Origin of the sequence: Lentzea sp. NPDC003310 (assembly GCF_040610935.1) — a bacterium.
GTDB lineage: Bacteria > Actinomycetota > Actinomycetes > Mycobacteriales > Pseudonocardiaceae > Lentzea.
On record NZ_JBEXNC010000020.1, the window covers coordinates 55791 to 110098 of the forward strand.

Consider the following 54308-nt stretch of genomic DNA (forward strand, 5'->3'; position numbering starts at 1 on the left):
CACAGGGAGGCTATTCTCGAAACATATCTGCGGGACCGCACCGTCGGTGAGGCCGCGGCGGCACTGGGTGTGCCCCCGGGAACGGTCAAGTCGAGGGTGTACTACGCGCTCCGTGCGTTGCGGCGTGCGTTGCACGATCGGGGAGAGACGCGGTGACAACGGCACCAGATCACCTCGACGTCGCCGCCTACGTGCTCGGCATCCTCGATGCCGATGAGGTGGAGGCGTTCGAGAACCACCTGACCGAGTGTCGGCGGTGTGCTCTTGACCTGCGCGACTTCGCGGTGGTGCCGGACCTCATCGACGAGGCCGACGCGGGCGGGATGCTGCGCGGGACAGCGCCGGAACGCCCCGACGGCAAGTCGGTCCGGGTCATGCTCGACGCCGTCGCGGCGCGCAGGAAGCGCAGACGGTGGTTCGTCGCCCAGGGTGTCGCGGCCGCCGCCGCCGGCATCGTGGCGGTGACCGCTGTCGTGACCACGCTCGTCGTGGGCGGCAAGGACGACGGCTCCAACCAGGCGGCTCCCAGCACGACGACGTCGCAGACGCGGGTGGCGAACAACTCGCAGGACTCGTCGATGAAGGTGCAGCAGCAGGATCCGAACAGCGGCGTCGGGACGAAGATCATCGCCTCCGACGAGCCCTCGGGCACCGCGATGGACATCGAGATCAGCGGCATGGCCGGTCCCGGCAGGGGATCCCTCGTCGCCGTGGGACGAGCGGGCCGCGTCGCGCAGGTCACGTCCTGGTACGCCCCGGAACCGGTGGCGGGCGACAAGAAGACCATCAAGCTGGCCGCGAACGTCGCCATGCGGTGGCACGAGATCGCCACGTTCCGGATCGTCGACGAGAACGGGAAGACGCTGCTCGAAGTCGTGGCCTCCTGACGTAATCAACGACACCAGCCCACTGCCCCCGCGGGATCCATGAGATCCTGTGGGGGCAGTTGTCGTTCTCGGGAAAGGCTGTCTACGTGGCAATTGGCCCGTCAGCGGTCGAGCGCTGGCTCGATCTGTCCACAGAGGAGCTGCGCGCTCAGGTCTCGCGGCTCGTGTCCGCCCGGCTACCGGGTGATCACGCTGTGTGGCAGGCGATCCGGCGTCATCCAGCACTGGTCCCCCGCATCCGCGGTGTCCTCTCCGGACTCGCGGCCTCGGCGGCTGGCAGCAAGGACGAGGCCATGCAGAAGGTCTGGATCTCCAAGGCCCGCGCCGCGCTGGACCAGACCACGCCCGCTCCCGTGAAGGCCGCGCCGAAGCCGGTGGTTGAAGAGGCTCCGGAGGTGGAACCCGAACCCGTGATCGAGCTGAGGGAACCCGAGCCGGCGCAGCGCAAGGCGCCGCACAAGGCCATTCCGACGATGCTCTTCCAAGAACCCAGCTAGGAGCGCAGCCAGGTGGTCGTCTTCGGATCGTTCATCTCGCTGTCCGGCCTGCTGATCCTGCTGCTGCGCACCGCGCCGCTGGGCGGGCTCAGCCCCGCCGTCGTCGGCTGGGTGCTGCTCGGTCTCGGCCTGCTCTTCGCGGGGCTGGGGGTGCTGCGCAACCGCCGCAAGCGGGCGCAGCGGGGTCCCGGGCCGGTGGGCAACCCGATCAGCCGCGCCAAGGCGTTGCCGCGGCTGTGGAAGACGTGGCGCAGCGGGAAGTACCCCGAGCTGCCGCGCAGCCAGGTGGTGATGTGGGCGGTGGCGCTGGTCTACCTCGTGTCGCCGATCGACGTCCTGCCGGAGTTCCTTCCGGTGATCGGCGTGACCGACGACGCGGGTGTCCTCGTGTGGCTGCTCAGCAGCCTGTCGGTGGCCTCAGGCTCGTACCTGCGCTGGGAGAAGGACCATCGCGACACGGGTCGCGGGATCGAGGCCCCGTGACGCCTCCTCGCGCATGATCCCGGCCAGGCCGGGCGAGGTCTCGGTCACGACCTGGAACCCTAAGCGCTCGTAGTACGGCGCGTTCCACGGCACGTCGCGGAAGGTCGTCAGCGTCACCGCGCGTTCGGAACGGGTGACGTGCTCGATGAGCGCGGCGCCGATCCCCTGACGGGCGTGCGAGGGGTGCACGCTCACCTGGTGGACGTGCGTGGCGCCGTCCACGTCCCCGACCGCGATGAACGCGACGGGTACGCCTTCCGCTCCGATGGCGACCCAGACCTCGTGCTCCGCGAGGGCGTCCAGGGACATCGGGTCGTCGTCGGCGATCTCGGGCATTCCGGCGTCGCGGAACGGCTCTCCGGACGCGATTTCGATCTGCTGGAGGTACGGCAGTTCGGCTGGTTGGGCGAGACGGATCAACACACCCCACATCCTGGTAGGTAGGACGCGTGCCTCGCAGCCCGATAACGTTAAAGTCCGACTCGATGCGAACAAAGACAGTGCGCGTCCTCCTGGTCGAGGACGACGACGGCGACGCCCTCCTGGTCGAGGCGCTGCTCGAAGAGGCGAGCGCGCCGTTCGTCCTGTCGCGCGCCGGCACGCTGGCGGAGGCGGAACGGCTGCTCTCCGACGCCGAGTGCGTGCTGCTCGACCTGGGACTTCCCGACTCGCAGGGGCTGGACGGCCTGCACCGGCTGCTGGCCAAACCGGACGCGCCGGCGATCCTGGTGCTCACCGGTCTCGACGACGAGCGCGAGGGCATCGACGCGGTCGCGGCGGGCGCCGAGGACTACCTGATCAAGGGCAAGGTCGACGGCGAGCTGCTGCTGCGCGGCGTCCGGTACGCGGTGGAACGGCGCCGCGCCGAGGACGCCCAGCGCAAGCTCCGCGAGGCCGAGCTGATCGCCTCGGAGCGGTCCCGCCTGGAACGCGGCCTGCTGCCTCCCCCGCTGCTGCAGAACTCCGACGTGGACCTCGAGGTCCGCTACCAGCCCGGTGGCCAGCGGATGCTGCTCGGCGGCGACTTCTACGACGCGGTCGGCCTGCCCGACGGCACGGTCCACGCGATCATCGGCGACGTCTGCGGGCACGGCCCGGACGAGGCGGCGCTGGGCGTCTGCCTGCGCATCGCCTGGCGCGCGCTGGTCCTCGCCGAGGAGCCGGCGGAGAAGGTGCTGCGCACGCTCGACCAGGTCCTGGTCGCGGAACGGCACGGCGAGGGCATCTTCACCACTGCCTGCATGATCACGGTCGCGCCGGACCGCCGGTCGGCCCGCTACTTCCTCGCCGGGCACCCCGAACCGCTGATGATGGTCGGCGACCAGATCGTCGACCTGCCGAAGTCGAAGATCGGCGTCCCGCTCGGCGTGCTGCCGGACTACTCCTGGACCGGGGTCGACGTGCCGCTGCCCCGGGGCTGGTCGCTCGCCTGCTACACGGACGGGCTGATCGAGGGCCGGGTGCCCGACGACGTCGACCGGCTCGGCGTGGAGCGCCTGTGCGAGATCCTCGCCAGACAGCTGCAGGTCGGTCCCGACTGGATGGACTCGGTCATCGCGGAGGTGACGGAGCTGAACGGCGGGGCACTCGACGACGACGTGGCCATCCTGCTGCTGAAGGACGGAAAGTGAACCTGCCGCACCGGCTGCCCGCGAGCCGCCTGCTGGGCATCATCGTGGTGGTCCTGCTCGCGATGACCGCCATCGCGATCTCCTCGACGATCGTCGCGCTCGACTCGCTCGGCTCCGCGCGGGCGCGGGCGGTCGACCAGGTCGACCCCGCCGCCCGGCGCCTGAACGACCTGAACCGCGCCCTGCTCGACCAGGAGACCAGCGTGCGGGGCTTCACCATCACCGGGCAGGAGAACTTCCTCAGGCCCTACCTGGACGGCCAGGAGACCGAGCGGACGACCGCCCAGAACGTCAGGGACCTCGTCGGGGACGTGAACGGCCGGGTGACCCGCGTCGAGGAGCTCGCCCGCCGGTGGCGCGCGGAGTACGCGGAGCCGACGCTCGCCGCCGTGCGCCAGACCGGTCCGAGCGCCGTCGCCGACAGCGGCATCGAGCAGGGCAAGGCGCTGTTCGACCAGATCCGCGTCGAGCTGGCGGCACTGCGCACCGACCTCAGCGGGCTCGGCGAGCAGGCGCGGGCCGAGCTCGACAGTGCAGCACGGGTGGTGTTGTGGCTGGTCATCGGCATGGGCGTGCTGCTGGTCGCGGTGATCGGCGGCCTGTCGCTGCTGCTGCACCGCCTGCTGATCACGCCGCTGGCCGACCTCGCCGCGCACACCCGGCAGGTGGCGACGGGCGACTTCGACCACGCGATCGACGCGAGCGGTCCGCGCGAGACGGTCCAGCTCGGCGAGGACGTCGACGCGATGCGCCGCCGGATCGTGCAGGAGCTCGCGACGCTCGACGCCGCGAAGACCGAGCTGCAGCGGTCGAACTCCGAGCTGGAGCAGTTCGCCTACGTGGCCTCGCACGACCTGCAGGAGCCGCTGCGCAAGGTGGCGTCGTTCTGCCAGCTGCTGCAGCGCCGCTACGGCGGCCAGCTCGACGAGCGCGCCGACCAGTACATCGGCTTCGCGGTGGACGGCGCCAAGCGCATGCAGGTGCTGATCAACGACCTGCTGGCGTTCTCCCGCGTCGGCCGGATGACCCGCGAGCAGACCGTGATCGACCTCAACGACCTCGTGCGGCAGGTCGTGGAGAGCTACTCCGAGCGCATCGAGGAGACCGGCGCGCGCCTGGAGATCGCGGAACTGCCGCCGGTCCGCGGCGAGGCGTCGCTGCTCAGCGCGGTGTTCCAGAACCTGATCAGCAACGCGCTCAAGTTCAAGGGCGACGAGGCGCCGCTGATCACCCTCGACGTCGAGCGGGACGACGACTTCTGGAAGTTCACGGTGCGCGACAACGGCATCGGGATCGAACCGGAGTACGCTGACCGGATCTTCGTCATCTTCCAGCGCCTGCACCCCAAGGACGCCTATCCGGGCACGGGGATCGGCCTGGCGATGTGCCGCAAGATCGTCGAATTCCACGGCGGCACGATCTGGCTGAAGACCGATGTGGACTCGGGCACGACCTTCGAGTTCACCCTGCCCGTTGTTCCCGAACTCGCCGCACACCCCGAGGAAGTCCATGCCTGAGTCACCGCTGAACGTGATCGACGTCCTGCTCGTCGAGGACGATCCCGGCGACGCCCTGATGACCCAGGAGGCGTTCGAGCACCACAAGATCCGCAACTCCCTGCACATCGTCAAGGACGGTGTGGAGGCGCTCGAGTTCCTGCGGCGCGAGGGCGAGTACGCGAACGCGCCGCGGCCGGGCCTGATCCTGCTCGACCTCAACCTGCCCCGCAAGGACGGCCGCGAGGTGCTCAGCGAGATCAAGGCCGACGCCGAGCTGCGGTCGATCCCGGTCGTCGTGCTCACGACGTCGGAGGCGGAGGAGGACATCCTGCGCAGCTACAGCCTCTACGCCAACGCCTACGTCACGAAGCCGGTGGACTTCGACCGGTTCATCGAGGTCGTCCGCCAGATCGACGACTTCTTCGTCACCGTGGTGAAGCTGCCCCGCTGATCACGGCGGCGCTGAAGTCCAGGCACGACCTGCAGATCTGCGCCTCCGCACTTGAGAACACAGGTGCGGACCTGCTGCAGAACGAGCAGTGCCCCTCTTCGGCCACCTGGGCCTCGCTGACGCAGATGTCACAGATCAGCGCGGCGGGTCCGGCCATCATCTTGTCGACGTCCGCGGCGACGCGCCCGCAGAACCAGCAGCGTTCGGTCCGCTTGGACTGCTCGACGATCTGGTGCACCCGCTGGTGGCTCATGGCCAGCGCTTCCGCGATCTCGCGCATCGACCCGCCCGCGCGGTGCAGCTTCAGCACGCTGTGGTGGTAGATGGCCTTCGCGATGTCGGCCTGGTCTTGGGCAGCGGCGGAGGCGGTGCCCGCCTTCCTCGCCGCTGCCAGCAGTTCCTCGTCCAGAGTCATGCTGTCTACGGTAGCTAGACGCGTCTAGCTCCGATAGACACCGTTCAGGCGAACGGCAGCCTCAGTCGACGCTGCGCACGATGACGGGTTCCTCATCGGCCTGCACGACCCATTCCTGGGGCTCGCGCGGTTCGGGGATGACCGGCGCCCAGATGCCCGTTCCACCGGGACGGCGCTTCCGACGTAACTCGAATTCCTCTCGCGTGGTCATGCGGTCTGGGTACCCGCCTCGGCCGAACGTATGCCCGCGAGCATGGTCGTGATGGCGTCCATGACCCGGCGCGTGGCCTCCGCCAGCACCTCGGCGGTGAGGTCGCGGTCGTACAGGTCCGAAAGGTCCACCGGTGCACCCGCGACGACCTCGATCTTCTTGCGCGGCAACAACCTCGGCAGGATCGTGCCCTTCGGCAGCAGGTCCTGCGTGCCCCACTCGGCGACCGGCACGACCGGCACGCGGGACTCCAGCGCCATCCGCGCGACGCCGGACTTGCCCTTCATGGGCCAGTGGTCGGGGTCGTCGGTGAAGGTGCCCTCGGGGAACACCATCACGCACTCCCCGCCGCGCAACGCCTCCACGGCGGGCCGCAGCGCCTCCGAGGCCTTCACCGTGCCGCGTTCGACCGGGATGTGGCCTCCGGAGCGCATCACCCAGCCGACGACCGGTGTGCGCCACAGGGAGGCCTTGGCGAGCACGCGCGGCACCCGGTTCGACATCAGCGCGAAGACCACCGCCGCCACGGTGTCCGAGTTGGACAGGTGGTTGAAGGCGAGGATCACTCCCCCGGTGCCCGGCACGTGCTGCCTGCCGCGCACCCTCAGGCGCACGAACAGCACGACCACGGGCCACAGCACGTCGATCGCCAGCGAGAACCAGAATCCCCTGCCCCGGCGGGGCATCTTCCAGGTCCAGGCGGCCAGCTCAAGCGGTGTCACGCCTGGTATTCGAGCACGCCGGCGTGCAGAGTTCGGGTCAGTTCGCCACGTTCGACGAGAACGTCGAGGTGGGCGGCCGTCTCGCCGATCGCCAGCACCTGGTTGAACATGTCCAGGTCGTCGAACCGGCGCTGGCGGCGGGTCCACCCGATCTTGCGGGCGGTCTCGAACGCGCTGCCCGCCACGGCCTTCCCGATCTCCTCCAGCCGCTGCTCGTGGAACCGCAGCAGCTCGTCGACGCGGGCGTGCGAGCTGTCCGTGACGGGACCGTGCGCCGGCAGCAGCGTGAGGTCCGGGAGCTCGCGGGTGAGCCGCAGCGACGTCATGTAGTCGCCGAGCGGCAGCTCGGGCCGCAGCGGTTCGAAGCCGATGGACGGCGTGATGTGCGGCAGCACGTGGTCACCCGAGAACAGCACCTTCGCCGTGTGGTCGACGAACACGACGTGCCCGCGCGTGTGGCCGGGCGTCGGGATGACCTCGAGCTTGCGGTGTTCCAGGTCGACGGTGCTGCGCACGAGCCACTCGTCGGGCTCCTCGTAGTCGCGCAGCGCGTCGCCGCGGTCGACGTGGTGCATGATCTTGATCCACGTCTCGGCCAGCTCCGCGGCACCCCACTTGCGCAGGTCGGCGACGTGCTGGTCGTCCTGCCCGTGCAGCATGTGCCGCAGCGACGGCTGCTCGCCGAGCCCCAGCCCGATCCGGCTGCCGAACGTGCGGCGTAGCGACACGGCCATCGTGAAGTGGTCGCGGTGGACGTGCGTGATGAGGAACCGCTTGATGTCCTCGAAGCCCTTGCCCAGCGTGCCCAGCGCCGCCTCGAGCTGGTCGCGCGCCTCGTCCAGCGCCCAGCCCGAGTCGATCATGACCAGGCCGTCGCCGTCCTCGACGGCGTACACGTTGACCGCGCGCAGCCCGTCGTTCGGCAGCGGCAGCGGAATCCGGTGCACCCCTGGTGCGACCTCGAACGCGCCCGGCTCACTCCACACGCTCGCCCACCTCATTGTCAGCGCACAACGTTGTTAGCTTGGGCAACTACAGTAGCTACCGGACGGTAACACGGTATTCGGGGTGCTTGTCGATGTACTTCGCGACGAACGGGCACAGCGGGGAGATCTTGACATCCCTCGCCAGCACGTCGTCGAGCGCGTACTTGGCGAGCTGGGCGCCGAGGCCCTGGCCGGCGTAGGCCTCGTCGACCTCGGTGTGCACTAGTGCGAGAACGCCGCCCACGTTCCGGTACTCGAGGAAGCCCGCGAGCTTCCCGTCGACGTGGACTTCGTAGCGGCTCTCGGCCTCGTTGTTGGTGACCACATCAACCATCTTGCCTCGGACGATGGAAAATGGCGCACATGGACGTCTACCTCCTGATCCTGGGTGACCACCTGCCCAACCCGTGCACGGGTCAGGAGGTGCCCCAGGCCGACCGCCTGCGCGCGATGGTCGAGCAGGCGGTGGTGGCCGAGGAGGCGGGGTTCGCGGGCGTCGCGATCGGCGAGCACCACTTCACCCGCTACATCGTGTCCGCGCCCGAGCTGCTGCTGGCGGCCGTGGCGGCCCGGACGAGCACGCTGCGGCTCTCCACGGGGGTGACGCTGCTGGCGCACCGCGACCCGGTGCTGGTGGCCGAGGCGCTGGCGACGCTCGACGTGCTGTCGGACGGGCGGGCCGAGCTGATCGTGGCACGCGGGGTGGACCAGCAGACCGACGCGGCGTTCGGGGTGCAGCCCGGTGAGCTGCGCGCGCGGTTCGAGGAGCACCTGCGGTTGCTGCTCAAGCTGCTGGAGGAGCCCGAGGTGAGCTGGGACGGCAAGTTCCGCGGCCAGCTCAGCGAGGTGACGACGACGCCCCGGCCCGTGCAGACGCCGCGGCCGACCGTGTGGATCGGGTCGGGATCGGCGGTGTCGGCGGACCTCGGCGCGGAGCTGGCGATGCCGCTGATGCTGCCGTCGACGTTGCGGGACCCGTCGATCTACCGCGAGGTCGTGCAGCGCTACCGGGAGCACTACCCCGCCGGCCGGGTCGGGGTGCCCAGTCACGTCTTCGTGTCGCGTGAGGACGCTCGCGAGCGGTGGCGGCCGCACCTCGCCGAGTACGCGCGGTTCGCGGACCCGTGGCGCGGGGACGGCGACATCGACGTGGACGCGATCATGGACGGCGCGGCGGTGTGCGGGACGCCGGACGAGGTCGCGGGCCGGCTCAACGCGCTCGCCGGGGAGCTGTCGATCGACACGCACCTCGTGATGGTGGACATCGGGGGCATGCCGCACGAGTCGGTCGTCGAGACGATCCGGTTGTTCGGCGCGGAAGTGCTGCCGAAACTTGTTTAACGCGCGCGGTGCCAAGGGTTAACACGCGCACGCCAGGATGGGACCCGTGGGCATCACCGTCATCGGCATCACGCATCCTGGGCAGGTCGGGGTTCTCCCCGGCGGCACGAACGTGCTGGTGCTGGCCGACGACGGCACGTTCGCCGACGAGTTCCTCGAGACCGACCTCCGTGCGCACCAGCTGGTGGTGCACGCTCACGGGCGCGGGTCGGCGTTCTTCGGGGTGGCGGACAAAGCTCGTGAGCTGGGTGCGGACCGGGTCCTCTTCGGTGGCGTGCACGACACCGCCGCTTCTCTCGTCACCGGGGAGGACCCCGTGCTCGTGCTCGGCGTGCGCCCGCCGGGCGGTCCGATCGCGTGCAACGCGGCGTTCCTGGAGGCGCTGGCGGACTGGCCCCGGCCGGCGAGCGCATACCGGGGCGACGTGGACCACTGGCTTGCCCAGAACGCGTTGAGGCACGGCCTCCGCGTGGAATTGGTTTCATGGCTGATGGAACCGACCGTCCCAATGCGACGGAAGTTGACCGCCTAGTCATCCGAAGGCGGAAGACACTTGTGCCACCGCTGAAATACCTTTTCTCCTGCGGCCGTGCGCGGACGTGTACGCACCGGAGTCACGAGTTCGCTCGTCGTGTGCCCGCTCGGGGGTGGGCGCACACTGTTCAGGGTTCATCTCAGGGGAGAACCTGAGCCTTCGGTGCGGCGGCGTCGCCGAAGATGGTGCGCACAAGACCCACAGGAGGGGACAGACAGTGAGCGCGTCCGATGGAGTCGCGGCGAGAGCCGTCGACGTGTGGAAGTCCTACGGGTCCGGCGATGCCGCCGTGACCGCGCTCGCGGGGGTGAGCGTCGACCTGGAGAAGTCCAGGTTCACCGCGATCATGGGCCCGTCCGGTTCGGGCAAGTCGACGTTGATGCACTGCCTCGCGGGGCTGGACGACGTCACGAGCGGTGAGGTGTGGGTCGGGGACACCAAGGTCACCGGGTTGAAGGACCGCGGACTCACCGAGCTGCGGCGGGACAAGGTCGGCTTCATCTTCCAGCAGTTCAACCTGCTGCCGACGCTGACCGCGGAGGAGAACATCACGCTGCCGCTGGCGATCGGCGGCAAGAAGGTCGACCAGGCCTGGTTCGACGTCGTCGTGGACACGGTGGGTCTGAGGGACAGGCTGACCCACCGGCCGACGCAGCTGTCGGGCGGCCAGCAGCAGCGCGTGGCGTGCGCACGGGCGCTGGTGTCGCGGCCCGAGGTCGTGTTCGCCGACGAGCCGACCGGCAACCTGGACTCGCAGTCCGGCGCCGAGGTCCTCGGGTTCCTGCAGCGGTCCGCCCGCGAGTTCGGGCAGACGATCGTGATGGTCACGCACGACCCGAACGCCGCGTCGTACGCGGACCGCGTCATCTTCCTCAAGGACGGGCACATCGTCCGCGAGCTGCTGTCGCCGTCGGCCGACGAGGTCCTCGACACGATGAAGCACCTCGACTCGCCCGAGATGATCGAGAGCAGCGCGGGCGGCCATGTTTAAGGCGACGATCAAGAGCTTGCTGTCGCGCAAGCTCCGGCTGGTGCTGTCCGCGCTCGCGGTGGTGCTGGGCGTGATGTTCGTGTCCGGTTCGTTCGTGCTGACCGACACGCTGCAGCGGTCGTTCACCGACCTGTTCTCGTCGGCGTTCGCCAACGTGGACGTGTCGGTGACGCCCAAGGCGGAGAAGGGCAAGGAGCCGCAACCGCTGACGCCGCAGGCGATCGCGGACGTGAAGGCGGTGCCGGGCGTGGCGTCGGCCGTCGGTGACGTGCAGGGGTCCGCGCGGCCGATCGGCAAGAACGGCAAGGTCATCACGACCTCGGGCTCGCCGCGGTTCGGGTTCAACTGGACCGGCACGGGTCAGGAGAAGATCCGCGACGGCAGGGCGCCGCAGGCCGAGAACGAGGTCGCCGTCGGCGGGTTCCTCGCGACGACCGGCGGGTTCAAGGTGGGCGACGACATCTCGTTGCTGACGCTGGAACCCAAGAAGACGTTCAAGATCTCGGGCATCTACGAGTACGCGGGCGGGCGGGACTCGCTGGGCGGCGAGATCTCCGTGGCGTTCACCGAGCCGGTCGCGCAGCAGTTGTTGCTGGGCAAGAAGGACGTCTACTCGGGCATCACCGTCACGGCGGCGCAGGGCACGTCGGACGACGCGCTGCGCGACGCCGTCGCGGCGAAGCTCGGGTCCTCATACGACGTCAAGACCGGGGCCACGCTCGCGAAGGAGCAGGCCGACCAGATCAACGAGGGCCTGAAGTTCTTCAACTACGTGCTGCTCGGGTTCGCGGGCATCGCGTTGTTCGTCGGCATCTTCATCATCCTCAACACGTTCTCGATCATCGTCGCCCAGCGCACGCGGGAACTGGCGCTGCTGCGGTCGATGGGTGCCTCGCGCGGCCAGGTCATCGGGTCCGTGGTGCTGGAGGCACTGGTGATCGGCCTGATCGCGTCGATCGTCGGTCTCGGGGCGGGGATCGGCGTCGGGGCGTTGCTCGCGACGATCTTCAGCTCGCTCGGCGGGAGCAGCCTGCAGCTCGCGGGCATCGGGGTGCCGATGTCGGCGATCATCTCGTCGTTCGCGGTGGGCATGGTCGTCACCGTGGTCGCGGCGGTCATGCCGGCCCTGCGGGCGTCGCGGATCGCGCCGGTCGCGGCGATGCGCGAGGCCGCCACGCCGGACCGGCCGCTCACCAAGATCACGATCACCGGTGCGGCCGTCGCGGCCCTGGGCGGCACGTCGCTCGGCTTCGGCTTCAACCAGGCGTCGCTGCCGCTGATCTTCGGCGGCATCCTGGTGGCGTTCGTCGGTGTCGCGCTGCTGACCCCGATCCTGTCGAAGCCGATGGTGTCGCTGATCGGCCGCCTGCTGTCGTGGTCGATGCCGGGGCTGCTCGGCCGGCGCAACTCCGCGCGCAACCCGCGCCGCACCGCCATCACCGCGGCCGCGCTGATGGTCGGCATCTCGCTGATCACCGGCGTGAGCGTGGTCCTGACGTCCGCGACCAAGTCGATCGAGAAGCTCGCCTCCGGGCAGCTGCAGACCGACCTGATCATCTCGGGCGAGGGTCAGATGGAGGGTCAGCCCGCGTCGTTCCGGCGGGACGTGCTGACGAAGATCGAGCAGACCGACGGCGTCGAGTCGGCGGTCGGCTGGTCGCAGGACGGCGTGCTGCAGGGCGAGGACCAGCTGTTCGCGATCGGTGTCACCGACATGCCCGCGCTGGCCACGATGTTCGCGCTCAAGCCGAAGTCCGGTGACATCACGCCGCTGGAGGACGGCCAGGTCGCGCTGCCGGAGGACCTGGCCGCCGAGAAGGGCTGGACGGTCGGCAGCACGGTGTCGCTGCAGCTCGCGAAGGCCGCGCAGCCGCAGAGCTTCACGGTCGGCTTCATCTGGGCCAAGTCCCAGGTGCTGCAGGGCGCCCTCGTGCTGCCCGAGTCGGCGAGCAAGGACTTCCGGTCCGACCAGATCGCCCAGGCGTTCGTGCAGGTGCGGCCGGGGACGAACGTCGCGGACGTGCAGAAGCGGGTCGAGCCGCTGCTCGCGGACAACCCGGAGATCACCGTGCAGGACCGCAGCGGGTTCGTGAAGCAGACGACCGCGCAGTTCGACACGGTCCTGCTGATGATCCAGATCCTGCTGGCGCTCGCGATCCTGATCGCGGTGCTGGGCGTCATCAACACCCTGGCGCTGTCGGTGATCGAGCGGACCCGCGAGCTGGGTCTGCTGCGGGCCATCGGCATGCGGCGGGCGCAGGTGATGCGGATGATCACCGTCGAGTCGGTGGTGATCTCGGTGTTCGGCGCGGTGCTCGGTCTCGCGGTCGGCCTCGCGCTGGGCGTCGCGACCGTGCAGGCGCTGAAGGACCAGGGCATCTCGGAGATCGGGTTCCCCTGGGTCACCATGGTCCAGTACCTGGTGGTGGCGGCGGTCGTCGGCGTGGTCGCGGCGATCCTGCCCGCGATCAGGGCGGCCCGGCTGAACGTGCTGGACGCGATCGCCTACGAGTGAGCCGTGACGAGTCGTGTCCAGGTTTCGGCCAGCCACGACTCGTACCGCTCGATCGTCAGGTCCGCGGTCCTGGTGAGCAGCAGGTAGGTCTCGGCCTGGCCGAGCACCGCACCGGTCTGCGCGACCCAGTCCACGTTCTCGCTGGAGATCAGGCCATCGGTGGCGAGCTTCCGGAAGAAGCCGCCGATGGCCTGATGTGTCTGCGCACGGGCCGCCTGCGCTCGTGCGGCGATCTCCGGCTCGATCGCCTCGGCCTGCTGGGCGACGAGCAGCAACCGCCCGGTCCGTGCCATCAGCCGCGCCCCGATCCCGGCCATGCGCCCGATGCGTTCCTCGGCGGTGGGCGCGTTCATCGCCTCGTGGAACCAGTCGCGGTCGGGCACCGCGATCTGCTGGTAGTCCCCCGCGATCGCCACGTCCACGCACCGCTGCAGGAGCGCGGCCTTGTTCGCGAACCGCACGTAGACGGTGCGAGCCCCCACGCCGGCGTGTTTCGCCACGTCGGCGAGCGTCGTGGCGACGTAGCCGCGTTCGGTGAACAACTCGGTCGCCGCCTCGACGATCCGGACCTCGGTGTCCGCCCGGCGCGCCGCTCGCAGATCCCTGTTGACGTCCTCTGCCACATGTTGCAGTCTAACTGCATAAGTGCAGTCTCACTGCAATCAAGGGGTCACGGATGAACAACGCACCGCTGCTGGAGGGCGTCCACCACGTCAAGCTGCCGGTCTCCGACCTGGAGAAGTCCCTGGCCTGGTACTCCGACCACCTCGGCTACGTCCCCGTCATGCACTTCGTCGAGGAGGGTGTCCTGATGGGCATCGCCCTCGTCCACCCCAACGGAGGGCCGGGCTTCGCCATCAGGCTCGACCCGGACAAGGCCGTCGCGGCGTCGGGGTTCGACTACTTCGCGATCGGCGTGCCCGGGGAGGACGCGATCAACGCGCTCGCGGCACATCTGGCCGCACGGGGCGTCGCGCACCACGGCGTGATGCGCACGCAGGTGGGCTGGCTGCTGTCGGGGGTGAGCGATCCCGACGGGTACGACGTCCGCTTCTACACGGTGCCGCTGGAGATCCCGGAAGGCGCCGGGCCGATGGTGCGGGAGTCCCGGTAGAGGTGCTGTGCCGGGCCGTCGCGGGCCGGCACAGCACCTCAGCCGTTCGTCACGCGTGCGGGCAGGTGTCCCGGTAGGCGCTGATGAGCGTGTTCGGCGCGGGTGCCGGGCACAGGAACTGGTCGTAGCGCAGGTCGTCGTCGACGAACCGCTTCAGCCACGACAGCGTGTACTTCCGCACCGTCACGTTGTCGCTGCGCGGCGCCGAGTGGTCGCCCCCGCGCAGTTCGAGGAACGCCTTGTCCGGCGCCGCCGTGATCGAGTTGTAGAACGGCGTCGAGTGCTGCGAGTTCGGCGCGGTCGGGTCGTTCTGGCCGCCGAGCACCAGGGTCGGCACCTGGACGGTCGACCAGTTCTTGGTGGTGTGCCAGCCGGCCATCGGGATCGAGGCCTGCAGGGCGGGACGGGTCGCGGAGGCGCGCAACGCTCCCCCACCGCCCATCGAGTGGCCCATCACGGCGAGGCGCGAGGCGTCCACGCGCGGGTTGGTGCGGACCACGTAGTCGAGTGCCGCGAGCAGCTGACGGCCCCGGCTGTCGGGGTCGTCGAAGCCGGACAGCGTGTTGATGGTGATCACCACGAACCCGTACGACGCGAGGCGCGGGCCGAAGTGCGCCACCGACGACTGCGTGGCGGTGAAACCGGGCGAGACCGCGACCGCGCCGAACGTGAGGTCGCTGGTCGGTGTGTAGACCGTGCCGCCGCCGAAGTTCGACTGGCGGGCGACGGCGGCGGACGTGACGGCGAACGTGCCCCGCGAGGCCTCGACCGACGTGGCCGTGGGCGCGGGACCGCGCTCGTAGGGGTTGGCCGCCGCGGTGGCGACGGCGGGGGCGGTGGCTGGGATCAGCGCCAGGACCAGCGCCGCAAGCACGGGTTTGATGCGCACGACGAAGACACCTCGATTGGTTGCAGGGGAACCAAAAGCGACGGCGAGGCTCACGCTACCGCCCAGTAGGCCCGGACCGATCCGGCCATACGGATGGTTACCGGGATGTTTCGACGGCGTTCGACGGCCCTTCGTCGAATTCGAGCCGGTTACCCAGCGCGAGAGACCGGGACGTTGTCGTCCTGCCGGGTCACCGGAGAAGCGGTATGCGGCGACTCGGAAGGCGCACGAGGGTGATCTATGGCCACCCGGAGACAGTTCCTCGTTCTGAGCTCCACAGCAGCACTCACCGGTCTGCTGTCCGAGACACCCGCGTCCGCCGCCGCGACCACGCAGCCGTACGCGTCCTACTGGCACCCGGCGACGATCCTCGACTGGGACCCGTCGACCGACCGCGACGCGAGGTACAACCGCAGCACCGTGCCGCTCGCACGACGTGTCGTCCCGGCCAGACCGGCCAACGCGCACGCGCGCCCGAACGAGGCCCGCGTGCAGGCGCTGGTGGCCTACGCGCCGACGAGCGGCAACCCGTCCCAGGGCGCGCTCGACATGAACTACTACGCCACGAACTACTGGCAGTACATCGACGAGCTGGTGTTCTGGGGCGGCAGCGCGTCGGAGGGCCTGATCCTCGCACCGAACCCGACCGTCACCGACGCCGCGCACCGCAACGGTGTCCGCGTCATCGGCAACGTGTTCCTGCCGCCGACGGCGTACGGCGGTCAGCTCCAGTGGGTGCGCGACTTCGTCCGGCGCGACGGCGACCGGTTCCCCGTGGCGGACAAGATGGTCCAGGTCGCGCGCCACCACGGGTTCGACGGCTGGTTCCTCAACCAGGAGACCGCCGGCGGCAACGCCCAGCTCGCCGCCGACATGCGCGACTTCATCGTCTACCTGAAGAAGTCCGGCCTGCGGATCATCTGGTACGACGCGATGACCGACACCGGGAGCGTCAGCTGGCAGAACGCCCTGACCGCGCGGAACCGGACGTTCTTCGAGCAGTCCGACGAGATGTTCCTCAACTTCTGGTGGAGCACGCAGGGGCTCGCGAGCTCGGCGGCGCTCGCCCGGCAGATGGGCCGCAGCCCGTACGACCTCGCGTCCGGGGTGGACGTCGAGTCGAACGGCTACAACACCGGGGTGAGCTGGGCGAGCGTCTTCCCCGAGAACGCGCCGCACGTCACGTCGCTGGGCTTCTACCGTCCCGAGTGGACGTTCAAGTCCGCGAGCGGACCAGCCGACTTCTACGCCCGTGACAACAGGTTCTGGGTCGGGCCGAACGGGGACCCGGCGAACACCACCACGACGGCGAGCTGGAAGGGCGTCGCCCACTACGTCACCGAGCTGACGCCGATCACGCGACTGCCGTTCGTCACGAACTTCAACACCGGTCACGGCCGCAAGTTCGCGGTCGGCGGCACCGTCGCGTCGACGCAGGCGTGGAACAACCTGTCGCTGCAGGACGTGCTGCCGACGTGGCGCTGGAGCGTGTCCGGCACGGGCACCAGGGTCACGCCGTCGCTCGACTGGGACGACCCGTACGACGGCGGCACGGCGCTGAAGATCACCGGGACACCTCAGTCCGCCAACGACGTCCGGCTGTTCGCGACGTCGCTGACGATCACCGGCGCCAGCCAGTTCGAGATCGTCCACCGCACCGGCACCGGGCCGTCGCGGCTGCAGGCGGTGCTGCGGTTCGGCGGCACCGAGCGCGTGCTCGACCTCGGCGGTGTCAGCGGGGCGTGGCGGCGCAGCGTCTTCCCGCTCGCCGACCACGCGGGCGCGACGCTCACCGAGATCGGCCTGCGGGTGCTGCCCGGCGCGCCGGTCACCGCGCTGATCGGCCGGATCGGCGTCACGAACCCGGTCATGACGCCCCCGGTCGCGCCCGCGAACGTCCAGGTCGAGCAGGTGAGCCGCGTCGACGCCACCACGGCGTCGGCACGGCTCACCTGGACCCGGTCACCGGGTGCACGGCAGTACCGCGTCTACAAGGTGACCGGCACCGGACGGGTCTTCCTCGGCGGCACGGCGAACGACGCGTACTTCGTGCCGGCAATCCCGCTGGCGACCGGCGAGACCGCGCAGGTCGAGGTCGAGGCCGTCAGCGAGGCGTTCGACGTCTCCCCGCCCGCCCGGATCGCGATCACTGGTACACCCTGACGTAGTCGAGCACCATGTCCTGCGGCAGCTGCGTCCCGGCCCCCGGCGGGCCGGGCCAGTCGCCGCCCACCGCGTTGTTGATGATGATGAAGAACGGGTGGTCGTAGACCCACGGCCCGCGCGTGGTCTCGAGGACGTTCCGGTCGACGGTGAAGAAGCGGTTGCCGTCCACGCTGAACGTCATGTGGCTCGAGTCCCACTCCACCGCGAAGGTCCGGAACGCCGACGAGGCGGGGGCGCCGAGGTCCAGCGGCGACCCGTAGCCGCCCGCGCCGAAATACTGCGGCGCGTGCAGCGTCGAGTAGACGCGGTTCGGCTCCTTGCCGACGTGCTCCATGATGTCGATCTCGCCGGTGTAGGGCCACGGCCTGCGCTGGTCGAAGAAGTCCGCGCCCAGCATCCAGAACGCGGGCCACAGCCCCTGCGTCGAGGACACCTTGATGCGCGCCTCGACGCGGCCGTAGGTGAAGGTGAACTTGCCGTAGGTGTTGAGCCGCGCCGACGTGTACTGGCACGTGCCGCTGCCGCTGACCGGGTCGACCGGGCACGCGCTGCCGGGCGTGACCTCACGCCGGGCCTGCAGCACGAGGTTGCCGTTGCCGTCGTGCCGCGCGTTGTTGTTGTTCGTGTAGTACTGCAGCTCGTTGTTCACGCCGGGACCGATCTCCGGCTGCCACTTCGAGGCGTCCGGACCGGTGCCCGCCGGCGCGTTGAACTCGTCGGACCACACCAGCCGGCCGGGGAACGACGGGTTCGGCGGCAGCGGCGGCGGGGTGATCGGCGCGCCACCCGTGCCGTAGACCTGGAACTCCCACAACGAGTAGCCGTAGCCGTTCGACCGCGCGGTGCCGTACACGCGCACGTAACGACCGGTGCCGCTGACCGTGAGCGTCTCCTTGAACCCGCGTCCGGCGGTGGTCGAGTAGATCTCGCGCCAGCTGGAGTTGTTGTCGGAGACCTCGATCCGGTACGCGGTCGCGAACGCGGGATCCCACTGCAGCACGACCTTCGAGATCTGGGCGGTGGCGCCGAGGTCGACGGAGATCCAGCCGGGGTCGACCCAGCCGTTCGTCGCGCTGGTCGCCCAGCGCGTCGCCGGATCGCGGTCGAACGCCTTGGCCGGGGTGCAGCCGCCGCAGTTCGCGTCGTCCTGGAACGTCGACGCCGCACCGGTCTTCCCGTACGACAGCAGGGTTTCGCCGCCGGTGCCGCCGTCGCGGGTGCCGAAGACCTGGAACTCCCACAGCGAGTAGCCCCACTGCGTGGCGCGCTGGGTCAGGTCGAGGCGCACGTACCGGCCGGTGCCCGCGACGGGGAGCGTCTCGGTGCCGCCGGGACCGGTCGTCGTTCGACGAAGTTCCTGCCAGCTGGTGCCGTCGGCGGAGATGCTGAGCGTGTAGGCCCGCGCGCTCGCGGACTCCCAGGCCAGCACGACCTGGTCGACGCGCGCGGACGAGCCGAGGTCGATCTGGATCCACTGCGGGTCGCTGAACGCGCTGGACCACCGCGTGCCGAGGTCGCCGTCCACGGCGGCGGCCGCGCCGAACGCGGCGTTCTCGCTGCTGGACGCGGTGACCGGGCGGTTCTGCGAGATCAGCGGACCGGCGGCGGACGCCTGCACCGGAACGATCAGAGCGGCCGCGACCACCGCCGCGGCGAGAAGAGGGAGTCTTCCGCGTTGAAGCCTTCCTGACATGGGTGCTCCTGGGGCCGGAGAACGGGAGGTGGAGGCGAGAGAGCGCTCTCTGGAGACAGGAGTTCCGCACCGAGAGTCGGGGCAGCGAACAGCCCCTGTCAAGAAAACCGGGACTTCTGAACGTTTCTTGCGGATTGACGGCCGATTGCGGGCTGCGCCATGCTCGAATTGCGTGAGAGCGCTCTCCCAATCCTGCTGCGGAGAGGAAGGCTTCAATGAGGAAGCACCTGTTCCACATCGCCGCCGTCATCGGACTGATAGCCGCCGCGTTCAACGTTCCCGTTGCGGCACAAGGAGAACCGGTCAGGGTGGCCGAGTTCCTCGCGGAGTGCCCGATCAGCCACCGGCTGGCGGACGACCCGATCGTCCTGCCGAACCTCGCCGGTGCCTCGCACTTCCACGACTTCTTCGGCAACCACTCGACGAACGCCCGGTCCACCCAGCAGTCGCTGGAGGGCCAGACGGGCAACTGCAACCCGGCCGCCGACATCTCGTCCTACTGGGTGCCGACGCTGTACCGGAACAACACCGCCATCGCCCCCACCGGCGTCACCTTCTACTACCTCGGTGAGGGCGTGAACAACCCGGCGGCGATCCAGCCCACCCCGTACGGGCTGAAGATCGTGGCGGGCAACGCGAAAGCCACGGGTGATGCCGACAGCATCGCGCGCTGGTCCTGCCTGCACGCCGGACACGTCAACCCGTCCAAGAACTTCGTGACCTGCCCGGCGGGCACGATGCTCGAGACCTACCTGGACTTCCCGCAGTGCTGGGACGGTCGCAACCTCGACTCGGCCGACCACAAGTCCCACATGTCCTACCCGGTCGCGGGCGGCTGCCCGTCGAGCCACCCGGTGTCCGTGCCGAAGCTCCGCATGGTGCTGCGGTACCCGGTCAACGGCAGCACGGCCGGACTGCGACTCGCTTCCGGCACAGGGCAGACGATGCACGGCGACTTCTTCAACGTGTGGCCGCGGGCCGAGATGGAACGCCGCGTCCGCAACTGCCTCAACGTGGTGATCAAGTGCGACCACAACGGCAACCACGGCTGACGATCCTCCTGCTGGCAGGCCTTCTCGCGGCCTGCCAGCAGGCTCCAGCTCCCGCACCACCACCGCCGTCGACCACCCAGAACGGTTACGGCACAACGGAACGCGCGTTCGTCGAGCTCGCGATCGCGACGGACGAGCAGGCCCTGAAGCTCCTCGAGCTGACGGACCGGACCGAGCTGAAGGAGAACCGCGCCGTCGAGCTGACCGAACTGCGCAAGCTGCTCGACGCGCCGTACGTGAACCAGCACGCCGGGCACGACATGCCGGGCATGCCGACCGACGCCGAGATCCAGCTCGCCGCGACCAGCCCGGACGCGCGGGAGCAGTTCGTGCGCACGCACCTCACCGAGTCGCTCGAGGTGGTGAGGTCGGCCGCGGCCGCGATCACCCACCCCCCGACCGCGGAGGTCGTCAGGTTGATGGAACGCCACCGCACCGCGGAACTGGCGGCCGGGTGAAACGCGTGACGCTGGAGGAGGTGGCTCGGGTGGCCGGAGTGTCGCGTGCGACGGCGTCGAGAGTGGTGAACGGCGCGTCCAGCGTCGACGAGTCGCTCCGCCACGCCGTGCAGCGGGCCATCTCCAGCACCGGCTACCTGCCGAACATCGCGGCGCGGTCGCTCGTCACCCGCCGGGCCCACGCGATCGGGCTCCTGCTGCCCGACGAGCGGCGCATGGTCGGCGACCCGCACCTCGCGAGCGTCGTCAGCGGCGTGACGCGCGTCGTCCGCCCGCTCGGCATCCACCTGGTGCTGATGATGACCGGGCCGGGCACGCGCGAGCAGGCGCTGAGCGACCTGCGGTGCGGACGGCTCGACGGCGTGATCCTCGTGCACACCGACCCGGCGGACCCGGTGCCGGGCAGGCTGATCGCGGCCGGACTGCCGGTCGTGCTCGCCGGCCGTCCGCTCAAACCGATGCCGATCACCTACGTGGACGTGAACCAGACGGCCGGCGCCGCACTCGCCGGACGTCGACTCAAGTCGTTGGGATGCAAGAGGATCGCGACGATCACCGGCCCGCAGGACACGGCGGCGGGCCAGGACCGGCTGGCCGGGTTCCTCGCCGAGGTGCCGGACGCCGTGGTCGTGCACGGGGACTTCACCCGGCAGTCCGGCACCGCCGCGACGGAGAAGCTGCTCCGCTGCTGCCCGGACGTCGACGGCGTGTTCGTCGCCTCGGACCTGATGGCCACCGGCGTCGTCCCCGTGCTGCACCGCGCCGGCCGCCAGGTGCCGGACGACGTGGCGGTCGTCGGGTTCGACGACAGCAGTGCCGCGCTGACCTCCGAACCCGAGCTCACGACGGTCCGGCAGCCGATCAGCGACATGGCGGCGGAGATGGCGCGCCAGCTGCTGCGGCAGATCGAGCAGCCGCGCTCCCCCGCCACGTCGGTGGTGTTCGCACCCTCGCTGGTGGTGCGGGACAGCGGCTGATCACGCGGTGCGCTGCCGCACCGGCACGTCGCGCCGGATCGCCCGCGAGTGCGCGCTGCCGCACCGACACGTCCCGCCCCCGCACTCCGGCGAACGCGACGATCAGACGGTGCGCTGCCGCACCGGCATGTCCCGCGCGATCGCCCACGTGCCGGCCAGCGCCACCACGAACGACGCCGCCAGCACCCCGTGCAGCCCGGTCCCGAGCACGTCCGGCAGGTCGTCGAGGAACGGCAGGTTCCCCGAGCCCGGCATCCGCACCCGCGTCGCGACCACGAGCACCAGCGCGACCGGCAGGACGAAGACCCCGCCCGCGCCGAACCGGTCGAACGCCGCCGCGCAGAGCATGCCGACGGCGATCCACACCAGGTACATCAGCAGGTAGCCGAGCTGCGGCGCGTGCTCGTCGGCACGCCAGTCCATGAGCGCGTAGATCCCGCCCTCGACGAGGAACCCGAGCCACTCGGCCAGCGTCATCAGCAGCGCGAGCACGACCGAGAACGCCGACGCCGCACCGAGGAACTCGCGGCGCGTGCGGCCGTGCGCGACGGCGATCGGCAGCGCGTTGTGGATCATGTAGACGCCGATGAACAGCAGGAACCACGGCCCGACCTGGGAGGCGGCGACGTTCCACGCGCTGATCTCGACGTCGCGGAAGAGCGAGACGGCGAACGTCAGCACCACGGCGAACGCGAACGTGCCGCCCGCGACGAGTGCGCAGTACGACCCGAGCGCCGCGGTCAGGTGGCGGAAGATCTTCACCGCTTGCCTCCGACCGGGTCGGTGAGGTGGACGAACAGGTCCTGCAACGCGATCGGCCCGAGTTCCAGGCCGAGCTGCCGGGCGCGCACGAGCTGCTCGTCGTCCAGCGCGCCGTAGACCATCGCGGCCTTGGTGCGCCCCAACGACTTCTGGCCGAGCACGGTGAGCGCCGCGGTGAACTCGTCGACGTCGGCGGCGTTGCCGGTGACCTCGGTGCCGCGCGAGCGCAGCACGTCGGACTCCTCCTGCAGCACCAGGCGGCCGGCGTCGATGATCAGCACCTCCTCCAGCAGGGAGGAGAGCTCCTCGATCAGGTGCGTGGAGAGGATGATCGTGCGCGGGTGCGCCATGAAGTCCTGGAGCAGCTCGTCGTAGAACGCGTACCGCGTGGGCGTGTCCATGCCGAGGTGCGCCTCGTCGAGCATCGTCAGCGGCGAGCGGCTGGCGAGCCCGACCACGACGCCGAGTGCCGAGCGCTGACCGAGGGAAAGCGCGCCGACCTTGGTCTTCAGCCCGAGCTTGAACAGGTCGGCGAGCCGCAGCGCGTAGTCGTCGTCCCACGTGTCGCGCCACGCGGCGCCGTACTCCAGCACGTGCTTGACCTTGTCGCCCTTGTCCGCGGCGTCGGCGGTGTGCCGGACCAGGCAGACCTGACGCATCGCGGCGGCGTTCTCGAAGACCGGTGCCCCGTCGAGCTGAACGGTTCCTGAAGGCCTGCGGTAGCCCGCGATGGCCGACATGAGACTGGTCTTGCCGGAGCCGTTGCGGCCGAGCAGGCCGTAGATCTTGTTGCCGGACAACGAGAAGCTCATGTCGTCGATGGCCGTCGTGTCCCCGTAGCGCACCGTTAAGCCCCGCACGTCTACTCGCATCACACGCCCCCGTTGTTCTCGTGCTGTTCGATGCGGCGGATGACGTCGGCGAGCGGGATGCCGATGGCGCGCGCCTCCGCGACCATCGGGTCCACGACCTCGCCGAAGAAGCTCTCCCGCCCCTGTGCCCGCAGCATGTCGCGAGCCTGCGCGCTCACGAACATCCCGATCCCCCTCTTCTTGTAGAGCACCTGCTCGTCCACGAGCTGCTGGAACGCCTTCGCCGCGGTCGCCGGGTTGATCCGGTAGTAGGAGGCGTACTGGTTGGTCGACATGACCTGCTCGTCCGCCTTCAACGCACCGCTGAGCACGTCCGCCTTGATCCGGTCGGCGATCTGCCGGTAGATCGGGCTCCGGTCGTCGAACATCGGCTACTTCCTTGGTTCGTTACTCATGTAATGAACCATAGCAGTGACCGCGTAGGATTGGCCACGTGGTCGGGGTCGCGATTCTGTGCGCGGTGCTCGCGGCCGGGTGCAGCGCGCTCGGCGCGATGTGGCAGCACGCCGGTGTCCGCGAGACGGGCGACCTGAAGCTGACGTCCGCGCACCAGCTGGTGCGGTCCCGCCGCTGGGTCCACGGCTTCCTGGTGCTCTTCGCGTGCGCGGTCCTGCAGGTCGTCGCGCTGGCACTGGCCCCCGTCTCCGTGGTCGCGCCGCTGAACGCGCTGGCCATCCCGATCATCGCGGTGTGCCGCGCGCGGCGGCTGTCCGGCCTGCTCGCCGTGTCGGTGCTGGTGGCGACGGTCGGGATCGTGGTGTTCGTGACCATCACGGCGGGCACGGCCGTGCCGACGCAGGTGTCGCCGAAGGTCGCGCTGCAGGCAGGACAACTCGTCGTGGCGGGCGTGCTGGTGTGCGCGGTGGCGGCGACGTTCACGGTGGGCGCGGTGCGGGCGCTGGCCCTCGCCGTCGGCGCGGGCATCCTCTACGGCCTGGTCGCCGTGCTGGTCAGGGACGTGACGACGAGCCTGCCCGTGATCGAGTGGGTCTCGCTCGGCGGCCTCGCGCTGGCGTTCCTGACCGGAGCGTGGTTCATCCAGCTCGGCTACGCCGCCGGGCCGCCGGACCTCGTCGTGGCCGGGCAGACGGTCGTGAACCCGATCGTGGCGGCGTGGATCGGCATCAAGCTGCTCGGCGAGGGCACGGGCATGAGCGGCGTGTCGCAGGCCGGGCTGGTGGTGAGCGCCGTGGCCGCGGTGTCCGGCACCGTCGTGCTGGCCTACTACCACCGTGTCAGGGTGGACGCATGACCTTCGTCGTCACGGGTGGCAGCGGAGCGCTGGGCAGGCACGTGGTCGCGGCCCTGCCGGGAGCGCGGCCGGTGTCGCGGTCGAGCGGCACGGATCTGCTGCGCGGCACGGGACTGAACGCGCTGAGAGCAGACGTGGTCGTGCACTGCGCCACGTCGTTCCGGCACGAGGTGCGGATGACGCGCGCGGTGCTGGACTCCCGGCCCGCGCACCTGGTCTACATCTCGATCGTCGGGTGCCAGGAGGTGCCGCTGCCCTACTACCGGCAGAAGCTCGCGGCCGAGCGGCTGATCGTCGACTCCGGTGTGCCGCACACGATCCTGCGGGCCACGCAGTTCCACTCGTTGCTGCGCGGGATGTTCGAGAGGGCGTCGAAGCTGCTTTTCCTGCCCGTGCCGGGGTTCCGGTTCCAGCCGGTCGACGAGGGCGAGGTGGGACGGGAGCTGGCCGCGCTCGCCCAGGGACCGCCCGCGGGCAGGGTGCCCGAGATGGGCGGGCCGGAGGTGCGGGAGGCCGCCGAGTTCGCGCGGGTGTACTTGGCGGCCGTTGGCAGACAGCGGAAGGTCGTGCCCCTCAAGGTTCCTGGTGCCACGTACCGCGCCTACCGCGCTGGAGGGAACCTGAGTCCCGGCCGCGCGGTGGGCGAGCGGACGTTCGCGGCCTACGTCACGGGAGTCCGCGCCGGTCCCGCTACTTGACCGCCTGCAGCGCGGGCTCGGCGTGCTGCCGCGTGACCCGGCACAGCACCGAGTCGAGGATCTCGCCGGCGCGCACCGCCGTGTTCGACAGCAGCGACGACGTGATGCCGTGCGTGTGCTCGGTCCCGCCCTGCAGGTAGATGCCGCCGCGCAGCGCCTCGTCCGTGACGACGCGGTAGTCGCGGGTGACCTTCAGGCGGCCGAGCTCGTCGCGTTCGCAGTGGTCCGCGAGGTCACCGAGCAGCCGCAGCGGGTCGGCCGGGTGGTAGCCGGTGGCGTAGACGATCACGTCGGCGTCGATCGGCAGCGGCGCGCCCCCGGTGAGCGACTCGACCACGCACCTGCCGTCGGCCCGCACGCCGGTGAGCCGGGAGGCGTTGTGCAACAACAACCTCTGCCGCCCGACGACCTTCTCCCGGTACACCCGCCGGTGGAGCTCCTCGATCAGGTCCCGGTCGACCACGCCGTAGTTCGTGTTGGCGTGGTAGCCCATCAGCGTGCGCTTGACCTCGTCGGGCGCGGTGTAGAACTCGTCCACGGCGGTGGGGTCGAAGATCCGGTTCGCGAACGAGCTGTCGTCGGCCGGGCGGTAGCCGGGGCGCGCGAAGACGCCGTGCACCTCCGCCTGAGGGAACCTGTCGTGGAAGAAGGCCGCGGCCTCGGCGGCGCTCTGGCCGGCGCCGACCACGACGACCCGGCGCGGGTCGGACAGGGTGTCGACGCGGGTGAGCAGGTCCCTGGTGTGCCAGACGCGGTCGCCGGTCTCGACGCCGTCCGGCAGCTTCGCCTCCAGACCGGTCGCGAGGACGAGGTTCCGCGCCCGGACGCGCTGGTCGCCCGCGCTGAACTCGAAACCCTCGTCGATCGCCCGGACCCCGGAGACCTCGGCGCCGTACGACACGTGGTGCGCGACCCGGTCCGCGGCCCACTCGAAGTAGTCGTGGAACTCCCTGCGCAGCGGGAAGAAGCTCTTGTGGTTGACGAAGTCGGCCAACCGGCCGCGGTCGCGCAGGTGGCACAGGAAGCTGAACTCGCTGACCGGGTTGCGCAGCGTGACGAGGTCTTTGAGGAAGGACACCTGCATGGTGGCGTCCTCCAGCAACATGCCGCGGTGCCAGCCGAACCGGGCCTGCCGCTCGAAGAACCTGGCCCTGACCGGGAGGTCGTGCTCCTCCACCGCGATCGCGAGAGCCAGGTTGGACGGCCCGAAGCCGATTCCGGCCAGGTCTAACACCGGTTCCATCGCGATCCTCTCCTGGCACTCCACCGTGGCGTAAAGTAACCCTAACTTAAGTAAGGTCTGCCTTAGGTAGCGCATTCGGACGTGATCTGCGCCGCTGGGCGTGGTCGCGTTCCCCTCCACCGCCGTGCGAGTCCGGACGTGGAACCGGCCCGGTCGCTGTGGGGGCGCAGAAAGTGCCACAGCGGCCGGGCCGGAGACGGGGACGGACCAGGTCCTACGCGGGGGAACGGGTGATCAGGTCGCGGAACCAGCGCGCGCTCCGCTTGAGCGTCCGCTCCTGGGTCTCGTAGTCGACCCGGACGATGCCGAAGCGCTTGCCGTAGCCGTAGCCCCACTCGAAGTTGTCCATCAGCGACCAGGCCAGGTAGCCGCGCACGTCGGCACCGGCGCGCACGGCGGCCGCCACTGCCTCGACGTGCGACCTCAGGTACTCGACGCGGTCGTCGTCGGCGACGTGCCCGTCCTCGAACGCCAGGTCGTCGAACGCCGCGCCGTTCTCGGTGATCACCATCGGCACGCCGTAGTCCTCGTGCAGCCGGACCAGCAGCGAGGTGAAGCCCTCCGGCACGATCTCCCAGCCCATCGCGGTGACCGGGCGGCCCTGCGGCACGACCTCGGAGACGGCCGGATCGGCGGTCCCCCGGTGGACGTGCGAGGTGTAGTAGTTCACCCCGACGACGTCGAGCGGCGTCGAGATGATCTCCAGGTCGCCCGGCTGGACGGGAAGCTCGGCGCCGCGCGCCGCGACGTCGGCGAGCACGTCCTCCGGATAACGCCCGTGCACCAACGGGTCCAGGTAGATCCGCGTGCCGAACCCGTCGGCGCGGCGGGCCGCGTCCACGTCCCGGGGGTCGTCGGACGCCGGGCTGTGCGTGCCCAGGTTCAGCGTGATGCCGAGCGAGTCCACGCCGCGCGCCCGCAGCTCCCGGGCGGCGAGGCCGTGCCCCAGCAGCAGGTGGTGGGTGGCGCGCATGGACTCGGCGAAGTTCGTGCGCCCCGGCGCGTGCCGGCCCGTGTCGTAGCCGAGGACCGCCGAGCACCACGGCTCGTTCAACGTCGTCCACGTCGGCACGCGGTCGCCCAGCGCGTCGTGCACCAGGCCCGCGAACTCGGCGAACCGGTGCGCGGTGTCGCGGTGCGGCCAGCCACCCGCGTCCTCCAGCTCCTGCGGCAGGTCCCAGTGGTAGAGCGTGAGCCACGGGTCGACGCCCTTGGCGAGCAGCTCGTCGACGAGCCGGGAGTAGAAGTCGATCCCCTTGGGGTTCACCGGGCCGCGGCCGCCGGGCTGGATGCGCGGCCACGACACGGAGAAGCGGTACTTGTCGACGCCGAGCCCCGCGATCATCGCCACGTCGTCCGGCATGCGGTGGTAGTGGTCGCAGGCCACGTCGCCGGTCTCGCCGTTCACGACGGCACCGGGACGACGGCTGAACGTGTCCCAGATGGACAGTGTTCGGCCGTCCTCGTCCCACGCTCCCTCGATCTGGTACGCGGAGGTCGCGACGCCCCAGAAGAAGTCCGCGGGCAGGCCTGCCACCGGATCAGACACGCACGTCCTCCAACCAGCACGCCACGCGGCGGCTCTCCTCGACGGACTCGAGCGACGGCATCCGCTCCCCGCACACGTCCATCGCGGACGGGCAGCGCGGGTGGAACGGGCAGCCGGCGGGCATCGACCGCAGGTCCGGCGGCGAGCCAGGGATGCCCTTCAGCTCCCGGCGCGGGCCGCGCAGCGCCGGGAACGACCCCAGCAGCCCCTTGCTGTACGGGTGCTTGGCGGCGCGGTAGATCTCGCCCGCCGGCGCCTCCTCGACCACGCGGCCGCCGTACATGATCGCGATCCGGTCGGAGAACTCGACCAGCAGCGAGATGTCGTGCGTGATGAAGATGATCGAGAAGCCGAACGTCTCGCGCAGCCGCATCATCTGGCCGAGGATCTGCCGCTGCACCACCACGTCGAGCGCGGTCGTCGGCTCGTCCATGATGATGATCTCGGGCTCCAGCGCGAGCGCCATCGCGATCATGACGCGCTGCCGCATGCCGCCGGAGAGCTGGTGCGGGTACGCCGCCAGCCGGTCGGTCGGGATGCCCACCAGCCCCAGCAGTTCCTTGGCACGAGCGGTGCGCTGCGGGCGTTTCATCTCCCGGCGGTGGGTGCGCAGCACGTCGTCGAGCTGGGTGGCCACGGACAGGACCGGGTTCAGGGCGTTCATCGCGCCCTGGAACACGATCGAGACCTCGCTCCAGCGCAGCACCTGCAGTTCCTTGTCGCTGAGCGACAGCAGGTCCTTGCCCTTGAAGAACACCTCGCCCGACGGCGTGTGCCCCGGCGGTTGCAGCAACCTGGTCGCGGCGTAGGCCAGCGTGGACTTGCCGCTGCCGCTCTCCCCCGCGAGCCCCAGCACCTCGCCCTTGTTCAGCGTCAGCGAGACGTTGTGCACGGCACGGAGGGTGCCGTAGTCCACCGAGAGATCGCGGATCTCCAGCACCGGGCTCATGCGCGCACCTTCCGCAGCCGGGGATTCGCGTACTCGTCGATCCCGAAGTTGATCAGCGCCAGCGCTGTGCCCAGCAACGCGATGCACAGGCCGGCGGGGACGAACCACCACCACGCGCCCAGGCCGAGCGCCTGGTTGCTCTGCGCCCAGAACAGGATCGTGCCCCAGTTCCAGGTCGACAACGAGATGACGCCGACGAACGACAGCGTGATCTGCAGCATCACCGCGAAGATCACCGTGCCGACGAAGCCGGACGCGATCACCGCCATCAGGTTCGGCAGCACCTCGAACACGATGATGCGCCAGGTCGACTCACCGGACGCCCGCGCGGCCTCCACGAAGTCCCTGCGGCGCAACGACATCGTCTGCGCGCGCAGCACGCGCGCACCCCACGCCCAGGCGGTCAGCGAGATCACCGCGGCGATCAGCACGGTGTCCGCGGAGGGCAGCATCGAGGCCACGATGATGATCAGCGGCAGCGCCGGGATCACCAGGAACACGTTGGCCAGCATGGACAACGCCTCGTCGGCCGCGCCGCCGAGGAACCCGGACGTGACGCCGACCAGGATCGACAGCAGGGTCGCGAGCACACCGCAGACCAGCCCGACGACCATCACTCCCCTGGTGCCCACGAGCACCTGGGAGAAGATGTCCTGCCCGGTCATGGTCGTGCCGAACCAGTGCGAGGGCGACGGCGGCGACAGCAGGTCGTCGCTCATCGCCGACGGGTCGTACGGCGCGATCCACGAGCCGATCACCGCGATCAGCGTGAAGAAGGCCAGGATGCCCAGGCCCAGCTTGGTCTTGAAGTTCACGCCTCAGCCCTCCCGCCGGGTGCGCGGGTCCAGCAGCAGGTAGCCGATGTCCGCGAGCAGGTTCGCCACCAGCACCGCCAGTGTGATCACCAGGAACACGCCCTGCATCAACGGGTAGTCCTTCGCGCCGATGCCCTGGAACAGCACGTAACCGAGGCCCGGGTAGGAGAACACCATCTCGACCAGCAGGGCGCCGCCGACGATGAAGCCCAGCGACAGCGCGAACCCGGAGATCGACGGCAGCACGGCGTTGCGGGCCGCGTAGGCGAACATGATCCGCTTCTGCGTGAGCCCCTTGGCGCGGGCGACGAGCACGTAGTCCTCGGCCGTCACGGTCACCATCATGTTGCGCATGCCAAGGATCCAGCCGGCGACCGAGCTGATGACGATCGTGATGCCGGGCAGCACCGCGTGCTCCAGGACGCTGCCGATGAACTCGCCGGAGAACTCCGGCACGAGCCCCGGCGCGTACCCGCCGGACGCCGGGAACAGCGGCCACGTCACGGAGAACACCGAGATCGCGATCAGGCCGAGCCAGAAGTACGGGATCGACGACAGGAACGTCGTCATCGGGATCAGGTTGTCCATCCACGAGCCGCGCTTCCAGCCCGCGTAGACGCCCAGCAGGGTGCCGAGCAGGAACGCGATGACCGTGGTGACGCCGACCAGGCCGAGCGTCCAGGGCAGCGACTGCGACAGCACGTCCGCGACCGGCGTCGGGAAGAACGTGAACGACAGGCCGAGGTCGCCCCGGAAGAGCGAGCCCCAGTAGTCGACGTACTGCTGCCAGATCGACTTGTTCGAGTCCAGCCCGAAGAGGATGTAGAGCGACGCCATCGCGTCGCTGTTGAGCCGGCCACCGAGCTTGGTGATCATCGCCTGCACCGGGTCACCGGGGAGCAGGCGCGGCAGCAGGAAGTTGGCCGTGATCGCCGCCCAGAGCGTGACGAGGTAGAACACGGCGCGGCGGAGCAGGAACGTCATGCCGCCGCCTCCGCGTAGAGCCAGCAGGCCGCCCAGTGCCCGTACGAGTCGACCTCGGTGCGCGGGGGCGCCTCGGTCCAGCAGCGCTCCTGCACCTTGGGGCAACGCGGGGCGAAGGGGCAGCCGGTCGAGACCTGCGTCGACTCCACCGCTGGCGCGTCGAGCGCGACGACCGCCCGTTCGGGGTCGGGCGCGGACTCGATCAGCAGCTGCGTGTACGGGTGCGCGGGCCGCTGCGTCACGGTCTCGCTGTCGCCGCCCTCGACGATCTGCCCGCCGTACATCACGAACGTCTCGTCCGCGAAGTAGCGCGCCGACGCGATGTCGTGCGTGATGTAGAGGACCGCGAGCTTGAGCCGTTCCTTCAGGTCCAGCAACAGGTTCAGCACGCCGAGCCGGATGGAGACGTCCAACATGGACACCGGTTCGTCGGCGAGCAGCACCTCGGGGTGCGCGGCGAGCGCGCGGGCGATCGCCACGCGCTGCCGCTGACCGCCCGAGAGCTCGTGCGGGTACCGCGAGGCGAAGTCCGCGGGCAGGTTCACCCGCTGCAACAGCTCCTCCACGGTCTCCGGCCGCTTGTGGATCTTCAGCGGCCGGGTCAGGTGGTAGCGGATCGTGTGGATCGGGTTGAGCGATGCGAAGGGGTCCTGGAACACCATCTGGACCTTGCGCCGGTACTCCCGGACCCTCCGCACCTTCTCGCCGTCCAGCAGGATCTCGCCGGAGGTGGGGTCCACGAGCCGCGCGAGCAGCTTCGCCACCGTCGACTTGCCGGATCCGGACTCGCCGACGAGGGCGGTCACGCGCCCGCGGCGCAGGACGAGGGAGACGTCCCGCACCGCACGCACGCGCTTGTAGGTCTTGACCAGACCCTTCGCTTCAAGCGCGACTTCATTCATGGTTCTACGACCCCGCGGGCTTCAGCTTCATGACGATCTGGAGAGCGTTGGGCAGCGTCGCCTGCGGCGGACCGTACGGGTCCTCCTCCGACGGCCAGCCGACCCAGTTCTTCGTGCTGTACTCCGCACCGATCGGGCCGGCGGAGGTCGGGATCATCGGCACCTGCTCGACCATGATCTTCTGCAGCACCGCGAGGGCCTTGGCCCGCGCCGCGTCGTCGGCCGCGTTCGCGTACTCGGCGAGCGCCGCCGTCGCCTCGGGGTTGTTGTAGCGGCCGAAGTTCACCGCCGCCGTCTGCCCCATCGGCTTGATCTCCGCGCCGTCCATGATGTTCTGGTACATCTCGTACGGCGTGGCACCGGTGTTGGTCCAGCGCAGCGAGCCCTGGAACGCGCCGTTGGCGAAGTCGGTCGTCCACGCGTCCGCGGTCTGCGTGCGCACGGTCGCCTCGATGCCGATCTTCTTCAGGTCGCCCTTGATGATGTCGAGCACCGTCAGGTAGTCCGACCAGCCGGACGGGTTCGTGAGCTCGATCGTGACGGGCTTGCCGTCCGGGGCCTGCAGCACGTCGCCCGCGTACTTGAAGCCGGCGGCCGTGAGCTTGCTCTTGGCGCCCTCGACGTCGATCTTGAACTTCGCGTCCTTGTACTCCGGCGCGAGGAACGAGTCACCGGCGGGCAGCGGCATGCCGGTCTTCGACTCGAGCTTCGGGAACAGGCGCGCCTCGCCCTTGACGAAGATCGCCTCGCGGTCGATCACGTCGCTCATCGCCGAGCGCAGCACGGCGTTGTCGAACGGCGCCACGGTCGTGTTGAGCCACAGGCCGTGGATGCCGAGGCCGGCCGGGAACCAGAGCTTGTGGTTCGCCGGGTCCTTGTCGACGTAGAGCTTCTGGTAGTCCGGGATGAAGACGTACGACCACTGGCTCGCGCCCGACGCCAGCGCGGTCGTCTGCGCCGTGTTGTCGTTGTACGAGGTGTACTGGATCTCCGGGACCTTGGGCAGTTCCTGCCAGTACTCCGCGCGCCGCGCGATCGTGACGGTCTGCGAGGTGAACGACTTCAGCTCGTACGGGCCGGTGCCGACGGGCTTCGGGTTCGTGTAGGTCGTCGGGTCCGGGATGGTGCTCCAGATGTGCTGGGGGATCACCATCGCGCTGATGACCTTGTTGCGGTTCACGAACTGCGGGCTCGCGAACGAGACCTCGACCTTGCCGTCCGGCGTGGCCGTGGCGGTCTCGACCTTGAGCGAGTCGCGGTTGTTGAGCGCGGGCCACTTCTTCAGGATCTCGTACGAGAAGGCGACGTCGGCGGCCGTGAGCGGCTTGCCGTCGGACCACTTCACGTTCTCCCGGATCGTGAAGGTGACCTTCTTGTAGTCGGGCGCCCAGTCCCACTTCGTCGCGAGCCACGGCACCGGGTCCTGGGCCGGGCGCGTGTTGTTCACGAACGCGAGCGGCTCGTAGATCTGGTAGCGGTAGCCGAGCGACCCCGCCGCCGACGTGGGCAGGAACGGGTTGTGGTTCTCCGTCAGCGGCCCGTTGGGCATGCCCACGGTCAGCACGCCGGCGGCCTTGCTCGATCCGCCAGAGGAGCAACCGGTCGCCGCGAGCGCCAGTGCCAGCGCGACGATGATTGTTCTGCGCATGGGGGAATCTCCCGATACGACAAGCATGAGAGCGCTCTCTCATGCGTACGGCGAACTCGCCAGGCCTTGGCGAGGCCTGGCGTGTCCGTTTCAGTTGTGGTGGAGCGGGATTGCTAGGGCGCGGATTCGCGCACGATCAACGAGGTCGGCAGCACCAGCGGGTGGTCGGGCATCGGCTGTCCCTCGAGCGTGGAGAGCAGCATCCGCGCGGCGGCGGCACCCATCTCCTGCAGCGGCTGGCGGATCGTCGTCAGCCGGGGTTCGGTGTGTCCCGCGACCGGGACGTCGTCGAAGCCGACCACGGACACGTCGTCCGGGACGGTGCGGCCGGACTCCCGCAGCGCCCGCAGCACGCCGACCGCCGAGAGGTCGTTCTGCGCGAACACGGCGTCGAACGGGATTCCGCTGGCGACGAGCTTGTCCACGGCGACCTCACCACCTTCCGTGGTGAAGTCGCCGTCGACGACGAGGTCCGGGTGCAGCGTCAGGCCCGCTTCCGCCAAAGCGAGCCGGAACCCGTCCAGCCTCGCCTGAGTGCACCCGAAGTGCGGGGGTCCGGTGACGACGGCGAACCTGCGGCGACCAGCCGCGACGAGATGCCGTGCGACATCCGCGCCTCCCTGCCGGTTCGTCGTCGTCACCGAAGGGAACTCCGGGTGCGAACCGCGGTCGTCGATCATGACGACCGGCAGGCCCGCCCGGTAGAGCGTGGAGATGTAGTGCAGCGCGTCCGGCGGCTCGACGACCAGCAGGCCGTCGAAGGCGTTGGCGGAAACGTGGTTCGCGAACTGGTTCAGCGACTCGGGCCCCCGGTTGAGGGTATAGAGCAGCAGCCCGTACCCGTCGGCCTCGAGGGTGTCGACGATGCCCTGCAGCACCTCGCCCATCCACGGCCAGGTGAGCGAGGGCGCGAGCATCGCGACGGTGCGCGTCCGGCCTCGCGCCAGACCGACCGCACGCGCGCTGGGCACGTAGCCGATCTCGTCGATGACCTTGCGCACCCGTTGCGCGGTGGAGGCGTCCACGTCCGGCTTACCGTTCAGCACACGTGACACGGTCGCTTTGGACACCTGGGCGCGTTGGGCGACCTCTGCGATCGTGACACGCATGCCGAACTTCCTTCCGCCGCCTCCTGGAACCGGTTCCGTAACCGGTTCCGACGAGGTGTGACGGAGTCAACAGCCTGACGTGAGCATTAGTCAAGACTCTTGCCGGAAGTTCGTGAGAGCGTTTCCACAGGTTGCCGCATCGATGCAGGTAGGACCCGGTCGAGTGCCTCGAAATAAGAAGCCTTGATCGATCCGCGCCTCCGCATTCCGCTGCGCCGAACGGAGCAATCCCTTGCGCCGCAACGGTGGTGCACAATCGTGGTCATGGGGGTTGTGACAGCGGTCAGCCGCAATGAGGACTACTCGTTCACGAAGCCGACACGGGAGAGCATTACCCTGCTCGCCGGCCTCGGCGTGGAAGGTGACGTGCACCAGGGCGTCACGGTCAAGCACCGGTCGCGCGTCGCGCAGGACCCGACCCAGCCGAACCTCCGCCAGGTGCACCTGATCCACGCCGAGCTCTTCGACGAGCTGCGCGGCAAGGGCTTCGCCGTGGCGCCCGGCGAGATCGGCGAGAACGTCACCACGCGGGGCATCGACCTGCTCGCCCTGCCCACCGGCACGCGGCTGCACTTGGGCGCCGAAGCCGTGGTGGAGGTGACGGGCCTGCGCAACCCGTGCGTGCAGATCGACGCGTTCTCCCGCGGGCTGCTCAAGGAGGTCGTGGGCAAGGGACCGGACGGGGAGCTGGTCCGGCGCGCGGGGATCATGTCGGTCGTGCTGGTGGGCGGCGTCGTGCGGCCCGGCGACGAGATCCGGGTGGAGCTGCCGGCGGAACCGCACCGGCCGCTGGAGAAGGTCTAGGTCAGATCGTTGCCGAAGTGGTCGTCGAGGATCACCGAGATTGTCCGCGGCGCCTCGACGACCGCCAGGTGCGCGGCGTCCCCGACCACGTAGAGCTCGGAGTCCGGTAGCTCGTCCGCGGTCTGCCGGACCAGCTCGGTCGGCGTCGCGTGGTCCTGGGCGGCCGCGATCACCACGGTGGGCACGTCGATCTTCACCAGGTCCGCGCGCAGGTCCATCTCCCGCACCGCCTCGACGCAGGCGAGGTAGGTGGGCAGGTCGACGTTCAGGAGCTCGGCGCGGAACCGGGCGACGGCGTCCGGCGGGCACAGCGGCGTGAACCACCGCGACATGATCGTGTCCGCCACGGACTCCATCCCGGACGACCGCAGCTGCGCGATCCGCTCGTCGAGCCGCCCCTTGTCCGGCACCCACGCGGTGGTGCACACCAGCGCCAGCCGGGAGATCCGGTCGGTGTGGGCGGCGAGCCACATCCCCACCATGCCGCCGAGCGAGACGCCGCAGTAGTACACCTGGCGCAGTTCGAGGTGGTCCAGCAGCTCCACGACGTCGCCCGCGAGGTCCGCGATCGTGCACGGGCCGTCGATCGCCGGGCTGAGCCCGTGGCCGCGGTGGTCGAAGCGCAGGAGGCGGAACGGCAGCGAGAAGTCGCTCCACAGGTCGGTCGTCGTGCCGAGCGCGTTGCCGAGCACCAGCACCGGCGCGTCCTCCGGCCCGGTCAGCGTGTGGTGCGCGAGCACGGCGTCACCTCCTCGCAAGGCCCCGACATCGGGAGTCTGCCCGGCGTTTTGGCTGTTCGCACGACGAAGGTGGTGGGACTGCGGCAAAGGCAGCAACCGCGCTGCGGCCCGTTCGTCGACAACCACCGTCCTGGCCCCCGCCGAAACACTGTTACGGGGAGCAGAATGGTGGTTTGCCCACCGCCACCGACCGCACCGGGAAGCCGATGAACTCCGCCACCCCGTTCACCCACGAAGCGCTGTTCTACCGGGACGAGGACTCCTTCCTCGCCGGTACGGCCAGATTCGTGTCCGACGGTGTGGGCAGGGGCGAACCCGTGCTGGTGGCGGTGCCGGAGGCGAGCATCGGGCCGTTGCGCGAGCGGCTCGGGCTGCTGTCGGACCAGGTGCACTTCATCGACATGACCGAGGCCGGCCGCAACCCGGGCCGGATCATCCCCGGTGTGCTGATGGCGTTCAGCGCGAGCACGCAGCGGCGCTTCCGGATGATCGGCGAACCGATCTGGCCCGGCCGCACCGCGCTCGAGTACCCGGCGTGCGTGCAGCACGAGGCGTTGATCAACACGGCGTTCGAGGGGCGGCAGGGCGTCATCCTGTGCCCGTACGACGCGACCGCGCTGCCCGGCCACGTGCTGGAGGACGCGCGGCGCACCCACCCCGTGGTGACCGAGGGCGAGCGGCGTGTGGCGAGCGAGTGGTACACGGACCCGACCGCGCTCGCCGACATCTACAACGTGCCGCTGCCGCCGCCGCCCGCGAACGCCGAGGAGCACCCGTTCTCCGTCGGCACGCTCGCGCACATGCGCAGGCTCGTGGCCGCCTACGCGCACGGGCTGCGCCGCGAGCAGGTCGAGGACCTGGTGCTCGCGGTGAACGAGCTCGTGACGAACAGCATCCTGCACGCGTCAGGTCGCGGCGTGCTGCGGTTGTGGCGCGAGGGCGACGCCGTGGTGTGCGAGGTGAGCGACTCCGGAACCGGTTTCCCGCCGTCGTTCACCGGCCTGTCCGGCTTCGGGATCGTGATGGTGAACCTGCTGTGTGACCTGGTTCGCACCCACACGAGTCACAGCGGTACCACCGTTCGAGTGTACTTGGGGCGGTAGGGAGTCACCGCCATCTCATCGCAATGCGCCCGACACGCGGACCTGTTTTCCTTGCACAGCTATGGCAGACCACCTCTCCCCCCTCGACGTCGCCTTCCTCGCGATGGAGGGCGACACGAATCCGTTGCACCTCGGTGCGGTCGCGACCTTCGCACCGTCCACTCCGGTGCACCCGGCCCGCATCGCCGCCGTGCTCTGCGAACGGGCGCAAGAGATCCCGCGCCTGCGGCAGCGCGCCCGGACGTCGTTGCTCGGCGGCGCGCGCTGGGTGGAGGACCCCGGTTTCGCGCCCGAGGACCACGTCTTCACGCACCACGTGCGCGGGCGTGACAGGTTCACCACGCTGGTCTCGCACCTCATGGCGCAGCCGCTCGACCTGGCGCGCCCGCCGTGGGAGCTGCACGTCGTCACCGGTCTCGCGGGCGGCCGGTTCGCCGTGGTCGCGAAGCTGCACCACTCGCTGTGCGACGGCATGAAGGCCGTTGGGCTGGGAATTCAGCTCTTCGACCCGTCCCGACTGTCCATCCCGGACACTCCGGAGCCGATCACCAGGTCGATCATCCCGTCGCTGCCCTCGCTGCGCGGGATCAGGGACACGCTCGACATCGCGTCGTCGGTCCTGCTGAACACCCGCCCGCCGACGTTGAACTCACCGGTGCTCACCGCGTCCAGCCGGCCACGCCGCGTGGTGATGTCCCGGCTGGATCTCGCGGACGTGCACCGAATCCGGCGCGCGCACGGCGGCACGGTGAACGACGTGCTGCTCGCCCTGGTCACAGGTGCGTTGCGCCACTGGCTTTCCGCGCACGGCAGCGCGGGCCCGGACTCGGTCGTGCGCGCGCTCATCCCGGTTAACCAGCGCTCACGCTCCGGCGACGGCGCCGCGGGCAACCAGATCTCCGGCTTCCTCGTCGCCCTGCCGGTCGGCGAACCGGACCCGGTGGAACGGCTGCGCGACGTCCGCGCGCAGATGGAGACCGCGAAGGCGGCGGGACCGGACCGGGGCGCGGGCGCCCTGCCGCTGCTGGCCGACAGGGTCCCGTCCCTGGTGCACCGCCTGGCCGCGCCGGTGATGGGCCGCTGCGCTCCCCTGCTGTTCGACACGCTCGTCACCTCGGTGCCGCTGCCGTCCGTCCCGCTGTCCCTGGACGGCGCCGCGCTGGGCGAGCTGTACCCGGTCGCCCCCGTGGCGCCGGGCCACGCCGTGGGCATCGCGCTGTCGGTCTACCGGTCGTCCGTCCACGTCTGCTTCAACACGAACCAGTCGTGGATGTCGGACGCGCACTGGCTCGACGGCGTGCTGCGCCGCGAGCTCGCGTCGTTGCAGGAGACCAGGGACCTGGTGGGTTTGCCGAGGTAGGACCACGGGCACACCTGTTCTCATGAGCAACACCTTGGTCCTCGACGTGGACGGAACCCTGGTCGACACCAACTACCACCACGCGGTGGCGTGGCTGCGCGCCTTCCGCACGGTCGACGTGACCGTGCCGGCCTGGCGGGTGCACCGCGCGATCGGCATGGGCGGCGACAAACTGGTCGCCGCGGTGGCGGGCGACAAGGTGGAGCGAGACCACGGCGACGACGTCCGGGCCGCCTGGGAGCGGTACTTCGACGAGATGCTGCCCGAGATCCAGCCCTTCGAGGGCGCGCACCGCCTGGTCCGCGCCGCCACCGACCTGGGCCTCGCCGTGGTGCTGGCCAGCTCCGGCAAGCGCAAGCACGTCGAGCACTACCTGAAGCTCCTCGACCCCGGTGACGTCGCGTGGACCACGTCCGACGACGTCGACGACAGCAAGCCCGCACCGGACCTGATCGAGGTGGCACTGCGCGAGGTGGGCGGCGAGCGCGCGGTCGTGGTGGGCGACTCGGTGTGGGACTGCGAAGCGGCCGCACGGGTGGGGCTGCCGTCGATCGGGCTGCTGACGGGCGGGGTGTCGGAGGACGAGCTGATCGACCACGGCGCGTCGGCGGTGTACGCGGACCTGGACAGGCTGCGGGCGGAGCTCGCGGACCTGCCGTTCGCCGCGCCCGCCGACTAGGGCTCGTCGAGGCGCTCGCTCACCGATGCGGGAGCGAGCCCTCGCTCACGGCTGCGGAAGCGACGACGGCGTCGGCAGCTCCGAAGGCTTCTTCGTGTTGGTCCGCTTCTCCTTGCTGGGCCTGGCCGACTCCTCCGTCGGAGCCACCCCGGTGGTCTCGACGACGGGGGTCGACACCGGCACCACCCCACCGGCCGCGGGCTGGGACACGTCCGGCGCCCCCGGCTGGCCCGGCGCGTCCGTCACCCCGGGCGTCTGCACCACGGTCACGGTCGACTGCGTCACCGTCACCACCTGCGTCTGCGCCTCGGGCGCCACCGGCTTGCCCTCCGCGGGCACGTCACCTCCGCCGGCGAAGTTCGCCACCACCACGGCCACCGCGGTGGCGGCGACGGCCGCGGCCGCGAGCGCCACCCGCTTGCCGCGCCGCGACCGCTGCACGGGCACGTCGGGCTCGTCGGGCCGCACCGCCGCGTCGGGCAGCAACGCAGGCAGACCCCGGCTCGCCTCGTAGGCGGCCTGCAGCGACCGGGCGCACTGCGCGGCGGTCGGACGGCGGGCCGGGTCCGTCTCGGTCATGGCCGCCAGCAGCGACACCCAGGCCGGCGGCAGGTCCACCGGGATGCGCGGGGAGCGGGCCAGGCGGGCGAGCGCCGCCTCGGCGTCGCCACCGGGGTACTCGGTGCGGCCGGTCAGGCACTCCAGCAGGACGAGGCCCAGCGAGTAGACGTCGGCGGGCGGGCCCACCTCGGTGCCGCGGACCTGCTCCGGCGACAGGTAGCCGGCGGTGCCGACCAGCACGCCGGACGTCGTCACCCTCGTCACCTCGGCGACCAGGGCGAGGCCGAAGTCCGCGAGGTAGGCCTGCTTCTCCTCGTCGTCGAGGAGGATGTTGGACGGCTTGATGTCGCGGTGCACGACGCCCAGGTCGTGCACGTGGACCAGCACGTCGGCGATCTGGCTGCCGATGCGCGCCACGAAGCGCGGGGGCAGCGGTTCGCGCATGCGCTGGCGCAGCGTGCCGCCGGTGATCTCGCGCATCACGAAGTACGGGCGGCGCGACAGGGTGCCGTTGGCGTAGACCGGGATGATGCCGGGGCAGTCGAGCGAGACCAGCATCGACGCCTCGCGCTGCAGGCGCAGCTCGTCGTCGGGCAGGCCGGGTCCGGTGAAGACCTTGATCGCCACCGAGGACGTCGTCGTTCTGTCGTACGCGCGGTAGACCTCCGCCATGCCGCCGGACCCGAGGAGGGTGCCGACCACGAAACGGTTGTCGATCACCGCCCCGGTCAGATCGCCGTCCCAAGGTGCGCTCATGGGCCTCCGCTCGTCGCGCAGCAACCTAACGGGTCGCCGACTGATCCGGCTACCCGGCCGACCTGAAGATCAAACTACGACCGGCGCGGGTCGGTCGGCGCCGGCTCTACCGAGCCCAACGACGGCCGCACGTCATCGGTGCGCAGATCCTCCGCACGAGCACCTTGTCGTCGCGGAGGCCCCGTCCGTTAACGGCTCACTCGAACCGCAGCGCCTCCCGGACCGCGCCCGTGACGAGGCAGCCGGAGGTGGCGCGCCAGAGCCGGGCCAGCCGCACGCGGAGGTCGGTGCCGCCGGTGAGCGCCTGCGCCACGAACTGCAGCCCGAGCAGCTCGGCCACCACCTGCTCGGCCGCGTGCCGCACGTTCACCTCCGGCCGCAGCTCACCGCGTTCGCGGGCGAGCGTGAGCAGGTCCCGCACGACGGTGACCCAGCCGATCACCTGGGCGGCGGCCGCGACGTCGAAGAACACGGCCTCCCGCAACAGCTTCGCGCTCACCCGCACGGTCAGGTCGGTCTCCAGCCTGCCGACGAACTCGAACGACATCGTGATCAGCGCCTGCGTCGGCGACGGTTCGACGGCGAGCACCTCGTCGCGCAACCGGTGCCACAGCAGGGACTGCTCCTCGATGATCGCGACGCCCAGCGCCTCCTTGGAGCGGAAGTGGCAGTACAACGCGCCTTTCGACACGTCGGCCCGCGCGCACACGGCGGTGAGGCTGGCCCCGGTGAACCCCTCGCGGTCGAACACCTCGGCGGCGGCGCGCAGCAGTCTCGTCCGGGTGTGCACGGCTCTTTCGCGTTGTGCGCTCATCACCCGGTCCGCGCCACGCCCGTCGAGACGGCCGCGGCCAGGGTGTCCGGCATGTGCCAGTACTGCTCGATCTCCCCCAGGTGCACGGAGAGCACGGTGGTGAAGCGCGTCTCCGCGGTCTCGCCGGTGGCACGCACCCTCCAGCGCGCCGAGCCGATCACGGCCGCGTCCCCTCCGTCGACGATCACCTGGCGCGCCGAGAGCTGCTCCAGGCCGTAGGTGGCGAACTGGGTCAGGAACTGGGCCTCGACCTCGCGCCGGGTGCGCGTGCCGGACGTCCAGCGGGCGCCTCCCGGTTCGGGCGCCTCCCATTCCACGGCGGGCGCGCACAACCGCGCGATGCCGGGTGCGTCCTGTGCCGCGAGCCGGGCCAGGAACACCTGCACCACTTCGACCGTAGAGAACATTTCTCCACACTAGCCAGGCGGTCGAAAAGTTACCGCGCACACCCCATTGGACCAGTTGTGTTTCCGCCGAACATCCGATCAAGGCATTACATAGGTCTCTGAACTTTCAACGACCGCCGGTATCACCGCAATGCACGCCACGAAACGACCGACTTTGAGGCACTGTGGTCGTCGTCCCCCGTCATCGCAGTGAAACGGAGCAGAACCGTGCTCAAGGCAGCCCCCCGAGCCAGAGAGCACCTGGCCACCCCACCCATCACCACGCTGATTCCCCAGGCACGGCGCGAGCACGGCCTGACCCAGCGCGGACTCGCGGACCTGTTGTGCGAGATCTCACAAAACGACAGCGTCACCCGTGAAGAAGTGTCGAGGTGGGAACGCGGCAAACGCATTCCCGGCCCCTACTGGCGTGCGTGGATCAGTGCGGCGCTCGACGTGCCGCACGCGGAGGTCGACCGGGCGGCGGTCGTCGAACGTGAATACCGCAGGGCCAAGTCGGACGACCGCGCCGACGATCGGGTGAATACTTCGTGATGGTGGTCGCACGGTCGCGGAAATTGTCCTGAATTGTCTTTCGCCAGGTTCGGCGGCAAATGCGCCGGTCGCCGCCGCGGGCGGCCGGTCGCGACGTCCGGGAGGAGACCCCGTGCTCACTCCCGGACGAGGTGCGCCTGGAGGTCGTCCACGAAGCGGCTGAGCAACCGCCCGAACGTCGTCTTGTCCTCCTCGGACCAGCCGGCGATGGCGTCGCCGAACCAGCCGAAGATCGCCTCCAGGTAGCGCCCCGCCACCCCCGACCCGTTCTCCGTCAGCTCGACGAGACGGGCGCGCTGGTCGTCAGGGTCGACGACGCGGCGAACCAGGCCGGCGCGCTCCAGGTCGTGCAGGTGCCTCGTCACGTGCGGGCCCACGACCTGCATCCGGGCGGCGATTTCCCCCACCCGCAACGGCTTGCCGGCCATGCGCAGCGTGACGAGCACGGTCAGGCCGGGCCGGTCGATCTGGACGCCGACGTGCTCCATCGCCCGCTCGACCAGCTGGCTGCGGTTGAGCACGGTTCCCAGCTGCATCAGTTGCGGCAGCATCGCCGCGGGGTCGAGCGCGCTCATCCCACACCTTACTTACCTAACTTAGGTATACGATTGCTCCAGTCGCGCATCACGGTAGCGATCATCGCGGCCGGAAAAATGATACCTAAGTTAGTTATCTGGAGGCATGATGAGCTCGGTCCTGATCTCCGGCGCCAGCATCGCCGGTCCCGCCCTCGCGTTCTGGCTGCGGCGGCGCGGCTTCGACGTCACCGTCGTCGAGAAGTCGCACGCGCTGCGCGGGGGCGGCTACCCCATCGACATCCGCGGCACCGCGCTCGGCGTGGTCGAGCGGATGGGCCTGCTCCCCCGGCTGCGCGAGGCCCACGTCGACACGCGCCGGATCACGTTCCTCGACGCCTCCGGGCGCCAGGTCGCCTCGATCCGCCCCGAGTCGCTCGTCGGCGGCGACGGCGGAGACCTGGAGGTCCGGCGCGGCGACCTCGCCGAGATCCTCTACGACGTCGTGCGCGACGACGTGGAGTTCTTGTTCGACAACACAATCGTCACGATGGACGAACACCAGGCCGGTGTGGACGTCACGTTCCGAAGTGGACTCCAGCGCACCTACGACCACGTGATCGGCGCCGACGGACTGCACTCGGTGGTGCGCGAGCTGACCTTCGGACCGGAAGAGCGGTTCCACCGCTACCTCGGCTACTGCTTCGCGGGCTTCACGCTGCCGAACCACCTCGGCCTGCGGCAGGAAGCGTTGCTGTGGAACGAACCCGGCCGCGCCGCCGCTTTGTACGCCGTGGGTGCGCACGAGACCGTGCACGGCTTTCTGAGCTTCACGCGCCCTGAGGCACCGTTCGGCGCGTTCCGCGACCCGGAGGCCCAGCGCGACCTCGTGGCGTCGGTGTTCGCGGGCGACGGCTGGGAGGTGCCCGGCATGGTCGAGGCGATGCGGGCGGCGGACGACCTGTTCTTCGACACGGTCAGCCAGATCCGGATGCCGCGCTGGTCGTCCGGCCGCGTGGCGTTGGTGGGCGACGCCGCGTACGCCCCGTCGTTCCTCACGGGCCAAGGGTCGAGCCTCGCGCTCGTGGGTGCGTACGTGCTGGCGGGGAACATGGACGACTTCGGGGCGTACGAGAGCACGATCCGGCCGTTCGTCGAGGCGAACCAGAACCTCGTCGACGTGGGCAACGCCGAGTTGTTCCCCGGCACCGCCGAGGCCCTGGCCGCCCGCAACGCAGCCCTGAGGTCACGCGAGACGGTGCCGGCTCCGGCCGCCCGCCCCGAGCACTCGGCACTGACGCTCCCCGCTTTCGCCTAGCGTGAGTTCGTGTCGGTCGTCCGGCCACCTCTTCGGGTCAACCGCCGAAGGCGATTCGGGCCGAAGCGGTGGCCGGACGACCGACTCCCAGACGAACTCACCGCCGTCTGCGGAGCAGCGGCCATAAAACACAGCGGCCATAAAACAGCGACAGGTTCCGCTCAGGCGGTTCACAGAAAAGTGCCGCAATCTGAGTCCATGACGGACAACCACGACCGCGGCCTCCAGTACGACCTCGCCACGCTCATCGGCCGCCGCCGGGCGTTGTCGCTGCTCGGCGGCGCCGGCCTCACCCTCGTGGCCTGCGCCCCGTCGACCACCACGACGTCCCAGACCACGACCACCACCACGACGTCCGCCGCCGACGCCGCCGGCTCCCCGCTCGACGCGATCCCCGAGGAGACCGCCGGCCCCTACCCCGGCGACGGCTCCAACGGCCCGAACGCGTTGACGCAGAGCGGGATCGTGCGCTCGGACATCCGCTCCAGCTTCGGTTCCTCGACCCGCACGGCCGAGGGCGTGCGGCTGACCATCGACCTCACCGTGCAGAAGGAGGACGGGTCGGCGCTCGCGGGGGCCGCCGTCTACCTGTGGCACTGCGACATCAACGGCGACTACTCGATGTACTCGGACCGCGTGAAGGACGAGAACTTCCTTCGGGGCGTGCAGGAAGCGGACGCGAGCGGGAAGCTCCGGTTCGTCAGCGTGTTCCCCGGCGCGTACTCCGGGCGGTGGCCGCACATCCACTTCGAGGTCTACCCGAGCCTCGCCGAGGCGACCAAGGCCGGCAACAAGATCACGACCTCGCAGCTCGCGCTGCCCGAGACGACGTGCAAGGAGGTCTACGGCACGACCGGGTACACGCGGAGCGTGCAGAACATGTCGCGGACGTCCCTCAAGCAGGACATGGTGTTCCGCGACGGCGTCGACCACCAGATGGCGTCGATGTCGGGTGACGTCTCGTCCGGCTACACCGCCTCACTGACCTTCGCGGTGGAGGGCTAGCCACAGCTCCGCGCGCACGCCGGGCGAGTCGAGCGAGCGGCCCAGCGCCTGCTCGGCCCGGCGCACCCGGTTGCGCAGGGTGTGCCGGTGGACCGCGAGCTCGGCGGCCGCCGGGTCCCACGCGCCGTGGTGGCCGAGCCAGACGCGCAACGTCTCGCGGCTCTCGGCGTCGAGCGGTCTCAGCACCGCCTCCGCGAACCCGTCCGGCACCTCCAGCGAGCCGGCCAGGTCCTCGAAGCGGCGCACGCCCGCCTTGCGCGCCTGCTGCGCCTCGCGGTAGCCGCGCGCGACGCCGGAAACGTCCACTTCGGACGAACTCGGGCCGTCGAAGTCCGGTGCCAGCACGACGATCCGGCCCTCGTGCTCGGCCCAGAAGCCGTCGGCGGGCGGCTCGTCGGCGAGGAACACGCGGAAGCGCTCGGGCAGGCCGTCGACCGGGACACCGGCCAGCAGCAGGCGGAACTGGCCCGCGCGCAGCTCGCGGTGGGCGGCGTCGACCGCGTCGTTGCGGGCGAGGGCGAGGGTCAGCAGGGACGCGGCCGTGTTGACGATGCCGGGATCGGGCCGGGCCGCGCCGACGGCCAGGACACCGCGGTCGCGGCTGCCGAGCACCTGGAGGAAGACGTGCGCGCCGTCGAGCTCGAACGCGGCGCTGGCCAGCCCGCCCGCGGCCGTCAGGCGGGTGAGCTCGGCCGTGAGGTCCGGGACGCGGCGCGGGTGGTGGGCGTGCACCGGCCGACCGGCCGCGTCGAGGAGCACGACCCAGCCGTCGATCCACTGGCCGAGCCGGCGCACCACCCCGGCCACCCCGTCCCTCACGGCCGCGCGGCTCAACGCCCGCTGCGCCTCGCTCAGCCTCGTCAGCGCGGCGTACTCGTCCGCGGCGAGCGCCTTCGACACCGCCTTGCTGATCGCGATGAACGGCACCTCGCGCGGCACCTCCACCAGCCCGAGCCCGCACTTCCCCGCCGCCTCCACCACCGCGGCCGGGACCACGTCGTGGCTCAGCCCGGTGCCGAACCCCAACCCCACCACCCCGGCGCTGACCAGCCGCCGCACGTAGTCGCGGCCCACGCTGGCGAGTCCGGTCGTCAGCAGCAGCTCACCGCCCTCCAGGAACGGCGTGGGGTCCGCGAGCTCGGTGCCGTGCACCCACCCGACCGGCTTCGACACGTCGCCCGCGAGCACCGGCAGCCGGAGCGTCCGGGCGAGGTCGTGCAACGTGATGGGCATGTGCCACTTTGTACAACGCGAGCCCATCGGCACGCCATTTCAGACACTGCGCAGCGCGCTGACCAGGGCCATGCTGGGGACATGACCCGACTGCGCACCCCGATCCCCGGTCCCAGGTCCCTGGAGCTGCAGGCGCGGCGCCGGGGTGCCGTCGCCGCGGGTGTCGGCTCGACGCTGCCCGCCTTCATCGACTCCGCCGACGACGGCCTGCTGGTCGACGTCGACGGCAACCAGCTCATCGACCTCGGCTCCGGCATCGCCGTCACGAACGTCGGCAACCCCGCGCCCGCCGTGGCCGAGGCGGTGCACGCCCAGATCGACCGGTTCAGCCACACCTGTTTCATGATCACGCCGTACGAGGGGTACGTGGAGGTCTGCGAGCAGCTCAACGAGCTCACGCCCGGCGACCACGAGAAGCGGTCGGTGCTGTTCAACTCCGGTGCCGAGGCCGTCGAGAACGCGGTCAAGATCGCCCGGCACGTCACCGGCCGGCAGGCCGTCGTGGTGTTCGACCACGGCTACCACGGCCGCACGAACCTCACGATGGCGTTGACCGCCAAGAACATGCCGTACAAGCACCGGTTCGGCCCGTTCGCGCCCGAGGTCTACCGCGTCCCTGGCTCCTACCCGCTGCACGACGGTCTCACCGGTCCCGAGGCGGCGCAGCGCGCCATCGCCGCCATCGAGAAGCAGGTCGGCGCGGACAACACCGCCGCACTCGTGATCGAACCGGTCCAGGGCGAGGGCGGCTTCATCGCACCGGCGGACGGCTTCCTGCCCGCGCTCGCGCGGTGGTGCCGGGAGCGCGGCGTGCTGTTCGTCGCCGACGAGATCCAGACCGGCTTCTGCCGCACCGGCGAGTGGTTCGCCCTCGACCACGAGGGCGTGGTCCCCGACCTGATCACCACGGCCAAGGGCATCGCGGGTGGACTGCCGCTCGCCGCCGTCACCGGTCGCGCCGAGATCATGGACGCCGTGCACGTCGGCGGTCTCGGCGGTACCTACGGCGGCAACCCGGTGGCGTGCGCGGCGGCGCTCGGCGCGATCCGCACGATGCGCGAGCGCGACCTCAACGCGCGGGCGCGCCGCATCGCGGAGACCGTCCTGGCGCGGCTGCGGGCCGTCGCGGAGAAAACCGACGTCATCGCGGACGTCCGCGGCCGGGGCGCCATGCTCGCCGTCGAGTTCACCGACCGCACGCCGGACGTGGCGGCGCGCGTCGCGAAGGCCTGCCACGAACAGGGTGTCGTCGTGCTGACGTGCGGCACCTACGGCAACGTGATCCGTCTCCTGCCCCCTCTGGTGATCCCGGACGACCTGCTCGCCGAAGGACTCGACGTGCTCGAAGGAGCTCTGCTCGCATGACCGACTTCCACACCGCCGAAGACGTCGAGAACGCCGTCGCGAAGGCCCAGGCCGTCGCGCCCGAGCTCGCCGCACTGCCCGCCCACCGCCGTGCGTCCGCGCTGGATCACGTGTCGCGGCGCCTGGCCGAACGCGCCGAGGAGTTCGCGCGGGCCATCAACGAGGACTCGGGCAAGCCGCTCAAGTGGGCCCGCGTCGAGGTGACACGGGCGATCTCCACGTTCCGCTGGGCCGCCGAGGAGGCCCGCCGGTTCTCCGGCGAGCTGCAGCGCCTCGACACCGACCCGGCCGCCGAGGGCCGCCTCGCGCTCGTGCGGCGGGTGCCGCGCGGACCGGTGCTCGGCATCGCGCCGTTCAACTTCCCGCTGAACCTGGTGGCGCACAAGGTCGCGCCCGCGCTGGCCGTGGGCGCGCCGATCGTGCTGAAGCCCGCGCCCGCCACGCCGGAGGTGGCGTTCCTGCTCGGCGACGTGCTGGCCGAGACCGACCTGCCCGAGGGCGCGTTCGCGGTCCTGCACCTGTCCAATGAGGACACCGCGGCGCTCGTCGACGACCCGCGGCTGCCGGTGGTCTCGTTCACCGGCTCCGGCCCGGTCGGCTGGGGCATCAAGGACCGCGTGCCGCGCAAGCACGTCACGCTCGAGCTCGGCGGCAACGCGGCGGCGATCGTCGCGCCGGACTGGCAGGACGTCGAGTTCGCGGCACAGCGCATCGCCACGTTCGCGATGTACCAGGCGGGCCAGTCGTGCATCTCGGTGCAGCGCGTGTTCGTGCACACCGACCTGTACGACGCGGTGGCGGAGGCCGTCGTGCGGCACGTGGACAAGCTCGACGTGGCGGGCGACGTCGGTCCGCTGATCAACGACGCGGCGGCAGACCGGGTCGAGGCGTGGGTGCGGGAGGCCGGCGCCACCGTGCTGATCGGCGGCACCCGGGACGGCCGCACGTACGCACCCACCGTGCTCACCGACGTGCCCGAGGACTCGAAGGTGAACGCCGAGGAGGTCTTCGGCCCGGTCGTGACGCTGACCAGGGTCGGCAGTGTCGAGGAGGCCTTCGACCGGGTCAACGCGTCCCGGTACGGCCTGCAGGCGGGCGTGTTCACCACCGACGTGCGGCTCGCTTTCCGCGCGGCGCAACGGCTCCAGGTCGGCGGCGTGATCGTCGGCGACGTGCCGAGCTACCGCGCGGACCAGATGCCCTACGGCGGGGTGAAGGAGTCCGGCATCGGCCGCGAGGGCCTGCGCGCCGCCATGGACGACCTCACCGAGCAGCGCGTGCTGGTGCTGACCGGCCTGGAGCTCTGACCGGCAGCCCTCCGATGAATGGGTCGTTCTTGACCTTGACTGCCATGATGCACCCGTGGCGGTCACGATCAGGGATGTCGCTCTGCAGGCTCAGGTCTCCGTGTCGACGGTGTCGCGGGCGCTCAGCGCGCCGGGCCTCGTCAAGGAGGCCACCAGGCAACGGGTCCTGGACGTCGTCGCCGGGCTCGGCTACCAGCCGAACCGGGCGGCGCGCAGCCTGATCACCGGCCGCACCGGCAACCTCGGCATCGTGGTGCCCGACCTGCTCAACCCGTTCTTCCCCTCGATCCTGCGGGGCGTGCAGACGAAGGCAGGCGAGGCGGGCACCTCGGTGTTCTTCACCGACAGCCGGGAGGACCCGCAGACCGAGGCCGAGCTCGTGCGCACGATGGCGGCGCAGGTCGACGGCGTGGTGCTGTGCGCGTCGCTGCTGTCCGACGAGGCGATCGTCGACCTCGCCGCGGCGACCCCGCTGGTGCTGATCAACCGGATCGTGCCCGGCGTCTCGTCGGTGCTGATGGACAGCGCGTCCGGCATGGAGCAGGTGGTCGCGCACCTGGAGTCGTTGGGGCACCGGGACCACGTCTACCTCGGCGGGCCCGCGGCGGCGTGGTCGAACAACCGCAGGATGCAGGGCCTCGCGGGCCGCGCCCGGCTGCTCGGCTCGTTCGACCCGAACTTCGGCGGCGGCTACGCAGCGGCCGAGCAGGCGCTGCGGACCGGCGCGACGGCGTTCGTCTGCTACAACGACCTGATCGCGCTGGGCGCGCTCGCCTTCCTCGCCGAGCACGGCGTCAGGGTGCCGGAGCAGATCAGCGTGACGGGGTTCGACGACATCCTCTACGCGACGATGTGCCACCCCGCGCTGACCACGGTCCACATGCCGACCGAGGTGGCCGGAGAGGTGGCGGTCGACCTGCTCGCGTCCCTGCTCGACGGCGGTGAGCCGGAGCACCGGGAGCTCCCGACGACGCTCGTCGCCCGCGCCAGCACCGCGCCGCCGCGCGCCTGACGCATTTCCGGTCAAGAACGAACAACTCGCCCCAAAACCGCTCAGGCCGTGAGGGAGTCGCTTCGGGTGACTCCCTCACGCGGCCAATGAGCGAGTCCTAGTCGTACCCGCGAACGTGACCGTCTTCGTCGGCGAGAATGTCGTGCCCGTCCATGCCAAGCTCCTTCCGCTGGTGTCGACCTCATAAACCGTAGAGCCTCAGCAGCGTCCTGTGGAGTGAATTTGCACCGCAACCGGGGTAGCCGCAAGCAACTCAGAGCACTCGCAATGAGAACTTCACATCGCCTAGACCTCTGGTGATCTGAGTCACACCGCAAGGCTACACCACGACTACGCAGCGCCTATCAAGACGGCAGATTCGCCGGACAACCTTGCCCACCGTGCACCATTTGGGGGACAACAGCGTCATGCGTCAGATGCTCACCGTAATCGCTGTGGCGGCAGCCCTGGTGTTCCCCACTGCGCCTGCACAGGCCGCGGACCCCGTCACGAAGGCGGTGGAACTCGTCAACTCGTACCGCGCAATGCACAGGGTGACGCCCCTCTCCCTCGATTCCGAAGTGTCAAGAACGGCGCAAGAATGGGCGGACCACCTGCACGCGGAAAACCGTTTCGAACACCGCCCTGACAACGCGTACGGCGAGAACCTGTACAAGGCGGGGCGCACCAGGACAATCGATTCAGTGATCGTGAAAGCCCTGGAGGACTGGTACGGCGAATCGCGTCGTTACGATTACGCCGAAGAGATGACGCAGGCGAACCTCGACTACTCCGTGTTGCACTTCACCGCGATGGTCTGGAAGTCGTCGGACCGCATCGGCGTGGGACTGGCCCAGGGCCGCCACGGCACGTACGTGGTGCTGAACTTCGCGAAGCGGGGCAACACCCTCCACCAGTTCCGGGCGAACGTGCTGCCACCGGCCTGACCGGACCGGTCAGCGCGGCCCGGCCGTCTCCGTGACCGCCCGCAGCGCCGCCACCACGGCCGAGAACGGCGGCAGGAACGGCTTCGCGCCCGGCACGTCCCCGAGCCACCGCACGCCGCCCCCGTCGATCCGCGAGGGCGGCAACGGGACCAGCGTGCCCAGCCGGTGCGTCAGCGCGCCCCTGGCCCGCAACCGGATCAGGTTCACCTGCGACGCCTCGTCGGCGGACTCGGTCAGGACGAGCCACCGGCCGGGCATCCCGCTCACGGACGGCAGCAGCACCACCGGTCCGCCGAGCATCCGCACGGAGAGGTAGTCGTGCACCTCCCGGCCGATCCCCGCGGCCATCTCCACGGCGGACACGGTGTGGTCGGTGGTGAGCAGCACCCGGTTCTCCGACCGCAGCACCAGCCACCCCCACTTCGCGTACCGCTCGAGCGCGCCGGCGAACGTGTCGAGGCGGGGCAGGACTCCGGCGGGCAGTACTCCCTCAGGCGAGTTCATGGATCCCACCCTCACTGTCGCGGTGCGGTGTAACTCCGATCACACGATTTGACTCTCCGCCGCCATGAACTCACTATCGGGCCGCCAGCGGCACACTCGAACGGGGCTTGAAAGCGTGACTCACCTGCGGGAACGGCACGTCACCATGATCGCGCTGGGAGGCGTGATCGGAGCGGGGCTCTTCGTCGGGACAGGTGCCGGCATCGCGCTGGCCGGCCCGGCCGTCCTCCTCTCCTTCGGCCTCGCCGCGGTCCTGGCCCTGCTGGTGCTGCGCATGCTCGGGGAGATGGCCGCCGAGTACCCGAGCGGCGGCGCGTTCTCCGTGCACGCCGAGAAGGCGCTCGGCCCGTGGGCCGGGTTCACCGTCGGCTGGACGTACTGGGCCACCGTCGGCGTGGTGCTGGCCGTCGAGGCGACCGGTGCGGCCAAGATCGCGTCGGGCTGGCTGCCCGTGGTGCCGCAGTGGGCCTGGGTGCTGCTCTTCATGAGCGTGCTCACGGCCGTGAACCTCGCGAACGTCCGCAACTTCGGCGAGTTCGAGTTCTGGTTCGCGGGCTTGAAGGTGGCCGCGATCGTGCTCTTCCTCGCACTGGGCGTGGCGGCGATCGCCGGTCTGCTGCCGGGCGTCGACTCCCCCGGCGCGAGCAACCTGCGGGACTTCCTGCCGAACGGCTGGAGCGGCGTGATCGCCGCGTTCATGGCCACGGTGTTCGCGTTCGGCGGCCTGGAGGTCGTCACGATCGCCGCGGCCGACGCCGAGGACCCGAGGCAGGCCGTCAAGAAGGCCGTCCGGACGGCCCTGACCCGGCTGCTCGTCTTCTACCTCGGCTCGCTGGCCGTGGTCGTGACCCTGTTGCCGTGGAACGACTCCGAGGTCGGCGCCAGCCCGTACGTGGCGGTGCTGAACCGGATCGGGATCCCGGCGGCCGGGCAGATCATGAACGTCGTCATCTTCGTGGCGCTGCTCAGCGCCATCAACGCGACCCTCTACGGCGCCGCGCGCATGCTCAGCTCGCTCGCCGAGCGCGGCGAGGCACCGAAAGCGTTGCTGGACAAGAAGAACGGTGTGCCGCGCAACGCGGTGCTCGCGTCGACCGCGTTCGGCTTCTTCTCCGTGCTGCTCAACTACCTGTGGCCCGACACCGTGTTCCTGTTGCTGCTCAACGCGGTGGGCTCGGCGCTGCTCGTCGTGTGGGGGTTCATCGCCGTGTCCCAGATCCGGTTGCGGCGCACCATGACGAACCCGGCCGTGCCGATGTGGGGCTACCCGTACCTGTCGTGGCTGGCGCTGGCCGCGATCGCCGGGATCATCGTGCTGATGCTCAGCGACGAGCAGGCCCGCGGGCAGATCCTGTCCACGGGCGTGCTCGTCGCCGTCGTGGCGGCGGTGGCGCTCAGCCGGTCGGCCCTGCGCCTGCGCGGCCACGATCGAGCGTGACGGTCAGCCCGTCACGTTCTTGAGCCGGTACGGCTTGTACTTGCTGTCCTTCAGGCCGTAGGTGAGCGCGCGGTGGTCGGTGCCGTGGCTGCCGCGCTGCTCGTACGCCATGTACTGCGACCTGTCGGCCTTCGTCCACTTCTCGAAGATCACGACGTGGCGGAAGTCGTCGCCGGGTTCGTCGACCGGGTCGATGAACAGGTCGCCGGGTTTCAGGTCGGCGATCTTGATCGGCGTCGTGTACTTGCTGGTCGCGAGGGCGACCGTGTTCGGACCGCCCTTGGGATTTCCGTTGCCCAGGTTCGCAGCCATCGAGACATAGCCCGAACAATCCTGCCGGTACCCGTCCTTCCAGTACTTCGACATGCTGTACGGCACCTGTTTGCCGTTGTTCGCGGTCAGCCACACCGCCGCTCGTTTGAGCAACTCACCCCTGCTGATCTGCGCTTCTGCCGTGGCGGACGCCGTCGGCGCACCGACGAGGGTGAACGCGAACAACGCGGCGACCACTGCTGAAATGAATTTCACCATTTCCCCCTGCTTCGAGAAGTGCGAATCTCGCGACTCCACCGGAGCACGGGTCGGGAAGCGACGTCAAGGATCGTTCCGGAATCCGGCGACCGACTCAGACTTTCGTGGGAACGCCGGAGGAGAAATGCCCCACCATCGTGGGTATCAAGCCGAACGGCTCTGCGGCGCCAGCAGTTCGTTGATGGAATCGAGGGAGATCCCGAGAGCACCGGCGAGGGCGGCGATGGTGAAGAACGACGGCGTGGGCGCGCGTCCCGTCTCGATCTTGCGCACGGTCTCGGCGGAGAGACCGGCGCGCGCCGCGATCTCGACCATGCTCTCCTCGCCGCGGGCGTCCCTCAGCAACTGACCGAGCCGCCTGCCGCGCTCCCGTTCCAGTGACGTCAGGGGGATGCGCACCATGCCTGCGGATTCTACGCGAAACGCGGGCGCCGGGTGGCGTGAGAAAAGTCCGTTGCGAGGCCTGGCGATCGAGGCATAGGTTCGCAGTACACAAGAGAGGAGGTGGTCCCAAGTTGTATAGCTACAGGACTCGTGAGGTGGCTGTCCGCTAGGACCGCCTTTGGTGACGCCTAGTCGTAAACCCAGGCAGCCACCCGACCCCCGGACTTCGAGCGCTGGTCCCGCTCGGCCTGCTCGCGCAGGAGTCGTCCGGGGGTTGTCCCGTTTTCGGATCTCCGCGAGCGCCGTCGGCGGTATGCCTTTCCCCTGCCACCACAGGCGGGAGCTCAGGCCTTCCGCACGGCCTCGAGATCCGCGACGAACGCGTCGAAGGCCTCGCCGAAGTTCTCGGCCCGCACCACGGCCGACGGGTGCACCGTCACCCCGACCCGCAGCCCGTCGTGCTCCAGCACCTCACCCCGGTGCTCGGTCAGCTTGAACGACGGCCCCAGCAGCGCCTTGGCCGCCACCGACCCCAGCACGACGACCAACCGCGGCTTCACCACGCGGATCTCCTCGCGCAGCCACGGGAAGCACGCCACGACCTCGCTCCGCCGGGGCGTCTGGTGGATCCGGCGCTTGCCGCGCTCGGTGAACCGGAAATGCTTCACCGCGTTCGTGAGGTACGTCTTCGAGCGGTCGATGCCCGCCGCCGCGAA

Annotated in this window: 59 protein-coding genes and 1 pseudogene (2 of these 60 cut by a window edge); 30 read left to right on the plus strand and 30 right to left on the minus strand. The window is 70.0% G+C overall.

Annotated features, from left to right (window positions below; genetic code table 11):
- From ABZX02_RS35175 to ABZX02_RS35190, 4 genes are all read left to right on the plus strand, one after another.
- On the plus strand, positions 1 to 156 hold the 3' end of the coding sequence (locus tag ABZX02_RS35175; protein ID WP_030468711.1) for a sigma-70 family RNA polymerase sigma factor. 414 nt of this gene lie to the left of the window's left edge; the window shows 156 of its 570 coding nt (coding positions 415–570); the start codon falls outside the window, past its left edge; the stop codon is at positions 154 to 156.
- Positions 153 to 887, plus strand: coding sequence for a zf-HC2 domain-containing protein (locus ABZX02_RS35180; RefSeq protein ID WP_355304912.1), 735 nt, complete (start codon positions 153 to 155; stop codon positions 885 to 887). The genes ABZX02_RS35175 and ABZX02_RS35180 overlap by 4 nt, the downstream gene beginning before the upstream one ends.
- Positions 888 to 973: 86 nt before the next feature.
- Positions 974 to 1384 (plus strand): hypothetical protein, encoded by a 411-nt coding sequence (locus tag ABZX02_RS35185; RefSeq protein WP_355304914.1) that lies wholly within the window; start codon positions 974 to 976, stop codon positions 1382 to 1384.
- Between the two features lie 12 nt (positions 1385 to 1396).
- Positions 1397 to 1867 carry a YkvA family protein gene (locus ABZX02_RS35190; RefSeq protein WP_355304916.1) on the plus strand — a complete coding sequence of 157 codons (471 nt, stop codon included), beginning with the start codon at positions 1397 to 1399 and terminating at the stop codon, positions 1865 to 1867.
- Here ABZX02_RS35190 and ABZX02_RS35195 read toward each other — a convergent pair.
- The gene (locus tag ABZX02_RS35195) at positions 1802 to 2287 is read right to left on the minus strand and encodes a GNAT family N-acetyltransferase (RefSeq protein ID WP_355305113.1); all 486 of its coding nucleotides are present in this window, start codon (positions 2285 to 2287) and stop codon (positions 1802 to 1804) included. The two genes, ABZX02_RS35190 and ABZX02_RS35195, sit on opposite strands and share 66 nt — an antisense overlap.
- Before the next feature lie 65 nt (positions 2288 to 2352).
- Between ABZX02_RS35195 and ABZX02_RS35200 the strand changes: the two genes are divergently transcribed.
- From ABZX02_RS35200 to ABZX02_RS35210, 3 genes are read left to right on the plus strand one after another with little or no spacing between them, the layout of a single operon-like run.
- Positions 2353 to 3498 (plus strand): SpoIIE family protein phosphatase, encoded by a 1146-nt coding sequence (locus tag ABZX02_RS35200; RefSeq protein WP_355304918.1) that lies wholly within the window; start codon positions 2353 to 2355, stop codon positions 3496 to 3498.
- Entirely contained in the window at positions 3495 to 5015 is a 1521-nt protein-coding gene (locus ABZX02_RS35205; protein WP_355304919.1) for an ATP-binding protein, read from the plus strand. Before ABZX02_RS35200 ends, ABZX02_RS35205 begins: the two co-directional genes overlap by 4 nt.
- Entirely contained in the window at positions 5008 to 5448 is a 441-nt protein-coding gene (locus tag ABZX02_RS35210; RefSeq protein WP_355304921.1) for a response regulator, read from the plus strand. The genes ABZX02_RS35205 and ABZX02_RS35210 overlap by 8 nt, the downstream gene beginning before the upstream one ends.
- Here ABZX02_RS35210 and ABZX02_RS35215 read toward each other — a convergent pair.
- The 5 genes from ABZX02_RS35215 to ABZX02_RS35235 form a co-directional block, all read right to left on the minus strand.
- On the minus strand, positions 5423 to 5863 hold the full coding sequence (locus ABZX02_RS35215; RefSeq protein ID WP_355304923.1) for a ClpX C4-type zinc finger protein: 441 nt from the start codon (positions 5861 to 5863) through the stop codon (positions 5423 to 5425). The genes ABZX02_RS35210 and ABZX02_RS35215 overlap by 26 nt on opposite strands.
- Positions 5864 to 5924: 61 nt before the next feature.
- Positions 5925 to 6074, minus strand: coding sequence for a hypothetical protein (locus ABZX02_RS35220; RefSeq protein WP_355304925.1), 150 nt, complete (start codon positions 6072 to 6074; stop codon positions 5925 to 5927).
- Complete coding sequence (locus ABZX02_RS35225) at positions 6071 to 6796, minus strand: lysophospholipid acyltransferase family protein (RefSeq protein ID WP_355304927.1); 726 nt, start codon at positions 6794 to 6796, stop codon at positions 6071 to 6073. Before ABZX02_RS35225 ends, ABZX02_RS35220 begins: the two co-directional genes overlap by 4 nt.
- Positions 6793 to 7797 carry an MBL fold metallo-hydrolase gene (locus ABZX02_RS35230; RefSeq protein WP_355304929.1) on the minus strand — a complete coding sequence of 335 codons (1005 nt, stop codon included), beginning with the start codon at positions 7795 to 7797 and terminating at the stop codon, positions 6793 to 6795. The genes ABZX02_RS35225 and ABZX02_RS35230 overlap by 4 nt, the downstream gene beginning before the upstream one ends.
- A gap of 40 nt (positions 7798 to 7837) precedes the next feature.
- A complete protein-coding gene (locus tag ABZX02_RS35235; RefSeq protein ID WP_355304931.1) occupies positions 7838 to 8116 on the minus strand; it encodes a GNAT family N-acetyltransferase in 279 nt (92 codons plus the stop codon).
- A 29-nt stretch (positions 8117 to 8145) separates the two neighbouring features.
- Here ABZX02_RS35235 and ABZX02_RS35240 point away from each other — a divergent pair, with 29 nt between their 5' ends.
- From ABZX02_RS35240 to ABZX02_RS35255, 4 genes are all read left to right on the plus strand, one after another.
- Entirely contained in the window at positions 8146 to 9123 is a 978-nt protein-coding gene (locus ABZX02_RS35240; protein WP_355304933.1) for an LLM class flavin-dependent oxidoreductase, read from the plus strand.
- A 46-nt stretch (positions 9124 to 9169) separates the two neighbouring features.
- Entirely contained in the window at positions 9170 to 9655 is a 486-nt protein-coding gene (locus tag ABZX02_RS35245) for a hypothetical protein (RefSeq protein WP_355304935.1), read from the plus strand.
- A 220-nt stretch (positions 9656 to 9875) separates the two neighbouring features.
- On the plus strand, positions 9876 to 10649 hold the full coding sequence (locus ABZX02_RS35250; protein WP_355304937.1) for an ABC transporter ATP-binding protein: 774 nt from the start codon (positions 9876 to 9878) through the stop codon (positions 10647 to 10649).
- The gene (locus ABZX02_RS35255; protein WP_355304939.1) at positions 10642 to 13164 is read left to right on the plus strand and encodes an FtsX-like permease family protein; all 2523 of its coding nucleotides are present in this window, start codon (positions 10642 to 10644) and stop codon (positions 13162 to 13164) included. Before ABZX02_RS35250 ends, ABZX02_RS35255 begins: the two co-directional genes overlap by 8 nt.
- Here ABZX02_RS35255 and ABZX02_RS35260 read toward each other — a convergent pair.
- Entirely contained in the window at positions 13155 to 13787 is a 633-nt protein-coding gene (locus tag ABZX02_RS35260) for a helix-turn-helix domain-containing protein (RefSeq protein ID WP_355304941.1), read from the minus strand. The two genes, ABZX02_RS35255 and ABZX02_RS35260, sit on opposite strands and share 10 nt — an antisense overlap.
- Before the next feature lie 53 nt (positions 13788 to 13840).
- Between ABZX02_RS35260 and ABZX02_RS35265 the strand changes: the two genes are divergently transcribed.
- Positions 13841 to 14278: a VOC family protein gene (locus tag ABZX02_RS35265; RefSeq protein WP_355304943.1), complete on the plus strand. Its 438-nt coding sequence runs from the start codon at positions 13841 to 13843 to the stop codon at positions 14276 to 14278.
- Between the two features lie 49 nt (positions 14279 to 14327).
- Here the strand turns inward: ABZX02_RS35265 and ABZX02_RS35270 are convergent, their stop codons facing one another.
- A complete protein-coding gene (locus ABZX02_RS35270; protein ID WP_355304944.1) occupies positions 14328 to 15167 on the minus strand; it encodes a dienelactone hydrolase family protein in 840 nt (279 codons plus the stop codon).
- 240 nt (positions 15168 to 15407) lie between these two features.
- On the opposite strand from ABZX02_RS35270, the gene ABZX02_RS35275 reads away from it, so the two are divergent.
- Complete coding sequence (locus ABZX02_RS35275; protein ID WP_355304946.1) at positions 15408 to 17330, plus strand: hypothetical protein; 1923 nt, start codon at positions 15408 to 15410, stop codon at positions 17328 to 17330.
- On the opposite strand, the gene ABZX02_RS35280 is transcribed toward ABZX02_RS35275, so the two are convergent.
- On the minus strand, positions 17314 to 19026 hold the full coding sequence (locus tag ABZX02_RS35280; RefSeq protein ID WP_355304948.1) for a discoidin domain-containing protein: 1713 nt from the start codon (positions 19024 to 19026) through the stop codon (positions 17314 to 17316). The genes ABZX02_RS35275 and ABZX02_RS35280 overlap by 17 nt on opposite strands.
- Before the next feature lie 215 nt (positions 19027 to 19241).
- Here ABZX02_RS35280 and ABZX02_RS35285 point away from each other — a divergent pair, with 215 nt between their 5' ends.
- The 3 genes from ABZX02_RS35285 to ABZX02_RS35295 are packed head-to-tail and all read left to right on the plus strand — an operon-like array spanning position 19242 to position 21513.
- Entirely contained in the window at positions 19242 to 20078 is an 837-nt protein-coding gene (locus ABZX02_RS35285; protein WP_355304950.1) for a DUF1996 domain-containing protein, read from the plus strand.
- Positions 20051 to 20536 carry a hypothetical protein gene (locus ABZX02_RS35290; protein ID WP_355304952.1) on the plus strand — a complete coding sequence of 162 codons (486 nt, stop codon included), beginning with the start codon at positions 20051 to 20053 and terminating at the stop codon, positions 20534 to 20536. The genes ABZX02_RS35285 and ABZX02_RS35290 overlap by 28 nt, the downstream gene beginning before the upstream one ends.
- A gap of 5 nt (positions 20537 to 20541) precedes the next feature.
- Complete coding sequence (locus ABZX02_RS35295) at positions 20542 to 21513, plus strand: LacI family DNA-binding transcriptional regulator (protein WP_355304954.1); 972 nt, start codon at positions 20542 to 20544, stop codon at positions 21511 to 21513.
- 102 nt (positions 21514 to 21615) lie between these two features.
- On the opposite strand, the gene ABZX02_RS35300 is transcribed toward ABZX02_RS35295, so the two are convergent.
- The 3 genes from ABZX02_RS35300 to ABZX02_RS35310 are packed head-to-tail and all read right to left on the minus strand — an operon-like array spanning position 21616 to position 23515.
- Positions 21616 to 22275, minus strand: coding sequence for a hypothetical protein (locus tag ABZX02_RS35300; RefSeq protein ID WP_355304956.1), 660 nt, complete (start codon positions 22273 to 22275; stop codon positions 21616 to 21618).
- Positions 22272 to 23120 (minus strand): ABC transporter ATP-binding protein, encoded by an 849-nt coding sequence (locus tag ABZX02_RS35305; RefSeq protein ID WP_355304958.1) that lies wholly within the window; start codon positions 23118 to 23120, stop codon positions 22272 to 22274. The genes ABZX02_RS35300 and ABZX02_RS35305 overlap by 4 nt, the downstream gene beginning before the upstream one ends.
- 26 nt (positions 23121 to 23146) lie before the next feature.
- On the minus strand, positions 23147 to 23515 hold the full coding sequence (locus ABZX02_RS35310; protein WP_355304960.1) for a GntR family transcriptional regulator: 369 nt from the start codon (positions 23513 to 23515) through the stop codon (positions 23147 to 23149).
- Positions 23516 to 23580: 65 nt separating this feature from the next.
- Between ABZX02_RS35310 and ABZX02_RS35315 the strand changes: the two genes are divergently transcribed.
- Complete coding sequence (locus ABZX02_RS35315) at positions 23581 to 24399, plus strand: hypothetical protein (RefSeq protein WP_355304962.1); 819 nt, start codon at positions 23581 to 23583, stop codon at positions 24397 to 24399.
- Positions 24396 to 25097 carry an SDR family oxidoreductase gene (locus ABZX02_RS35320; protein WP_355304964.1) on the plus strand — a complete coding sequence of 234 codons (702 nt, stop codon included), beginning with the start codon at positions 24396 to 24398 and terminating at the stop codon, positions 25095 to 25097. Before ABZX02_RS35315 ends, ABZX02_RS35320 begins: the two co-directional genes overlap by 4 nt.
- On the opposite strand, the gene ABZX02_RS35325 is transcribed toward ABZX02_RS35320, so the two are convergent.
- The 8 genes from ABZX02_RS35325 to ABZX02_RS35360 form a co-directional block, all read right to left on the minus strand.
- On the minus strand, positions 25090 to 26340 hold the full coding sequence (locus ABZX02_RS35325) for a SidA/IucD/PvdA family monooxygenase (protein ID WP_355304966.1): 1251 nt from the start codon (positions 26338 to 26340) through the stop codon (positions 25090 to 25092). The genes ABZX02_RS35320 and ABZX02_RS35325 overlap by 8 nt on opposite strands.
- Before the next feature lie 214 nt (positions 26341 to 26554).
- Positions 26555 to 27889 (minus strand): GH1 family beta-glucosidase, encoded by a 1335-nt coding sequence (locus ABZX02_RS35330; protein ID WP_355304968.1) that lies wholly within the window; start codon positions 27887 to 27889, stop codon positions 26555 to 26557.
- A complete protein-coding gene (locus ABZX02_RS35335; protein WP_355304970.1) occupies positions 27882 to 28838 on the minus strand; it encodes an ABC transporter ATP-binding protein in 957 nt (318 codons plus the stop codon). The genes ABZX02_RS35330 and ABZX02_RS35335 overlap by 8 nt, the downstream gene beginning before the upstream one ends.
- Complete coding sequence (locus ABZX02_RS35340) at positions 28835 to 29653, minus strand: ABC transporter permease (RefSeq protein ID WP_355304972.1); 819 nt, start codon at positions 29651 to 29653, stop codon at positions 28835 to 28837. The genes ABZX02_RS35335 and ABZX02_RS35340 overlap by 4 nt, the downstream gene beginning before the upstream one ends.
- A gap of 3 nt (positions 29654 to 29656) precedes the next feature.
- Positions 29657 to 30637 carry an ABC transporter permease gene (locus ABZX02_RS35345; RefSeq protein WP_355304974.1) on the minus strand — a complete coding sequence of 327 codons (981 nt, stop codon included), beginning with the start codon at positions 30635 to 30637 and terminating at the stop codon, positions 29657 to 29659.
- On the minus strand, positions 30634 to 31539 hold the full coding sequence (locus tag ABZX02_RS35350) for an ABC transporter ATP-binding protein (protein WP_355304976.1): 906 nt from the start codon (positions 31537 to 31539) through the stop codon (positions 30634 to 30636). Before ABZX02_RS35350 ends, ABZX02_RS35345 begins: the two co-directional genes overlap by 4 nt.
- A 4-nt stretch (positions 31540 to 31543) precedes the next feature.
- Complete coding sequence (locus ABZX02_RS35355; RefSeq protein WP_355304978.1) at positions 31544 to 33187, minus strand: ABC transporter substrate-binding protein; 1644 nt, start codon at positions 33185 to 33187, stop codon at positions 31544 to 31546.
- Between the two features lie 113 nt (positions 33188 to 33300).
- Entirely contained in the window at positions 33301 to 34296 is a 996-nt protein-coding gene (locus tag ABZX02_RS35360) for a LacI family DNA-binding transcriptional regulator (protein WP_189152510.1), read from the minus strand.
- A gap of 264 nt (positions 34297 to 34560) precedes the next feature.
- Here ABZX02_RS35360 and ABZX02_RS35365 point away from each other — a divergent pair, with 264 nt between their 5' ends.
- On the plus strand, positions 34561 to 35100 hold the full coding sequence (locus ABZX02_RS35365) for an MOSC domain-containing protein (RefSeq protein ID WP_355304980.1): 540 nt from the start codon (positions 34561 to 34563) through the stop codon (positions 35098 to 35100).
- On the opposite strand, the gene ABZX02_RS35370 is transcribed toward ABZX02_RS35365, so the two are convergent.
- Complete coding sequence (locus ABZX02_RS35370) at positions 35097 to 35840, minus strand: alpha/beta fold hydrolase (RefSeq protein ID WP_355304982.1); 744 nt, start codon at positions 35838 to 35840, stop codon at positions 35097 to 35099. The two genes, ABZX02_RS35365 and ABZX02_RS35370, sit on opposite strands and share 4 nt — an antisense overlap.
- Positions 35841 to 36013: 173 nt before the next feature.
- Between ABZX02_RS35370 and ABZX02_RS35375 the strand changes: the two genes are divergently transcribed.
- The 3 genes from ABZX02_RS35375 to ABZX02_RS35385 all read left to right on the plus strand — a co-directional run bounded on the left by ABZX02_RS35375 (position 36014) and on the right by ABZX02_RS35385 (position 38982).
- Positions 36014 to 36943: an anti-sigma factor RsbA family regulatory protein gene (locus tag ABZX02_RS35375; protein WP_355304984.1), complete on the plus strand. Its 930-nt coding sequence runs from the start codon at positions 36014 to 36016 to the stop codon at positions 36941 to 36943.
- Between the two features lie 61 nt (positions 36944 to 37004).
- Positions 37005 to 38303 (plus strand): wax ester/triacylglycerol synthase family O-acyltransferase, encoded by a 1299-nt coding sequence (locus tag ABZX02_RS35380; protein WP_355304986.1) that lies wholly within the window; start codon positions 37005 to 37007, stop codon positions 38301 to 38303.
- 22 nt (positions 38304 to 38325) lie between these two features.
- On the plus strand, positions 38326 to 38982 hold the full coding sequence (locus tag ABZX02_RS35385) for an HAD family hydrolase (RefSeq protein WP_355304988.1): 657 nt from the start codon (positions 38326 to 38328) through the stop codon (positions 38980 to 38982).
- A 45-nt stretch (positions 38983 to 39027) separates the two neighbouring features.
- On the opposite strand, the gene ABZX02_RS35390 is transcribed toward ABZX02_RS35385, so the two are convergent.
- The 3 genes from ABZX02_RS35390 to ABZX02_RS35400 form a co-directional block, all read right to left on the minus strand.
- On the minus strand, positions 39028 to 40299 hold the full coding sequence (locus ABZX02_RS35390) for a serine/threonine-protein kinase (protein WP_355304990.1): 1272 nt from the start codon (positions 40297 to 40299) through the stop codon (positions 39028 to 39030).
- A gap of 196 nt (positions 40300 to 40495) precedes the next feature.
- Positions 40496 to 41113 carry a ScbR family autoregulator-binding transcription factor gene (locus tag ABZX02_RS35395; protein WP_355304992.1) on the minus strand — a complete coding sequence of 206 codons (618 nt, stop codon included), beginning with the start codon at positions 41111 to 41113 and terminating at the stop codon, positions 40496 to 40498.
- The gene (locus ABZX02_RS35400; RefSeq protein ID WP_355304994.1) at positions 41113 to 41520 is read right to left on the minus strand and encodes a nuclear transport factor 2 family protein; all 408 of its coding nucleotides are present in this window, start codon (positions 41518 to 41520) and stop codon (positions 41113 to 41115) included. Before ABZX02_RS35400 ends, ABZX02_RS35395 begins: the two co-directional genes overlap by 1 nt.
- A 207-nt stretch (positions 41521 to 41727) precedes the next feature.
- Between ABZX02_RS35400 and ABZX02_RS35405 the strand changes: the two genes are divergently transcribed.
- Complete coding sequence (locus ABZX02_RS35405; RefSeq protein WP_355304996.1) at positions 41728 to 42054, plus strand: helix-turn-helix transcriptional regulator; 327 nt, start codon at positions 41728 to 41730, stop codon at positions 42052 to 42054.
- Between the two features lie 116 nt (positions 42055 to 42170).
- Here the strand turns inward: ABZX02_RS35405 and ABZX02_RS35410 are convergent, their stop codons facing one another.
- Positions 42171 to 42629 carry a MarR family transcriptional regulator gene (locus tag ABZX02_RS35410; protein ID WP_355304998.1) on the minus strand — a complete coding sequence of 153 codons (459 nt, stop codon included), beginning with the start codon at positions 42627 to 42629 and terminating at the stop codon, positions 42171 to 42173.
- A 109-nt stretch (positions 42630 to 42738) separates the two neighbouring features.
- Between ABZX02_RS35410 and ABZX02_RS35415 the strand changes: the two genes are divergently transcribed.
- Entirely contained in the window at positions 42739 to 43887 is a 1149-nt protein-coding gene (locus ABZX02_RS35415) for an FAD-dependent monooxygenase (RefSeq protein ID WP_355305000.1), read from the plus strand.
- A gap of 198 nt (positions 43888 to 44085) precedes the next feature.
- Complete coding sequence (locus ABZX02_RS35420; RefSeq protein WP_355305002.1) at positions 44086 to 44892, plus strand: intradiol ring-cleavage dioxygenase; 807 nt, start codon at positions 44086 to 44088, stop codon at positions 44890 to 44892.
- Here ABZX02_RS35420 and ABZX02_RS35425 read toward each other — a convergent pair.
- Positions 44866 to 46125 carry a PucR family transcriptional regulator gene (locus tag ABZX02_RS35425; protein WP_355305004.1) on the minus strand — a complete coding sequence of 420 codons (1260 nt, stop codon included), beginning with the start codon at positions 46123 to 46125 and terminating at the stop codon, positions 44866 to 44868. The genes ABZX02_RS35420 and ABZX02_RS35425 overlap by 27 nt on opposite strands.
- An 81-nt stretch (positions 46126 to 46206) precedes the next feature.
- Between ABZX02_RS35425 and gabT the strand changes: the two genes are divergently transcribed.
- From gabT to ABZX02_RS35445, 4 genes and pseudogenes are all read left to right on the plus strand, one after another.
- The gene (gene gabT / locus ABZX02_RS35430) at positions 46207 to 47490 is read left to right on the plus strand and encodes a 4-aminobutyrate--2-oxoglutarate transaminase (RefSeq protein ID WP_355305006.1); all 1284 of its coding nucleotides are present in this window, start codon (positions 46207 to 46209) and stop codon (positions 47488 to 47490) included.
- A gap of 17 nt (positions 47491 to 47507) precedes the next feature.
- Positions 47508 to 48797 (plus strand): annotated as a pseudogene (locus tag ABZX02_RS35435) (aldehyde dehydrogenase family protein); the annotation flags it as partial.
- 55 nt (positions 48798 to 48852) lie between these two features.
- Complete coding sequence (locus ABZX02_RS35440; protein WP_355305008.1) at positions 48853 to 49809, plus strand: LacI family DNA-binding transcriptional regulator; 957 nt, start codon at positions 48853 to 48855, stop codon at positions 49807 to 49809.
- 407 nt (positions 49810 to 50216) lie between these two features.
- Positions 50217 to 50735, plus strand: coding sequence for a CAP family protein (locus tag ABZX02_RS35445; RefSeq protein WP_355305010.1), 519 nt, complete (start codon positions 50217 to 50219; stop codon positions 50733 to 50735).
- Between the two features lie 9 nt (positions 50736 to 50744).
- On the opposite strand, the gene ABZX02_RS35450 is transcribed toward ABZX02_RS35445, so the two are convergent.
- Entirely contained in the window at positions 50745 to 51239 is a 495-nt protein-coding gene (locus ABZX02_RS35450; RefSeq protein ID WP_355305012.1) for a hypothetical protein, read from the minus strand.
- 115 nt (positions 51240 to 51354) lie between these two features.
- Here ABZX02_RS35450 and ABZX02_RS35455 point away from each other — a divergent pair, with 115 nt between their 5' ends.
- A complete protein-coding gene (locus ABZX02_RS35455) occupies positions 51355 to 52677 on the plus strand; it encodes an amino acid permease (protein ID WP_355305014.1) in 1323 nt (440 codons plus the stop codon).
- A 3-nt stretch (positions 52678 to 52680) separates the two neighbouring features.
- Here ABZX02_RS35455 and ABZX02_RS35460 read toward each other — a convergent pair whose 3' ends face one another.
- The 3 genes from ABZX02_RS35460 to ABZX02_RS35470 all read right to left on the minus strand — a co-directional run.
- Positions 52681 to 53208, minus strand: a complete 528-nt coding sequence (locus ABZX02_RS35460) for a hypothetical protein (protein WP_355305016.1) — start codon at positions 53206 to 53208, stop codon at positions 52681 to 52683.
- Positions 53209 to 53352: 144 nt separating this feature from the next.
- The gene (locus tag ABZX02_RS35465) at positions 53353 to 53610 is read right to left on the minus strand and encodes a helix-turn-helix transcriptional regulator (protein ID WP_285630610.1); all 258 of its coding nucleotides are present in this window, start codon (positions 53608 to 53610) and stop codon (positions 53353 to 53355) included.
- A gap of 326 nt (positions 53611 to 53936) precedes the next feature.
- Positions 53937 to 54308, minus strand: partial view of a UdgX family uracil-DNA binding protein gene (locus ABZX02_RS35470; protein ID WP_355305018.1) — the 3' portion only. Its footprint extends 252 nt past the window's final position; the window shows 372 of its 624 coding nt (coding positions 253–624); its start codon lies beyond the right edge, outside the window; it ends in the stop codon at positions 53937 to 53939.

Excerpts from the sequence above, each read along its gene's own strand:
- ABZX02_RS35200 (WP_355304918.1), top strand. The coding sequence starts at position 2,353 with ATGCGAACAAAGACAGTGCGCGTCCTCCTGGTCGAGGACGACGACGGC.
- ABZX02_RS35210 (WP_355304921.1), top strand. The coding sequence starts at position 5,008 with ATGCCTGAGTCACCGCTGAACGTGATCGACGTCCTGCTCGTCGAGGAC.
- ABZX02_RS35215 (WP_355304923.1), bottom strand. The coding sequence starts at position 5,863 with ATGACTCTGGACGAGGAACTGCTGGCAGCGGCGAGGAAGGCGGGCACC.
- ABZX02_RS35220 (WP_355304925.1), bottom strand. The coding sequence starts at position 6,074 with ATGACCACGCGAGAGGAATTCGAGTTACGTCGGAAGCGCCGTCCCGGT.
- ABZX02_RS35230 (WP_355304929.1), bottom strand. The coding sequence starts at position 7,797 with ATGAGGTGGGCGAGCGTGTGGAGTGAGCCGGGCGCGTTCGAGGTCGCA.
- ABZX02_RS35235 (WP_355304931.1), bottom strand. The coding sequence starts at position 8,116 with ATGGTTGATGTGGTCACCAACAACGAGGCCGAGAGCCGCTACGAAGTC.
- ABZX02_RS35240 (WP_355304933.1), top strand. The coding sequence starts at position 8,146 with ATGGACGTCTACCTCCTGATCCTGGGTGACCACCTGCCCAACCCGTGC.
- ABZX02_RS35255 (WP_355304939.1), top strand. The coding sequence starts at position 10,642 with ATGTTTAAGGCGACGATCAAGAGCTTGCTGTCGCGCAAGCTCCGGCTG.
- ABZX02_RS35265 (WP_355304943.1), top strand. The coding sequence starts at position 13,841 with ATGAACAACGCACCGCTGCTGGAGGGCGTCCACCACGTCAAGCTGCCG.
- ABZX02_RS35275 (WP_355304946.1), top strand. The coding sequence starts at position 15,408 with ATGGCCACCCGGAGACAGTTCCTCGTTCTGAGCTCCACAGCAGCACTC.
- ABZX02_RS35280 (WP_355304948.1), bottom strand. The coding sequence starts at position 19,026 with ATGTCAGGAAGGCTTCAACGCGGAAGACTCCCTCTTCTCGCCGCGGCG.
- ABZX02_RS35285 (WP_355304950.1), top strand. The coding sequence starts at position 19,242 with ATGAGGAAGCACCTGTTCCACATCGCCGCCGTCATCGGACTGATAGCC.
- ABZX02_RS35310 (WP_355304960.1), bottom strand. The coding sequence starts at position 23,515 with ATGTTCGACGACCGGAGCCCGATCTACCGGCAGATCGCCGACCGGATC.
- ABZX02_RS35320 (WP_355304964.1), top strand. The coding sequence starts at position 24,396 with ATGACCTTCGTCGTCACGGGTGGCAGCGGAGCGCTGGGCAGGCACGTG.
- ABZX02_RS35325 (WP_355304966.1), bottom strand. The coding sequence starts at position 26,340 with ATGGAACCGGTGTTAGACCTGGCCGGAATCGGCTTCGGGCCGTCCAAC.
- ABZX02_RS35335 (WP_355304970.1), bottom strand. The coding sequence starts at position 28,838 with ATGAGCCCGGTGCTGGAGATCCGCGATCTCTCGGTGGACTACGGCACC.
- ABZX02_RS35345 (WP_355304974.1), bottom strand. The coding sequence starts at position 30,637 with ATGACGTTCCTGCTCCGCCGCGCCGTGTTCTACCTCGTCACGCTCTGG.
- ABZX02_RS35350 (WP_355304976.1), bottom strand. The coding sequence starts at position 31,539 with ATGAATGAAGTCGCGCTTGAAGCGAAGGGTCTGGTCAAGACCTACAAG.
- ABZX02_RS35355 (WP_355304978.1), bottom strand. The coding sequence starts at position 33,187 with ATGCGCAGAACAATCATCGTCGCGCTGGCACTGGCGCTCGCGGCGACC.
- ABZX02_RS35360 (WP_189152510.1), bottom strand. The coding sequence starts at position 34,296 with ATGCGTGTCACGATCGCAGAGGTCGCCCAACGCGCCCAGGTGTCCAAA.
- ABZX02_RS35365 (WP_355304980.1), top strand. The coding sequence starts at position 34,561 with ATGGGGGTTGTGACAGCGGTCAGCCGCAATGAGGACTACTCGTTCACG.
- ABZX02_RS35380 (WP_355304986.1), top strand. The coding sequence starts at position 37,005 with ATGGCAGACCACCTCTCCCCCCTCGACGTCGCCTTCCTCGCGATGGAG.
- ABZX02_RS35385 (WP_355304988.1), top strand. The coding sequence starts at position 38,326 with ATGAGCAACACCTTGGTCCTCGACGTGGACGGAACCCTGGTCGACACC.
- ABZX02_RS35390 (WP_355304990.1), bottom strand. The coding sequence starts at position 40,299 with ATGAGCGCACCTTGGGACGGCGATCTGACCGGGGCGGTGATCGACAAC.
- ABZX02_RS35395 (WP_355304992.1), bottom strand. The coding sequence starts at position 41,113 with ATGAGCGCACAACGCGAAAGAGCCGTGCACACCCGGACGAGACTGCTG.
- ABZX02_RS35400 (WP_355304994.1), bottom strand. The coding sequence starts at position 41,520 with ATGTTCTCTACGGTCGAAGTGGTGCAGGTGTTCCTGGCCCGGCTCGCG.
- ABZX02_RS35410 (WP_355304998.1), bottom strand. The coding sequence starts at position 42,629 with ATGAGCGCGCTCGACCCCGCGGCGATGCTGCCGCAACTGATGCAGCTG.
- ABZX02_RS35415 (WP_355305000.1), top strand. The coding sequence starts at position 42,739 with ATGAGCTCGGTCCTGATCTCCGGCGCCAGCATCGCCGGTCCCGCCCTC.
- ABZX02_RS35420 (WP_355305002.1), top strand. The coding sequence starts at position 44,086 with ATGACGGACAACCACGACCGCGGCCTCCAGTACGACCTCGCCACGCTC.
- ABZX02_RS35425 (WP_355305004.1), bottom strand. The coding sequence starts at position 46,125 with ATGCCCATCACGTTGCACGACCTCGCCCGGACGCTCCGGCTGCCGGTG.
- gabT (WP_355305006.1), top strand. The coding sequence starts at position 46,207 with ATGACCCGACTGCGCACCCCGATCCCCGGTCCCAGGTCCCTGGAGCTG.
- ABZX02_RS35445 (WP_355305010.1), top strand. The coding sequence starts at position 50,217 with ATGCGTCAGATGCTCACCGTAATCGCTGTGGCGGCAGCCCTGGTGTTC.
- ABZX02_RS35450 (WP_355305012.1), bottom strand. The coding sequence starts at position 51,239 with ATGAACTCGCCTGAGGGAGTACTGCCCGCCGGAGTCCTGCCCCGCCTC.
- ABZX02_RS35460 (WP_355305016.1), bottom strand. The coding sequence starts at position 53,208 with ATGGTGAAATTCATTTCAGCAGTGGTCGCCGCGTTGTTCGCGTTCACC.
- ABZX02_RS35465 (WP_285630610.1), bottom strand. The coding sequence starts at position 53,610 with ATGGTGCGCATCCCCCTGACGTCACTGGAACGGGAGCGCGGCAGGCGG.